Source organism: Bradyrhizobium sp. 21, assembly GCF_023073335.1.
Classification (GTDB): domain Bacteria; phylum Pseudomonadota; class Alphaproteobacteria; order Rhizobiales; family Xanthobacteraceae; genus Bradyrhizobium.
The window spans coordinates 1-57,671 of record NZ_JADPJG010000008.1 but is presented as its reverse complement, the minus strand read 5'-3'; the positions used below and the strand labels follow the sequence as shown (position 1 = coordinate 57,671).

47 protein-coding genes and 1 pseudogene (1 of these 48 running past the window's edge) are annotated in these 57,671 nt (G+C 64.5%); 24 read left to right on the top strand and 24 right to left on the bottom strand.

Features of this window, described 5'->3' with window-relative positions; genetic code table 11:
- A protein-coding gene (locus tag IVB31_RS12125) for a septal ring lytic transglycosylase RlpA family protein (protein WP_247322254.1) crosses the window boundary here: on the top strand, window positions 1-483 show its 3' portion. Its footprint begins 453 nt before the window's first position; only the last 483 of its 936 coding nucleotides appear in the window; its start codon lies off the left edge, out of view; it ends in the stop codon at window positions 481-483.
- A 58-nt stretch (window positions 484-541) separates the two neighbouring features.
- Here the strand turns inward: IVB31_RS12125 and IVB31_RS12120 are convergent, their stop codons facing one another.
- Window positions 542-4,900 carry an IPT/TIG domain-containing protein gene (locus tag IVB31_RS12120; protein WP_247322252.1) on the bottom strand — a complete coding sequence of 1,453 codons (4,359 nt, stop codon included), beginning with the start codon at window positions 4,898-4,900 and terminating at the stop codon, window positions 542-544.
- Between the two features lie 652 nt (window positions 4,901-5,552).
- Here IVB31_RS12120 and IVB31_RS12115 point away from each other — a divergent pair.
- The 4 genes from IVB31_RS12115 to IVB31_RS12100 all read left to right on the top strand — a co-directional run bounded on the left by IVB31_RS12115 (window position 5,553) and on the right by IVB31_RS12100 (window position 7,829).
- On the top strand, window positions 5,553-6,089 hold the full coding sequence (locus IVB31_RS12115; protein WP_247322249.1) for a tail fiber protein: 537 nt from the start codon (window positions 5,553-5,555) through the stop codon (window positions 6,087-6,089).
- A 101-nt stretch (window positions 6,090-6,190) separates the two neighbouring features.
- Window positions 6,191-6,718: a tail fiber protein gene (locus tag IVB31_RS12110; protein WP_247322247.1), complete on the top strand. Its 528-nt coding sequence runs from the start codon at window positions 6,191-6,193 to the stop codon at window positions 6,716-6,718.
- Window positions 6,719-6,757: 39 nt separating this feature from the next.
- Window positions 6,758-7,300, top strand: coding sequence for a tail fiber protein (locus IVB31_RS12105; RefSeq protein ID WP_247322246.1), 543 nt, complete (start codon window positions 6,758-6,760; stop codon window positions 7,298-7,300).
- Window positions 7,301-7,304: 4 nt separating this feature from the next.
- Entirely contained in the window at window positions 7,305-7,829 is a 525-nt protein-coding gene (locus IVB31_RS12100; RefSeq protein ID WP_247322243.1) for a GNAT family N-acetyltransferase, read from the top strand.
- Here the strand turns inward: IVB31_RS12100 and IVB31_RS12095 are convergent.
- Window positions 7,826-8,782 (bottom strand): alpha/beta hydrolase, encoded by a 957-nt coding sequence (locus IVB31_RS12095; RefSeq protein WP_247322241.1) that lies wholly within the window; start codon window positions 8,780-8,782, stop codon window positions 7,826-7,828. The two genes, IVB31_RS12100 and IVB31_RS12095, sit on opposite strands and share 4 nt — an antisense overlap.
- Window positions 8,783-8,934: 152 nt before the next feature.
- Here IVB31_RS12095 and IVB31_RS12090 point away from each other — a divergent pair, with 152 nt between their 5' ends.
- From IVB31_RS12090 to IVB31_RS12050, 9 genes are all read left to right on the top strand, one after another.
- Complete coding sequence (locus IVB31_RS12090; protein WP_247322238.1) at window positions 8,935-10,197, top strand: D-alanyl-D-alanine carboxypeptidase family protein; 1,263 nt, start codon at window positions 8,935-8,937, stop codon at window positions 10,195-10,197.
- A 2-nt stretch (window positions 10,198-10,199) separates the two neighbouring features.
- Window positions 10,200-10,886 (top strand): dTMP kinase, encoded by a 687-nt coding sequence (tmk, locus tag IVB31_RS12085; protein WP_247322236.1) that lies wholly within the window; start codon window positions 10,200-10,202, stop codon window positions 10,884-10,886.
- The gene (locus IVB31_RS12080; RefSeq protein WP_247322234.1) at window positions 10,883-11,929 is read left to right on the top strand and encodes a DNA polymerase III subunit delta'; all 1,047 of its coding nucleotides are present in this window, start codon (window positions 10,883-10,885) and stop codon (window positions 11,927-11,929) included. Before tmk ends, IVB31_RS12080 begins: the two co-directional genes overlap by 4 nt.
- 108 nt (window positions 11,930-12,037) lie before the next feature.
- Window positions 12,038-14,044 carry a methionine--tRNA ligase gene (metG, locus tag IVB31_RS12075; RefSeq protein ID WP_247322232.1) on the top strand — a complete coding sequence of 669 codons (2,007 nt, stop codon included), beginning with the start codon at window positions 12,038-12,040 and terminating at the stop codon, window positions 14,042-14,044.
- A 12-nt stretch (window positions 14,045-14,056) separates the two neighbouring features.
- Window positions 14,057-14,833 (top strand): TatD family hydrolase, encoded by a 777-nt coding sequence (locus IVB31_RS12070; RefSeq protein WP_247322229.1) that lies wholly within the window; start codon window positions 14,057-14,059, stop codon window positions 14,831-14,833.
- A 13-nt stretch (window positions 14,834-14,846) separates the two neighbouring features.
- On the top strand, window positions 14,847-15,644 hold the full coding sequence (locus IVB31_RS12065; RefSeq protein ID WP_247322227.1) for an MBL fold metallo-hydrolase: 798 nt from the start codon (window positions 14,847-14,849) through the stop codon (window positions 15,642-15,644).
- A gap of 168 nt (window positions 15,645-15,812) precedes the next feature.
- Entirely contained in the window at window positions 15,813-16,406 is a 594-nt protein-coding gene (locus IVB31_RS12060) for a TRAP transporter small permease (protein ID WP_247322224.1), read from the top strand.
- A 2-nt stretch (window positions 16,407-16,408) separates the two neighbouring features.
- Window positions 16,409-17,722 carry a TRAP transporter large permease subunit gene (locus IVB31_RS12055; protein WP_247322223.1) on the top strand — a complete coding sequence of 438 codons (1,314 nt, stop codon included), beginning with the start codon at window positions 16,409-16,411 and terminating at the stop codon, window positions 17,720-17,722.
- Between the two features lie 38 nt (window positions 17,723-17,760).
- A complete protein-coding gene (locus tag IVB31_RS12050; RefSeq protein WP_247322220.1) occupies window positions 17,761-18,738 on the top strand; it encodes a TRAP transporter substrate-binding protein in 978 nt (325 codons plus the stop codon).
- A gap of 63 nt (window positions 18,739-18,801) precedes the next feature.
- Here IVB31_RS12050 and IVB31_RS12045 read toward each other — a convergent pair whose 3' ends face one another.
- Genes IVB31_RS12045 through IVB31_RS12035 form a run of 3 tightly spaced genes read right to left on the bottom strand, consistent with a single transcriptional unit; the run spans window position 18,802 to window position 23,409 of the window.
- Complete coding sequence (locus IVB31_RS12045) at window positions 18,802-20,451, bottom strand: acyl-CoA synthetase (RefSeq protein ID WP_247322217.1); 1,650 nt, start codon at window positions 20,449-20,451, stop codon at window positions 18,802-18,804.
- Window positions 20,452-20,472: 21 nt separating this feature from the next.
- A complete protein-coding gene (locus IVB31_RS12040; RefSeq protein WP_247322215.1) occupies window positions 20,473-22,362 on the bottom strand; it encodes a TRAP transporter large permease subunit in 1,890 nt (629 codons plus the stop codon).
- 15 nt (window positions 22,363-22,377) lie between these two features.
- A complete protein-coding gene (locus IVB31_RS12035) occupies window positions 22,378-23,409 on the bottom strand; it encodes a TRAP transporter substrate-binding protein (RefSeq protein ID WP_247322212.1) in 1,032 nt (343 codons plus the stop codon).
- Between the two features lie 459 nt (window positions 23,410-23,868).
- On the opposite strand from IVB31_RS12035, the pseudogene IVB31_RS12030 reads away from it, so the two are divergent.
- Window positions 23,869-25,064: pseudogene (locus tag IVB31_RS12030) on the top strand (Xaa-Pro peptidase family protein).
- Window positions 25,065-25,092: 28 nt separating this feature from the next.
- On the opposite strand, the gene IVB31_RS12025 reads toward IVB31_RS12030, so the two are convergent.
- The 11 genes from IVB31_RS12025 to IVB31_RS11975 form a co-directional block, all read right to left on the bottom strand.
- The gene (locus IVB31_RS12025; protein ID WP_247322210.1) at window positions 25,093-25,476 is read right to left on the bottom strand and encodes a RidA family protein; all 384 of its coding nucleotides are present in this window, start codon (window positions 25,474-25,476) and stop codon (window positions 25,093-25,095) included.
- A gap of 41 nt (window positions 25,477-25,517) precedes the next feature.
- Window positions 25,518-27,179 carry a D-aminoacylase gene (locus IVB31_RS12020; protein ID WP_247322206.1) on the bottom strand — a complete coding sequence of 554 codons (1,662 nt, stop codon included), beginning with the start codon at window positions 27,177-27,179 and terminating at the stop codon, window positions 25,518-25,520.
- A 10-nt stretch (window positions 27,180-27,189) separates the two neighbouring features.
- Window positions 27,190-28,509 carry an MFS transporter gene (locus IVB31_RS12015; RefSeq protein ID WP_247322204.1) on the bottom strand — a complete coding sequence of 440 codons (1,320 nt, stop codon included), beginning with the start codon at window positions 28,507-28,509 and terminating at the stop codon, window positions 27,190-27,192.
- 246 nt (window positions 28,510-28,755) lie between these two features.
- Window positions 28,756-29,526, bottom strand: coding sequence for an IclR family transcriptional regulator (locus tag IVB31_RS12010; RefSeq protein ID WP_247322201.1), 771 nt, complete (start codon window positions 29,524-29,526; stop codon window positions 28,756-28,758).
- 73 nt (window positions 29,527-29,599) lie between these two features.
- Window positions 29,600-30,427: a hypothetical protein gene (locus IVB31_RS12005; RefSeq protein WP_247322199.1), complete on the bottom strand. Its 828-nt coding sequence runs from the start codon at window positions 30,425-30,427 to the stop codon at window positions 29,600-29,602.
- 83 nt (window positions 30,428-30,510) lie between these two features.
- Window positions 30,511-31,800, bottom strand: a complete 1,290-nt coding sequence (gene fsrB / locus IVB31_RS12000; RefSeq protein ID WP_247322196.1) for a siderophore utilization protein FsrB — start codon at window positions 31,798-31,800, stop codon at window positions 30,511-30,513.
- 11 nt (window positions 31,801-31,811) lie between these two features.
- Window positions 31,812-33,800 (bottom strand): TonB-dependent siderophore receptor, encoded by a 1,989-nt coding sequence (locus tag IVB31_RS11995; protein WP_247322193.1) that lies wholly within the window; start codon window positions 33,798-33,800, stop codon window positions 31,812-31,814.
- A gap of 548 nt (window positions 33,801-34,348) precedes the next feature.
- Window positions 34,349-35,014, bottom strand: a complete 666-nt coding sequence (locus tag IVB31_RS11990) for a methionine ABC transporter permease (RefSeq protein WP_247322190.1) — start codon at window positions 35,012-35,014, stop codon at window positions 34,349-34,351.
- Window positions 35,004-36,155 (bottom strand): methionine ABC transporter ATP-binding protein, encoded by a 1,152-nt coding sequence (locus IVB31_RS11985; RefSeq protein WP_247322187.1) that lies wholly within the window; start codon window positions 36,153-36,155, stop codon window positions 35,004-35,006. The genes IVB31_RS11990 and IVB31_RS11985 overlap by 11 nt, the downstream gene beginning before the upstream one ends.
- A gap of 230 nt (window positions 36,156-36,385) precedes the next feature.
- The gene (locus IVB31_RS11980; protein ID WP_247322185.1) at window positions 36,386-37,858 is read right to left on the bottom strand and encodes a DASS family sodium-coupled anion symporter; all 1,473 of its coding nucleotides are present in this window, start codon (window positions 37,856-37,858) and stop codon (window positions 36,386-36,388) included.
- Window positions 37,859-38,019: 161 nt separating this feature from the next.
- Window positions 38,020-38,778: a hypothetical protein gene (locus tag IVB31_RS11975; protein ID WP_247322182.1), complete on the bottom strand. Its 759-nt coding sequence runs from the start codon at window positions 38,776-38,778 to the stop codon at window positions 38,020-38,022.
- Window positions 38,779-38,840: 62 nt separating this feature from the next.
- Between IVB31_RS11975 and nthA the strand changes: the two genes are divergently transcribed.
- From nthA to IVB31_RS11960, 3 genes are read left to right on the top strand one after another with little or no spacing between them, the layout of a single operon-like run.
- Window positions 38,841-39,464: a nitrile hydratase subunit alpha gene (gene nthA, locus IVB31_RS11970; RefSeq protein WP_247322179.1), complete on the top strand. Its 624-nt coding sequence runs from the start codon at window positions 38,841-38,843 to the stop codon at window positions 39,462-39,464.
- Window positions 39,461-40,120, top strand: coding sequence for a nitrile hydratase subunit beta (gene nthB / locus IVB31_RS11965; RefSeq protein ID WP_247322176.1), 660 nt, complete (start codon window positions 39,461-39,463; stop codon window positions 40,118-40,120). Before nthA ends, nthB begins: the two co-directional genes overlap by 4 nt.
- On the top strand, window positions 40,120-40,494 hold the full coding sequence (locus IVB31_RS11960; protein WP_247322173.1) for a nitrile hydratase accessory protein: 375 nt from the start codon (window positions 40,120-40,122) through the stop codon (window positions 40,492-40,494). The genes nthB and IVB31_RS11960 overlap by 1 nt, the downstream gene beginning before the upstream one ends.
- A gap of 149 nt (window positions 40,495-40,643) precedes the next feature.
- Here the strand turns inward: IVB31_RS11960 and queC are convergent, their stop codons facing one another.
- Entirely contained in the window at window positions 40,644-41,357 is a 714-nt protein-coding gene (gene queC, locus IVB31_RS11955; protein ID WP_247322170.1) for a 7-cyano-7-deazaguanine synthase QueC, read from the bottom strand.
- 126 nt (window positions 41,358-41,483) lie between these two features.
- Here queC and mazG point away from each other — a divergent pair, with 126 nt between their 5' ends.
- From mazG to IVB31_RS11940, 3 genes are all read left to right on the top strand, one after another.
- Entirely contained in the window at window positions 41,484-42,299 is an 816-nt protein-coding gene (gene mazG / locus IVB31_RS11950; protein WP_247322169.1) for a nucleoside triphosphate pyrophosphohydrolase, read from the top strand.
- A 13-nt stretch (window positions 42,300-42,312) separates the two neighbouring features.
- A complete protein-coding gene (locus tag IVB31_RS11945) occupies window positions 42,313-42,771 on the top strand; it encodes a GNAT family N-acetyltransferase (RefSeq protein ID WP_247322167.1) in 459 nt (152 codons plus the stop codon).
- A 425-nt stretch (window positions 42,772-43,196) separates the two neighbouring features.
- Window positions 43,197-43,748: a hypothetical protein gene (locus IVB31_RS11940; RefSeq protein ID WP_247322166.1), complete on the top strand. Its 552-nt coding sequence runs from the start codon at window positions 43,197-43,199 to the stop codon at window positions 43,746-43,748.
- A 42-nt stretch (window positions 43,749-43,790) separates the two neighbouring features.
- Here the strand turns inward: IVB31_RS11940 and hflX are convergent, their stop codons facing one another.
- The 4 genes from hflX to IVB31_RS11920 form a co-directional block, all read right to left on the bottom strand.
- A complete protein-coding gene (hflX, locus tag IVB31_RS11935) occupies window positions 43,791-45,170 on the bottom strand; it encodes a GTPase HflX (RefSeq protein WP_247322165.1) in 1,380 nt (459 codons plus the stop codon).
- 11 nt (window positions 45,171-45,181) lie between these two features.
- Window positions 45,182-45,430, bottom strand: a complete 249-nt coding sequence (gene hfq, locus IVB31_RS11930) for an RNA chaperone Hfq (protein WP_007591126.1) — start codon at window positions 45,428-45,430, stop codon at window positions 45,182-45,184.
- 239 nt (window positions 45,431-45,669) lie between these two features.
- On the bottom strand, window positions 45,670-47,040 hold the full coding sequence (locus IVB31_RS11925) for a sigma-54 dependent transcriptional regulator (RefSeq protein ID WP_247322164.1): 1,371 nt from the start codon (window positions 47,038-47,040) through the stop codon (window positions 45,670-45,672).
- Window positions 47,041-47,057: 17 nt separating this feature from the next.
- Window positions 47,058-49,454 (bottom strand): PAS domain-containing sensor histidine kinase, encoded by a 2,397-nt coding sequence (locus IVB31_RS11920; RefSeq protein ID WP_247322163.1) that lies wholly within the window; start codon window positions 49,452-49,454, stop codon window positions 47,058-47,060.
- A 449-nt stretch (window positions 49,455-49,903) separates the two neighbouring features.
- On the opposite strand from IVB31_RS11920, the gene IVB31_RS11915 reads away from it, so the two are divergent.
- Window positions 49,904-50,671 (top strand): outer membrane protein, encoded by a 768-nt coding sequence (locus tag IVB31_RS11915; RefSeq protein ID WP_247322162.1) that lies wholly within the window; start codon window positions 49,904-49,906, stop codon window positions 50,669-50,671.
- Between the two features lie 1,077 nt (window positions 50,672-51,748).
- On the opposite strand, the gene ntrC is transcribed toward IVB31_RS11915, so the two are convergent.
- From ntrC to dusB, 3 genes are read right to left on the bottom strand one after another with little or no spacing between them, the layout of a single operon-like run.
- Complete coding sequence (gene ntrC, locus IVB31_RS11910; RefSeq protein WP_247322161.1) at window positions 51,749-53,191, bottom strand: nitrogen regulation protein NR(I); 1,443 nt, start codon at window positions 53,189-53,191, stop codon at window positions 51,749-51,751.
- 9 nt (window positions 53,192-53,200) lie between these two features.
- The gene (locus tag IVB31_RS11905; RefSeq protein ID WP_247322158.1) at window positions 53,201-54,376 is read right to left on the bottom strand and encodes a nitrogen regulation protein NR(II); all 1,176 of its coding nucleotides are present in this window, start codon (window positions 54,374-54,376) and stop codon (window positions 53,201-53,203) included.
- On the bottom strand, window positions 54,373-55,374 hold the full coding sequence (dusB, locus tag IVB31_RS11900; protein ID WP_247322156.1) for a tRNA dihydrouridine synthase DusB: 1,002 nt from the start codon (window positions 55,372-55,374) through the stop codon (window positions 54,373-54,375). The genes IVB31_RS11905 and dusB overlap by 4 nt, the downstream gene beginning before the upstream one ends.
- Before the next feature lie 282 nt (window positions 55,375-55,656).
- Between dusB and IVB31_RS11895 the strand changes: the two genes are divergently transcribed.
- Window positions 55,657-56,838: a bifunctional 2-C-methyl-D-erythritol 4-phosphate cytidylyltransferase/2-C-methyl-D-erythritol 2,4-cyclodiphosphate synthase gene (locus IVB31_RS11895; RefSeq protein WP_247322153.1), complete on the top strand. Its 1,182-nt coding sequence runs from the start codon at window positions 55,657-55,659 to the stop codon at window positions 56,836-56,838.
- A gap of 4 nt (window positions 56,839-56,842) precedes the next feature.
- Window positions 56,843-57,454 carry a CinA family protein gene (locus IVB31_RS11890; RefSeq protein ID WP_247322150.1) on the top strand — a complete coding sequence of 204 codons (612 nt, stop codon included), beginning with the start codon at window positions 56,843-56,845 and terminating at the stop codon, window positions 57,452-57,454.
- Window positions 57,455-57,671 lie beyond the last annotated feature (217 nt).

Here is a 57,671-nt window from a genome sequence, read left to right as displayed (position 1 = left end):
CGGCTCATTGACGTCTCGAACAAAGCCGCTGAACTCCTTGAATTCAAAGGCAATGGGGTCGCCAAGGTCCGTGTCGAATATGTCGGCCGGGCGCCGCTTGAAGGCTCCGATGACCGCCAGCTGATGGCCACCTTGCGCACCGGGATCCCGGCGCCGTCGCCCTCGATGGTACGGGTCGCCTCGGCAAGGCCGTTCGTGCCGGAGCTGCCCTCGTCGAACCGCGGCGCCATTCGCGGCGAGGTTCCGACGCCGGAGGGACGACCCTACAATCTCGGCAACACCTCCGCCGACATGGCTTCGCTCAACGCAACCTCGGAGATGTCGGCCTCGAGCCGCAGCCGGGGCCGGGCGCTCCAGAACGCGCGCGCCGTGTCCTATGACGACGGCGGCCGCTACGTGCCCGAGAGCGCTCCGTCCGGCGCCTACGCCTCGGACGGCGCTGCCGAGGCCCGCGGCATCCTGAGCGGCCGTGGTCTCTATTAGCCTCTCATCAAGCCTGGAAAATTAGTCGGCGACGAAGCCCGTCGCTGAGATCCGATGATCAGAACGGGATGCGGGCGCGTCCCGTGAACGTCCAGATTTGCGTATTGCCGCCGATGCCGCCGAGCTCGGCGCCGAAGCCGACCGTGGCGCCGCTTGCTAGCCTTGCGCCAATGCCGCCCGTCACACGCGCAGACCAGCCCTGGAGCAGCGGTGTCGAGGCCAACGGGATGCCGCCTGTGGCGACGATCGCGGCCGCGTCGTCCTGGGTGAAGTAGTAATCGGCATAGACACCGGCGTAGGGCAGCAGCAGCACGCTATCGAGCCACGGCACGGGGTAGGAGACCCTGCTGCCGGCCGAGGCGCGGCCGCTGGAGAAGGTGCGGGCAGCTTGCGAGGTGCCGAGCGAGTCGACATAGGCGTTTTCACGCTCCCACAGTGCGTAGACCTTCGCCGACGGCTCGATATTGAAATTTGCCCAATTGTAGCTGCCGGTGAAGCCGGTCGCGAGCATCCAGCGATTGCCGTTGAAATTGCCTTGGGCCGTCCCGGCGGTGCCGTCATAACCGATGCCGGAATAGGTCACCGCCGCGTCGTAGCGCAGCGTCGGGATGATCTTCCAGCCGAGATAGGCGCCGACGGTCCAGCCGTCGCCCTTCAGCTTTCCGTTGAGGTCGGTCTCGGTGTAGCTGAAGGTTTCGTAGCCGCCGACTACGCCGAGCAACAGGTTGGGCCGGGCCCTGTAGGTCAGGCCCGAGAGCAGGTTGAGCTGCTGGCCGTAAAGCGTGGCCTGGGTTGCTCCCTGACCGATGTTGCCGGAGGAGCCCCAGCGGTCGATGCCGGTGCCGCGCATGTCGACCCAGAACATCCAATCCTTCTGGTCCTTGAAGCGTGCCATCGGCGGGGCCTTGGCTGGTGCCGCCCGATCGATCGCGGCGAACGCATCGTCGACCCGCGAGGAGCCGCGCCCGGCACGGCCGCCCCGGCCGGAGCTTCCATCACCGGCATAGGCATTGGGACTTTGCGAAGCCGAGCGGGGCTTGTCGTCCTCGTCACCGTCGGGCGCGGCGGCGAAGTTGACCCGCAGGCCGCCGGCGCCCGGCGTGATGTATTGTCCGCCGTCGCTGAAACCTTCAGAGATTGCGGTATCAATCGCCCCGGAGATCGCCTGACCGGAATTGTTCGCCACGACCTTGGTGACGTTGAGCTGGAGCGCGCGCAGCTTGGCGCTGTCGGCGGGAATGTCGACCGACTGGGTCAAAGCCGGTGAGGTCGAGGTGTTGAAGGCGGGACTGCCGTTATAGGTCGCCGTGATCGTGTGATTGCCGACGGTGAGCGTCGTCGTCGCGAAGGTAGCGACGCCCGCAGAGAGCGCCGTCGTACCGATCGGCGTGCCGCCGTCGTTGAAGGTCACCGTTCCCGTCGGCGTTCCGCCTGTGCTGCCCACGGTCGCCGTGAACGTCACGGACTCGCCGTAGCTGCTCGGATTCTTAGACGAGGTGAGCCCCGTCGCGGTCGTGGCGGACAGATAGTTGAACCGGTCCGCGGCCGAGGTGGGCGAGGTGCCGCCGACCGTCGTCACGGTGACGTCGACCGTGCCGCTGCCGGGTGGCGAGGTCGCCGTGATCGACGTCGGCGAGTTCACTGTGAAGCTGGTCGCGTTGTTGGGGCCGAACTTCACGGCTGTTGCCCCGGTGAAGCCTGCGCCGGTGATCGCCACAGACGTGCCGCCAAGCGCGGGGCCGGTGGTCGGCGAAATCGAGGCGACGGTTGGCGCGGGCGTGTAGGTGAATTGGTCCGACGCCGAGGTGGCAGACGTTCCACCTGGTGTCGTCACGGTCACGTCGATCGTGCCGGCACCGGCTGGCGAGGTCGCGGTGATCGAGGTCGCCGAATTGACGGTGAAGCTGGTGGCATTGGTCACACCGAATTTCACTGCGGTCGCGCCCGACAGCCCTGTGCCGGTGATCGCGACCGATATGCCACCCGTCGCCGGACCCGCATTCGGTGCAACCGATGTCACTGCCGGCGTCGCGGCGTAGCTGAACTGGTCCGCGGCTGAGGTGGCCGTCGTTCCCCCCGGCGTCGTCACCGTGACGTCAACCGTGCCGGTTCCGGCCGGGGAGGTCGCGGTGATCGAGGTCGCCGAATTGACTGTGAATCCCGTTGCGCCGGTCGCACCGAACTTCACGGCCGTCGCGCCGGTGAAATTGGTGCCGGTCACCGTCACCGACGTTCCGCCCGCGAGCGGACCGCCCGTTGGCGAGATCGACGTCACCGTCGGCGTGCCGAAATAGGTGAACTGGTCCGCGCCCGAGGTTGCGGAGGTGCCGCCCGTCGTCGTCACCCTGACGTCCACGACACCGGTCCCGGCTGGCGAGGTTGCGGTGATCGAGGTCGCGGAATTGACGGTGAAGCCGGTCGCTGCAGTCGCACCGAAAGTCACCGCCGTCGCACCCGTCAAGTTAGTGCCCGTGATCGTCACAATCGTGCCGCCGGCGGCCGGCCCAAAGGTCGGCGAGATCGAACTGACGGTTGGCGATGGAACATAGGTGAATTGATCGGCGGCCGATGTCGCCGACGTGCCGCCGGGATTGGTCACACGGACGTCCACGATGCCTGCTCCAACCGGAGAGGTCGCGGTGATCGTGGTCGCGGAGACGACCGTAAAGCCGGTTGCCGCGGTGGCGCCGAAGGTCACCGCTGTCGCACCGACGAATCCGGTGCCCGTGATCGTGACCGTGGTCCCTCCTGCGCCCGGGCCCGTTGTCGGCGTAATCGAGGTGACAGTCGGCGCAGCGATGTAGGTGAATTGATCGGCGGCCGATGTCGCTGACGTGCCTCCCGTGGTCGTCACTCGGACATCGACGGTCCCGGTCCCGGCCGGCGAGGTTGCCGTGATCTGGGTCGCCGAATTGACGGCGAAGCCCGTTGCAGCCGTTGCTCCGAAGACGACCGCGGTCGCCCCGGACAGATTTGTGCCGGTGATGACCACTGTCGTGCCGCCGGCCAGCGGGCCGGATGTCGGCGAGAGTGATGAGACTGTCGGAGGTCCGATATAGGTGAACTGGTCAGCTGCCGAAATTGCCGATGTGCCCCCGGGGGTCGTGACTCTGATGTCGACCGTGCCGGTGCCGGCTGGCGAAGTCGCCGTGATCGTCGTCGTCGAGACGACGGTGAAGCCGGTCGCGGAGGTCGCACCGAACGTGACCGCGGTTGCACCCGTCAAATTGGTGCCGGTGATCGTCACCGTGGTGCCGCCGGCCGTGGGTCCCGCGGTTGGCGAGATCGAGGTGACGGTGGGAACGGGGATGTAGGTGAACTGGTCGGCGGCAGACGTCGCAGACGTGCCGCCCGTTGTCGTTACTCTGATATCGACCGTGCCGGTGCCGGCCGGCGAGGTCGCCGTGATCGTCGTCGCCGAGACGAATGTAAAGCCCGCTGCAGGCGTGGCGCCGAATACGACCGCTGTCGCACCGGTGAAGTTGGTGCCGGTGATAGTCACCGTTGTGCCGCCCCCGCCTGGACCTGTCGTCGGCGAAATGCTTGTGACCGTGGGTGCCGGGACGTAGGTGAATTGATCGGCTGCCGACGTTGCCGACGTACCGCCCGCGGTCGTCACCCGGACATCGACGGTTCCGGTGCCGGCGGGCGAGGTCGCGGTGATCTGGGTGGCCGAATTGACGGTGAACGCCGTCGCTGCCGTCGCGCCGAACGTCACCGCTGTCGCGCCCGATAAATTCGTGCCTGTGATGACCACCGACGTGCCGCCGGCCGTCGGACCGGATGTCGGCGAGATCGAGGTGACGGTCGGCGGGGCTGCATACGTGTATTGATCGGCCGCTGAAGTTGCGGACGTTATGCCGTTGGTGGTGACGGTGACATCGACGGTGCCGGCGGAGCCGGCCGGTGCAGTCGCGGTGATCTGGGTGGCGGAGTTGACCGTGTAGCTCGTCGCATTGGTGGCGCCGAATTTCACGCCGGCGGCGCCGGTCGTTCCGGTGAAATTGGTACCGGTGATGACGACGCTGGTGCCACCGGCCGTCGGCCCAGCCGTAGGGGAAATCGACGTCACCGTAGGCGCGGGCAGGTTGACCGTGATCGTGAACGACGTATCGGTGAACGTAGGCGTGAAATTACAGGTGTTGCCTGGATTGCACCCGCTCGCGTACCAGAGCGTGATCGTGTCGGCGCCGCCTCCCGACAGCGAGTTGATCTGGATGTCGTATTCATCCGTCTGGTTTGCGTTATTTCCGTTATTGACGGGAACCAGCGTGTAGGTGGCCTTGGCTGACGTGTAGCTCAGATTCGTTAGACTCAAACCGCCGGCCGTCATCGGATAGTTGTTGAAGGCGTCGACGTTCGGATTGGAGCCGTTCGAGGAGCCGTAGAGGCCAAACAACACGGTAGAGTTGGTCACGCAGAGCCCAACCGCGTTCCCCGCGCCGGTCCCGGTGAACGTGATCGTTGCACCAGAGGGCGAGCTGCTCGTGAAATTGCAGGCCGCCTGCGCTGCCGTCACCCCGAATACGAGGGCGGCGACCAGGCATATCAGCTGCAAGGCACTACGCGTAACCGCGCGGATACCCTTCGAACGCTCGCCAAGACCCATCGCGGCAAAATACGCCACAAGTCCTCCCTGCAACGGACGCTCTGTGGAGGGCCCTTGTCACCAATCCCCGTCTCAAATGCTGCATAAAGTGTTGTTGCGTAATGGTTGTTATTTTGCAGTGCCACCACTAAGCCACGAGGCTTATCGGGCGGCAAGCGACAAGGCGGATGAAACCTGCCGTTGTGCCACCACCGCGCGTGTTTTCGTCAGACTCGTTGCATACGTGCAACAATCCTGGGTTTGGGCGTAACTCCGAAGCGAGCAAACGGAGAGCCTCGAAAATTCAACCTGATGGCGATCAAAAATGTAACGGCTCGCGTTGCGCTTGACTCGGACCATGTAATGCCTGACAATCTTTGCGCGCGTAAGAAAACGAATTCATCTTATAATTTCATCTCTCGCCGCGGTGGATATTCAACGCATCACCACGCGACGAGCCGCGTGTCCTTGGGGAGGGGCCATGCCGTATCAGCCAATTCTGGGGCAGATCATGCCCTTTGCCGGCGCCAACGTGCCGAGAGGCTGGGCGCTCTGCAATGGCGCGCTGCTCGCGATCCAGAACAATTCGGCGTTGTTCTCCCTACTTGGCACCTACTATGGCGGCGACGGGATGAGGACATTCGCGCTCCCTGATCTTCGCGGGCGCGCCGTTCTCGGCTCGAGCGGCCAGAGCGGGCAATATCCCGTCGGCGTGACCGGCGGATCGGTGTCGGTCAACATGACGGCGCTTCAACTCGCACAGCACAATCACCTCGTTCAGGCGAGCGCCGCGAACGGGCAGGGACGTGGCGCCGCTCCCGCCAACAACATCTTCGCGACGACCACTGCGCCGGCGGACAGATATATCTTCCTGCCAGCCAATATTACCGAGACGCCGTTGGCTGCGGGCACAAATTTGGCGAACGAGGGTAACGGTCAGGCGCACAACAATCTTCAGCCCTACCTGGTCATCAACTATCTGATCGCGATGCAGGGAGTGTATCCATCGCGAAACTAAGCGGTCTCCATTTTTTTCACGAACGAAATACAACGTCTCGAAATTTCAGGCATTGCGCATCCGGCTCGTCCACCGCGTGCGAGACAGAAGGATCCAACGCGATGGCAGATCCGTTTATTGGCGAGATTCGGCTGTTCGGTTTTCCGCGGGTGCCCAACGGCTGGTTGGCCTGCGACGGATCATCGTTGCCGATCTCGTCGTACGACATCCTTTACGCCGTGATTGGCACAACCTATGGCGGAGACGGAGCACAGAGCTTCAATCTACCTGATCTTCGCGGTCGTGTTCCGATTGGGCAAGGCGCCGGCCCCAGTCTTCCGAATTTCGCACTGGGCCAGATCGCGGGCGAAGAAGAGCATACGCTGACCGAGGCTGAAATGCCGACGCATAGTCATGCGCTGCTGTCCTCGACCACGACGGCCACCACGGCAACGCCAGGACCGACCGTGCATCTGGCGACTGCTTCATCCGGCACGCTTTACGCGCCGATCGCGAACGCTGCTCCGTATGAGATCATGGCTGCGTGCGTGACCACGGCAGGCAATAGCCTTGGGCACAACAACATGATGCCGACGGTCGTCGCCAACTACTGCATCTGCTTTTCGGGCATCTTCCCCGCGACAGGCTAGTCGGTCCGGGTCCGCCTCTCAGTCTCAAGGAGAGACATCATGTCAGATCCCTTTATCGGGGAAATCCAGGCCTTTCCATTCCCCTGGGCGACCGGCGGCTTCAATAATTTGTGGTTGCCTTGTCTCGGGCAACTGATCTCCGTTCAGGCTTTCACCCCGTTGTTCGCGCTGATCGGCACATCTTACGGCGGAAACGGCACGACCAATTTCGCGCTGCCGAATTTGAACGGGTCGGTGACGATCAGCCAGGGGCAAGGACCCGGGTTGACACAGCGGGTCGTCGGCGAGACGCTCGGCAGTGCCGCTGTGAGCTTGAGCAGCGATCAGATGGCAAGACATACCCACGCCCTGCAACTGGGCAGCAGAACGGCGCAAAATGCGGTGGCTGGGCCCGGAACGAGTTCGAACATGGTGGCGATCGATCCTGGCTTCAACGGTTTCGTGCCTCCACCGGCCACTCTCAACTTGACGTTCAGCACCGTCACGATGACCGGACAAGGACTTCCGCACGACAACATGCAGCCGACCTTGGCTATCGTGTGGTGCATCGCCTACTCCGGCATCTTTCCGTCTTTCAGTTGAGCAAATGGCGACAGGGCAGGGCTCAGCGCTTCGCATCCTACCCGACGACGCAAGCCTGCAGCTTCGACCGGCGTCGCCCGCCGACCATGATTTCCTCCGCCACCTGTTCGGCCGGATACGCGGGGACACATTCGTCGCCGCGGGGTTGACCAGCCCCATGCTCGATCGCGTGCTCGACCAGCAGTTTCGCACCCAGAGCAGTGGTTATTCCACGCAGTATCCCGACGCCCTTTCACTCATCATTGTCAAGGGGAACCAGGCGATCGGACGGCTACTGCTGCATTGCGCGAGCCAGCGTTGGCATGTGATCGACATCGGCTTGCTGCCGTCCGAATGCGGGCAGGGGGTCGGCACCAAAATTATCAACGCCGTCGAAGCGGCGGCGCGAGAACGGTCCGCAACGTTGCTCACGTTGATAGTCCTCGCAGGCAACATGGCGGCGCGACGTCTCTATGTCCGGCTCGGCTTTATTGAGGACGGCGAAAGCAGCCCTGCGCATATCGAAATGCGGAAGCACATTGCGCGCTAGCCTTGCGCATGCTCGCGCAAGAACCTGACCAGCGCGTCGTTGACCTCGTCGGGCCGCTCCTGCTGCACCCAATGGCCGGCGCCTTCGATGATCAGTTTTCGCGTCAGATTGGGCAGCACACGCTCGAGCTCGTTGACGCGCTTGGCTCCGATCAGTCCAGTGATGACGGCGTCCTTCGAACCGGCAATGAACAGCGAGGGCTGGTGGATTTGCGCATCCTGCCACGGCGCCGTCAGCTCCCAATTGCGGTCGAGATTGCGATACCAGTTCAGCCCGCCGCGAAAGCCGGACGGGCGGAAGGCTTCGGTGAAGTACGCCAGGTCCGCCTCGCTGAGCCAGTCCGGCAGCGGCTCCTCGGCACTCGCGTGGCCGAGAAAGCCCTTGCCCTCCTGCACGAACATGGCCGCGGACGGATCGGCAAGGCCGCGCCCGCCGAGCACGATGCGCATGGTGCGGGCGACGTCATGCTCGAGCTCGGCTTCGGCGACGCCAGGGGTCTGGAAATACTGCCAATAGAAATTGGTGATGCCGCCCTGGCGCAGAAGGTCGAGCGGCTTGCCGCGGCCGCGGAACGGCGGCGGCACGCTCAAGCCGGCGACCGCCGTGAAGATGTCGGGCCGGAACAGCGCCGCATGCCAGGCGACCGGCGCGCCCCAGTCGTGGCCGACCACCATGGCCTTGCTTTCGCCGAGTGCCTGCACGAGGCCGACGACATCGCCGACCGTGTCGAAGATCGAATAGGACGTCACGTCCAGCGGCGCCGAACTTTGGCCATAGCCGCGCATGTCGGGGGCGACGACGCGAAACCCGGCCTCGGCCAGCGCCGGGATCTGGTGGCGCCAAGAGTAGGACAGTTCCGGCCAGCCATGGCACAGCACCACCAGCGGACCCTGACCGGCTTCGCGGATGAACAGGTCGATCCCGTTGGCCTTGATCATGCGGGTGGAGGACATCGCTTTTCCGCCTTGTTTCAGGGGTTTGGTCGGGAAATGTCAGGTGCCACGATAGGGGCGCGAGGAGAATCGTGCAATCTCGGGACAAGCGGCCAGCCCCGTGTTGTTCGCACCGGTTCCAACTGTTAGAACGCCGCTCTCAGGGCTTGGCCATGGCATTTCGTCTTTCTTCGTTTGATCGCACCCGGTTCACCGCCGGAGCGCTGGCGCGCGGGCTGATCGCTGCGGTTCTGATCGCCGGCGTTGGCTGGGGCGGGGCGCTCTACGCCGCCAACCAGAGCGTCCAAGGCGCCAAGAAGGCGGAAGATGCCGGCTTCGACGGCGATGCCCCGACCGCGATCCTGATCGAGGCCTCCAGCGGCAGCGTGCTGTTCGAGAAGAACGCCGACGAGCTGCGCGCGCCCTCCAGCATGATGAAGCTGATGACGGCGGAGGTCGTCTTCAACGCCATCAAGAAGGGCGACGTCAAGCCGTCCGACGAGTACCGGATCAGCGAGAATGCCTGGCGCAAGGGTGGTGCGCCCTCCGGCGGCTCGACGATGTTCGCCGCCATCAACAGCAAGGTCTCGGTCGACGATCTCCTGCACGGCGCGATCATCCAGAGCGGCAACGACGCCTGCATCGCGCTGTCCGAAGGCATCGCCGGCAATGAACGGATCTTTGCCGCCGATTTCATGACCAAGCGCGCCCGCGAGCTCGGCATGACGAAATCGACCTTCGGCAATTCCAACGGCCTGCCCGACCCCGGCAACAAGATGACGGTGCGCGAGCTCGGCATCCTCGCCCGGCACATCATTCTCGACTTTCCCGAATTCTACAAACTGTTCGGCGAGAAGGAGTTCACCTGGAACAAGATCCGCCAGCCCAACCGCAATCCGCTGCTCAATTCGATGGAAGGCGCTGATGGGTTGAAGACCGGCTACACCAAGGAAGGCGGCTACGGCATGGTCGGTTCTGCCGTGCAGAATGGCACGCGGCTGATCGTCGTGGTCAATGGGCTGGAAGACCCGGAGGATCGCGCCACGGAAGCCAAGAAGATGCTGGAATGGGGTTTCCGCAATTTCGAGACCCGCACGCTGATCGCGGCCGACCAGCCGGTTGGCTACGCCAAGGTGTTCGGCGGCGAGAGCCGCTCGTTGAAGCTGGTCGCCAAGACGCCCGTGAAAGTGATGGTGCACAAGAACGGCAGCGACAAGTTGATCGCGCGCGTCGTCTATAACGGTCCGGTGCGCGCGCCGGTCGATGCCGGCCAGAAGGTCGGCGTGATCAGGGTCTGGCGCAGCGGCAACATCGCGGTGGAGACCCCGGTCTATGCCGCCGACGCGATCGGCACCGGCTCGACCATGCGGCGCGCGATCGACGGCGCCAGCGAGCTCGTGATCGGCATGTTCCGCGCGGGCGCCGAGAAGCTCTGATCATGAGTGAAAGCGCGGTAAAGTGGCCGTCCGGACGCGGACGCTTCGTCACCTTTGAAGGCGGCGAGGGGACGGGCAAGTCGACCCAGATCAAGAAGCTCGCCGACCGTCTCAAGGCGGCAAGGATGCGCATCCTCGTCACGCGCGAGCCGGGTGGGTCGCCGGGCGCCGAGATCATGCGCCATCTGGTGCTGTCGGGGATGGGCAAGCTGCTCGGGCCCGAGGCCGAGACGCTGCTGTTTGCGGCCGCCCGCGACGACCATGTCCGCACCGTGATCCAGCCCGCGCTCAACCAGGGCACCTGGGTGTTGTGCGATCGCTTCGCCGACTCGACGCGGGCCTATCAGGGCAGCCTCGGCCGCGTGCCGGCGGCGCTGATCAACGCGATGCAGCGGGTTACGATCGGCGATCTCAAGCCGGACCTCACCATCATCCTCGACCTGCCGGTCGAGATCGGCCTGCAGCGCGCGGCCGCACGCCGCGGCAGCGGCACGCCAGACAGGTTCGAGGCCGAGCAGCTCGGTTTCCACCAGGGCCTGCGCGAGGCCTATCGCAAGATCGCGGCGGACGATCCGGCGCGCTGCGTGCTGATCGACGCCAATTCCGATCCCGATACGGTTGCCGGACGCATCTGGGCCGCGCTGCGCGATCGTCTCCTTCCGACGCCGGCCTCAGTGGTGTCCGTATGAGCCCGCGCCAGACCGAGCGCGAAACCGCCATTCCTCATCCGCGCGAGACGAGCCGTCTGTTCGGCCATCGCGAGGCCGAGACCGCGCTGCTTGCCGCGTATCGCAGCGGGCGCATCCCGCATGCCTGGCTGATCGGCGGGCCGCAAGGCATCGGCAAGGCGACGCTGGCGTATCGGATGGCGCGCTTCGTGCTCGCTCACGGCCAGCCGCGGGCCGCGGCCGTGCAGCGCGCCGAAGATCTGGCCATCGATCCTGATAACGCGGTGGCGCGGCAAGTTGCGGCGAGCTCGCATGGCGGCCTGCTGACGCTGGAGCGCACTGCCAACGACCGCGGCGTGATGCGCACCGTGATCACCGTGGACGAGACGCGCGAGACGATCGGCTTCTTCGGCTCGACCGCAGCGGCCGAAGGTTGGCGAATCTGCATCGTCGATACCGTCGACGAGCTCAATCCGAATGCCGCCAACGCGCTGCTGAAGATTCTCGAGGAACCACCGCAGCAATCGCTGTTCCTGCTGGTGAGCCACGCGCCGGCCCGCGTCCTCGCCACGATCCAGTCGCGCTGCCGCAAGCTGCGTCTGCGTGCGCTCGCAACTGACGATGTGATTGGTGCAGCCGCCGCCACCGCCAATCTCGACCCGAACGATCCGGCGTTGCGCGAGGCGGCGGAGGCCTCCGAGGGCAGCGTCGCGCGGGCGCTGACTCTGCTCGGCGGTGATGCCCTGAAGCTCCAGCAACGCACGGCGGCGCTGCTGGCGCGACTGCCGCAGGTCGATCCGCGCGAATTGCACACGCTCGGCGATTCGCTTCCCATCAGCGACCGCGTCGCGCTTGCCGCCTTCATCGACGGCATCGATCGCTGGATCGCGGAACGCCTGCACGCCGACGAGGCCAATGCCAACCAGAACCTGCCGCGCCTTGCGCGCCTAGCTGAGGTATGGGAAAAGATCGTCCGCGCCGCGCGCGACACCGAAACCTATAATCTGGAGCGAAAGCCCTTGGTTTTCTCGGTGTTCGGCTGGCTGGCGGACGCAACGCGCTAAAGCATGATCCGGAAAAGTGCGCAGCGGTTTCCCCAGAGGATCATGCTCTAAACAATAACCTAACCCAGGTTCGTTTCCAAATTCGAGAAGCCGGTAAAGGAATTCATCGTGGCAACACGAGCTAAGAAAATCGCCAAGGCCAAGAGCAGCAAGAAGAAGGCTGCGAAGAAAGCCGTCAGGAAGGCCGCGAAGAAGGCTCAGAAGGCGAGTGCGCGCAAAGGTGCCAAGAAAGTCAAGAAGACTGCCGCCAAGAAAGGCGTGAAGAAGGGCGTGAAGAAGAGCGCGTCGAAGACATCAAATAAGGCGGGCAAGAAGGCTGCGAATAAGCAAGTCGCCGCCAAGAAGGTAGGGAAGAGCACCGCCAAGAAGCCAGCCAAGGCTCCGGCGAAGAAAACGGCCAAGAAGCCGAGGGTGACCGCACCTGCCGTGATTGCAGCTCCGGCTCCCGTCGCCGCTCCGCCCAAGACCGTGAAGCCCAAGGTGTTGAAGCCAAAGGTGTTGAAGCCGAAGACGCCGCGCGCGCCGAAGCCCGTCGCAGCACCGCAGGCTACCGCGACCGTCGCAGGCCTCGCGCGCGACAACGCCTTCTATATCACGACCGCGATCGCCTATCCCAATGGCAGTCCGCATATCGGCCACGCCTATGAAGCGATTGCGACCGACGTGCTGGCGCGCTTTGCGCGGCTCGACGGCAAGGACGTGTTCTTCCTGACCGGCACCGACGAGCACGGCCAGAAGATGGTCCAGACAGCGGCCAGTGAAAACATGTCCGCCGCGGAACTCGCCACCCGCAATGCCGCTCGTTTCAAGGAGATGGACGAGAGGTTGAACGTGTCGTTTGACCGTTTCATCCGCACCACCGAGGAGCAGCATCATCGCTCCAGCCAGGAGATCTGGCGGCGCATGGAAGCAAACGGCGACATCTACGCGGACATCTATGCCGGTTGGTACTCGGTGCGTGACGAAGCCTATTACGCCGAGGACGAGACGCGCCTGAACGACGACGGCGTGCGGCTCGGGCCGCAGGGCACACCGGTCGAATGGGTCGAGGAGAAGAGCTACTTTTTCCGCCTGTCGGCCTATCAGGACAGGCTGCTCAAGCTGTACGAGACGCAGCCCAATTTCATCGGTCCCGACTCGCGCAAGAACGAGGTCGTGAGCTTTGTACGAGGCGGCCTGCGCGATCTCTCGATCTCGCGCACGACGTTCGATTGGGGTGTCAAGGTCCCCGGTGACGAAGAGCACGTGATGTATGTCTGGGTCGATGCGCTCACCAATTACATCACCGGCGTCGGCTTTCCCGACGAGAGCGACAAGAACTGGGGCTATTGGCCTGCTGATGTTCACGTCATCGGCAAGGACATTATCCGCTTTCATGCAGTGTACTGGCCGGCTTTCCTGCTATCGGCCGGGATTCCGCTGCCGAAGCGGGTCTACGCCCACGGCTTCCTGTTCAGCAGGGGCGAGAAGATGTCGAAGTCGGTCGGCAACGTGGTCGACCCCTTCAACCTCGCCGACCAATACGGCGTCGACCAGATGCGCTATTTCTTCCTGCGCGAGGTGCCGTTCGGACAGGACGGCAACTACAATCACGAGGCCATCGTGGCGCGCATCAATGCCGATCTCGCCAACGACCTCGGCAATCTCGCGCAGCGCTCGCTGTCGATGATTGCCAAGCAGCTCAGTGGCGTGCTGCCGGAGCCCGGCGAATTCAGCGACAACGACAAGGCGATTTTGACGATGTCCGACGGCATGATCGCCGCGTCACGCGACGCCATGGCGGGCCAGCAGATCCATCACTGGCTCAACGCCGTATGGGCGGTGGTCGCGGAGGCCAACCGCTATTTCGCGGGCGAGGCGCCGTGGGCGCTCGCCAAGACCGATCCGGCGCGACAGAAGACGGTGCTCTATGTCACCGCCGAAGTCGTGCGCCAGATCGCGATCCTGGCCCAGCCGGCGATGCCGACCGCCTCGGGCTTGCTGCTCGACAGCCTCGGCATCCCCGAAGGCGAGCGCAATTTTGCGATGCTCGGCGGCGCCAGGCGTATCGCGCCGGGGGCGACCCTGCCAGCACCGACGCCGGCGTTCCCGCGCTACACCGAACCGGCGGCGTGAGGCGCTGGCACGATGCTGGTCGATAGCCACTGCCATCTGGATTTTCCCGACTTTGCGGAAGATCTCGACGGGATCGTGTCGCGGGCGCGGGCGGCCGGCATTGGCCGCATGGTCACGATCTCGACGCGGGTGCGCAAGCTGAATCAGCTTCTCGCCATCGCCGAGCGCTATGACGACGTCTATTGCTCGGTCGGCACTCATCCGCACAACGCGGACGAGGAGGACGGCATTGCGCCGGACGAGCTGATCGCGCTGACGCAGCATCCCAAGGTGGTCGCGCTCGGCGAAGCCGGGCTCGATTATTTCTACGACAATGGCGCACCGGAGGCGCAGGCGAGGGGGTTTCGCGCCCACATCGCTGCCGCGCGCGCCACCGGCTTGCCGCTGGTGATCCACACCCGCGAGGCGGACGAGGATTGCGGCCGTATCCTGGAGGAGGAGGCTGCGAAGGGATCGTTTCGCGCCGTGTTGCATTGTTACACCGGCGGACGCGCGCTGGCGTTGAAGGCCGTGTCGCTCGGGCTCTATATCGGCTTCACGGGCATCCTGACCTTCAAGAAGTCGGACGCCTTGCGCGCGCTTGCGGCCGAACTGCCGTCCGATCGTATTCTGGTGGAAACAGACTCGCCCTACCTTGCGCCGGGGAAGTTCCGAGGCAAGCGCAACGAGCCGGCCTATGTGGTCGAGGTCGCAAAAGTGCTCGCCGAAACCCGCGGTGTGTCGTTTGATGAGATCTCGCGCCAGACAAGCGAAAACTTCTTTCGCCTGTTTTCCAGGGTGAAAGCTTGAGGTTGGGGGCCGCATGACTCTGACGCTGACGATCCTGGGCTGCGGCTCCTCCGCCGGTGTGCCGCGCCCGGCGCTCGGTTGGGGCGCCTGCGATCCCAATAATCCCAAGAACCGCCGCCGCCGCTGCTCTCTGCTGGTCGAGCAGACATCGGGCGAGGGCACCACGCGCATCGTGATCGACACCTCGCCGGACCTGCGCGAGCAATTGCTTTCGACCAATGTCGACCACATCGACGCGGTGTTCCTGACCCACGAGCACGCCGACCAGACTCACGGCATGGACGATCTGCGTTCGGTCGTGATGCATATGCGCCGGCGGATTCCGACCTATCTCAACCAAACGACTGCGAACGACATCATGTCGCGGTTCTCCTATTGCTTCGTCTCGCCGGAGGGCAGCGACTATCCGCCGATCCTGACGCGCCAATCGATCGAGGCCGGCGAAAGCCAGACCATCGAGGGGAAGGGCGGCGCGGTGACGATGACCGCTTTCCTGGTGCAGCACGGCAACATTCCCGCGCTGGGCTATCGCATCGGCGACGCCGCCTACACGCCCGATCTCAACGACATCCCGCGCGAGAGTTTTGGCGCACTGGAAAACCTCGACCTCTGGATCGTCGACGGCCTGCGCTACACCAGCCATGTCAGCCATTTCAGCATCAACGACGCGTTGTCCTGGATCGACCGCTTCAAGCCGAAGCGCGCCGTCATCACCAACATGACCGCCGACGTCGATTACGAGGTCATCCGGCAGTCGCTGCCGGCGGGAGTGGTGCCCGCGTATGACGGGCTGCGGCTGGAAACGCGCTGAACCTGCGGTAGAAATTCCGGCACGGGCCGGCATACTCCTTGCTTGCGCCTGACCCATCATGTTGATCTAACGTCTGAAAGACAGGCGCTGGGGCAGGGGCGATATTCAAGCAGGAACTGGCACGCGGTCTGCAATCGCCAAGGCCGTTTGAATCGCCTCGTGTGAGGATTGGGGATCGCGTTGGCAGGGGACGATGTAACGAACCGAGGACTGGTGCGACGCGCCCTGGATCTCCTTTATCTCGGTGCGGGCTACGCTGCCGGCGTCTTCATGGTTGCGATCTTCGCAATCATGATGGTCATGTCGGTCGGGCGCCAGTTTGCGATCAACATTCCCGCCGGCGATGATTTCGCGTCCTGGTGCATGGCCGCGATGGCTTTTCTCGGACTCGCTCACACCTTCAAGCGCGGGGAGATGATCCGCGTCGGCATGCTGCTGGAGCGTCTGCACGGGCGCACCAAGCAGGTTGCTGAGGTCATGGCGCTCGGTATTGCCACCTCTTTCATCCTCTATTTCACCTGGCATGCCGTGCAGATGACCTATGATTCCTGGCGCTTCAACGACGTGGCGCAGGGCGTCGTCGCCCTTCCGCTCTGGATTCCGCAGCTCGGGTTTGCCGGCGGGCTTGTGATCCTGTCGATCGCGCTCATTGATGAAATGGTCAGTGTCGTCTGCGGCAACCGGCCGAGCTACGAGAAGGGCTCGCCGGACGAGACCCCGGACGAATTCATCGAGCGCATCTCGCAGGGCGGCGGAGGTTGACGATGGCCAATCTCGGCATGATCGAGCTGGCGTTCGTCCTGCTCGGCGTCATGATCCTGCTGCTGGGAAGCGGCGTCTGGATCGCGGTCTCGCTCGGCCTCGTCGGATTCGTGGCGATGGCGCTGACGACGAGCCTGCCGCTCGGCGCGGTGCTCGCTACCACGACATGGAGCGCCAGCTCGTCGTGGACACTGGCGGCACTGCCCCTGTTCATCTGGATGGGCGAGATCCTCTTCCGTACCAAATTGTCGGAAGAAATGTTCCGGGGCCTGTCGCCCTGGGTTCAGTGGCTGCCCGGGCGCCTGACTCATGTCAACGTGATCGGCTGCGGTATCTTCGCGGCGGTGTCGGGCTCGTCGGCGGCGACCTGTGCGACCATCGGCAAGATCGCGCTACCCGAGCTCGACAAGCGTGGCTACGACAAGGGCTTGAGTCTCGGCTCGCTCGCGGGCTCCGGCACGCTCGGACTCCTGATCCCGCCGTCGATCCCGATGGTGGTCTATGCGGTCACGGCGAATGTCTCCGTGCTTCAGGTCTTCCTGGGCGGTTTTCTGCCGGGGGTGCTCGTGATGGTGCTTTATTCCGGCTACATCATCATCTGGTCGCTGCTGAACCCGAAGAAGGTTCCGCCGCGTGATCCCCCGATGTCGTTTCGCCAGAAGCTGCGCGCGTCGGCCAGGCTTGCGCCCTGCCTGTTGCTGATCCTGGCGGTCTTCCTCTCGCTCGTGCTCGGCTTTGCGACGGCGACGGAATGCGCCGCGTGGGGCGTCACGGGTGCGCTGCTGCTGGCGTGGTGGAGCGGCACGCTCTCGCGCACGAACTTCCTCGAAAGCATCATGAGCGCGACGCGCCTGACCTGCATGATCATGCTGATCCTGGCGGGCGCAGCCTACACCACGGCTGCGATGGCCTATACGGGCATTCCGGCGGCACTCGCCACCTGGGTCCAGGGCCAACAGCTCACGCCTGGCATGCTCGCGCTGTATCTGAGCGTCATGTATATCATCCTCGGCTGCCTGATCGACGGCATCTCGATGATCGTTCTGACCGCCGTGATCGTGCTGCCGATGGTCAGGCAGGCCGGTCTCGACCTGGTCTGGTTCGGCGTCTATCTCATCATCCACGTCGAAATGGCTCAGATCACGCCGCCGGTCGGTTTCAATCTGTTCGTGCTCCAGAACATGAGCGGGCGCGACACTTTCACCGTTGCGCGGGCGGCATTCCCGTTCTTTGTGCTGCTGCTGGCCGCGGTGTTCATCATCACGGAGTATCCGCAGATCGTTCTGTTTCTGCCCAAGCTCGCTTTCCCCGACTGATCGCGCCAAGTTTCAAATTGACCGTGAGGAGAAGTCCGATGAAGTCTCGTTTAGCCCGTGCAGGCCTGATAGCCGGCGTCATGCTGGCCGTAACACCCGCTTTGGCTCAGACCAAATGGAATTTGCCGGCAGCATATCCCGCCGACAATCCGCATTCGGAGAATCTGGTCGCGTTCGCCAAGGACGTCGATGCCGCGACGTCCGGCAAGCTCCAGATCACGGTTCATCCCGGCGCCTCGCTGTTCAAGGCACCCGACATCAAGCGCGCGGTGATGACTGGGCAGGCGCAGATGGGCGAAGTATTGCTGTCGATCCACGAGAACGAGGATCCGGTGTTCGGGATCGACGTGGTGCCGTTTCTCGCGACCAGCTTCCCGGCGGCGATGAAACTGTATCAGGCGTCGAAGCCGCTGATTGCCAAGAAGCTCGATGCGCAGGGTCTCAAGCTCCTGTTCGTCGTGCCGTGGGCGCCACAGGGCGTCTATGTCAACAAGCCGCTTGCGACGATCGAAGACATGAAAGGCCTGAAATGGCGGGCCTATAACGTTGGAACCGCGCGCATTGGCGAGCTGGTCGGCGCGCAGTCCGTCACCATCCAGGCCGCCGAGCTGCCGCAGGCACTTGCGACCGGGGTCGTGAATTCCTTCATGTCGTCGGGCGGCACGGGCTACGATGCGAAGGCATGGGAGTCGTTGAAGTACTTCTATGACGTGCAAGCCTGGATCCCGAAGGACTACACCTTCGTCAACAAGGCCGCGTTCGACGCGCTCGACAAGCCGACCCAGGAGGCCATTCTCAAGGCCGCCGCGACCGCGGAAACGCGCGGCTGGAAGGCCTGGGAGGACAAGAGCACCTGGTACATCGATCAGCTCAAGGCGAAGGGCATGACCGTCGAACCGCCGACGCCCGCACTCAAGGCCGGCTTCCAGAAGATCGGCGAACAGCTCACCTCCGACTGGCTCAAGAAAGCAGGGCCCGACGGCCAGGCGCTGATCGAGGCCTACAAGAAGATGTAACGAGGGAGAGGTCTTTCGCCCGCCGCCGTCCGGCGTGCGGGCGGACGGCTCCCCAGGGTTCGCTCAGGTCGAGATCGCCTTCGCCGATCCCATTTCGTTGCGAAGCAGGAATTTCTGGATCTTTCCCGTCGATGTTTTCGGGATCGGCCCGAACAGCACGGCCTTCGGCGTCTTGAAGCCGCTCATATGCGCGCGGCAGAAGGCGATGATGTCGGCTTCGCTCGCGCTGGCGCCGTCCTTCAGCTCGACGAAGGCGCAGGGCACTTCGCCCCATTTCGGATCGGGCTTTGCGACCACGGCGGCGAACAGCACGGCCGGGTGCTTGTAGAGGATGTCCTCGACCTCGACGGAGGAAATGTTCTCGCCGCCGGAGATGATGATGTCCTTGGAGCGATCCTTGATGATGACGTAGCCGTGCGCGTCGAGCACGCCGAGGTCGCCGGTGTGAAACCAGCCGCCTTCGAAGGCGTCCTTCGTCGCCTTGTCGTTCTTGAGGTAGCCCTTCATGACGATATTGCCGCGGAACATAACCTCGCCGATGGTCTCGCCGTCGCGCGGTACTTGCCTCATGGTCTGGGGATCGATGACGGTGACGCCTTCCTCGAGCGGGTAGGGCACGCCCTGCCGCCGCTTCAGGCTGGCGCGCTCGGCTGCGGGCAGGTCATCCCAGCCGGGCTGCTCGGCGCAGACGGAGGCGGGGCCGTAGACTTCGGTCAGGCCGTACACGTGCGTCAGCTTGATGCCGATGCTCTCGGCGCCTTCGAGCACGGCGACGGGCGGCGCCGCGCCGGCGATCAGGCCGACGACCTGGCGCGCGGCGGCGCCCTTCGGCGCATCCGGTGCGTTGATCAGCGTATTGTAGACGATCGGCGCGCCGCACATGTGGGTGACGCCGTGCTGCTTGATCAGCGCGAAGATTTTTGTCGGCTCGACCTTGCGCAGGCAGACATTGATGCCGGCTGCCGCCGCGATGGTCCAGGGGAAGCACCAGCCGTTGCAGTGAAACATCGGCAGCGTCCAGAGATAGACCGGATGCTGGCCGAGATTGCCCGCGAGGATATTGCTGACGGCATTCAGATAGGCGCCGCGATGATGGGTGACGACGCCCTTGGGATTGCCCGTGGTGCCAGATGTGTAGCTCAGCGCGATCGCGTCCCATTCGTCGCTCGGCGGGATCGCCGCGAAATCCGGATCGTCTTGTGCGACGGCGGCCTCGTACTCGATCTCGCCGATACGGCTGCCGCCCTTGAACGCGGAATCGTCGACGTCGACCACGAACGGCTTTGGTCCGCTCATCTGCGCGAGCGCATCGGTGATCACGCTAGAGAATTCCGGATCGACCAGGATGATCCTGGCGCCGCCATGGTCGAGCTGGAACGCGATCGAGGGCGCGTCGAGGCGGATGTTGAGCGCGTTGAGCACGGCACCCGTCATGGGCACCGCGAAATGCGCCTCGTTCATCGCCGGAACGTTCGGCAGCATCGCCGCGACGGTGTCGCCGACGCCGATGCCCTTGCGCGCGAGATAAGACGCAAAACGTCGGCAGCGCGCGTAGGTTTGCGCCCAGGTGAAGCTGCGCCCCTCGTAGACCGTGCTGACATGATCGGGATAGACCGCGGCGCTGCGCGCGAGGAAGCTCAACGGGCTCAGCGGCACGTAGTTGGCGGGCGTCTTGTCGAGGCCGGTATTGTACTGGTTCTGCCGCTCGCTCATCGATACCTCCTCAAAAGCGTCTCAAAGGAATCCGATCGATATCCAGGGGAAGACCGCGACGACGATCAATCCCACCAGCAGCGCCAGCAGATAGCCCCAGATCGGCCTGATGCCTTCGGCCGGATCGACGCGTCCGATGGCGCAGGCGGCATAATAGCCGACCCCGAAGGGCGGGGCGAACAGCCCGATGCCCATCGCAAGGATGATCACCATCGCGTAGTGCACCTCGTGGACGCCGACGGCGCGCGCAATCGGAAACAGCAGCGGCCCGAACAGCACGATCGCCGGGATGCCCTCCAGCACGCTGCCGAGGATGGTGAAGGCCAGGATCGAGACGGCGATGAAGGTCGCCGCTCCCCCGGGCAATCCAGTCATGGCGGAGGCCAGCGAGCGCGAGAAGCCGGATTGCGTCAGCCCCCAGGCCATGCCGGTCGCAGTGCCGATGATCAGGAGGATTGCCCCCGACAAAGCCGCCGTCTCGACCAGCATCGGAAACAGCCGCCGCCAGTCGAAGCGGCGGTAGACGAGGAGGCCGACCAAGGCGCCATAGACGATGCCGATGGTGGAGACTTCGGTGGCGGTGGCGATGCCCTCGACCACGGCGTAGCGGATCACGAAGGGCAGCGCGAGCGCGGGCAGGGCGATGATGAAGGTCTTGCCGATCTCGCAACCCGTGGCGCGGCGGACGTGGCTCATGTCCTCGTGGCGGTAGCGCCACCACACCAGCATGCACAGCGTGATCGCGAGCACCACGCCGGGCAGGAGGCCGCCGGTGAACAGCGCGGCGATCGAGACGCCCGTCACCGATCCGATCGTGATCAGCACCAGGCTCGGCGGAATGGTCTCGGTCTGGGCCCCCGTCGCCGCAAGGAGCGCAACGAGATCGCCCGGCTTGGCGCCGCGCTGCTTCATCTCCGGAAACAGCACGGGTGCGACCGCGGCCATGTCTGCCGCCTTGGCGCCGGAGATGCCGGAGACCAGGTACATGGCGCCGACCAGCACGTAATGCAGGCCGCCGCGGACATGGCCGAGCAGGCTCGCCAGGAACGCCACCATGGCGCGCGCCATGCCGGTCATCTCGATCAGAAGCCCCAAAAACACGAACAGTGGCACCGAGAGCAGGATGAGGTGGCTCATGCCCTCGTCCATCCGCCCGACCAGAACCATGACCGGCGTGCGCGTGGTCAGCGCCAGATAGCCGAAGATGGCAAGGCCGAAGCCGAACGCAATGGGAACGCCGGCGAACACACAGAAGCCGGCCACGCCGACGAAGAAGATGACGAGATTGAGATTGCCGAGCGGCCGCAGATAAGGCTGCGCCAGCCAGAACAAGCCGACGACGAGGGCAACGGACACCACGGCTGTCAGCACCATGCGGTAATCGGCTGCACGCAGCAGCCGCAACAGCGCGAACGCTGCCATCAGGCAGATGCCGACCGGCAGCGCCGCGGCGCGCCACATATTCGAGATCTGCAGCGCCGGCGTGGTGATGAAACTTTCCTCGTAGGCGTAATCCCACGACGGCCAGACGATCAGCGCCAGGAAGGCCAGCGCCGCGCAGGTTGCCACCAGATCGAGCCAGGCGCGTATCGCCGGCTTGGTGCTGGCGACGATCGCGGTCATGCGCATATGCTCGGAGCGGCGGAACGCGACCGCCGCGCCCAGCATCGCGAGCCACAGGAACAGGATCGAGGCGAGCTCGTCGGACCAGATCAGCGGCCGGTGCAGGCCATAGCGCGCGACCACGCCGGCAAACAGGATCGCGATCTCGGCGACCACCAAAATGGCCGCCGGGATTTCGACGAGGCGACCGAGTACGCGCTCCGTTGAGGCGAGCAGCGAAGGTCGGCGAGGGGACCGAACAGTCGTCTCGCCCGCCACTCCACTCACCTCGACATCGATATGAGCCATGACGGCTCCAACGCGTTACGACAGCTTGCCGACGGCCTTTTCCAGCAAATCCCAGGCCTGGTCGCCATATTTGCCCTTCCACTCGGCATAGAAGCCGGCGGACCGCAGCTTGTCGCGGAACGGCGCGACGGTGGGCTGGTTGAAGGTCAGGCCCTTGCCCGCGAGCTCCTGCTGGAGATTGGCATTGAGCTTGGCGGTATCCTCACGTTCCTTGACCGCGGCGGCATTGATGTTCTTGGCGACGATGGTACGCACATCCTCCGGCAGGCTGCTCCAGGCCTTGCGGTTGGCCAGGAACCAGAAGCCGTCCCACATGTGGTTGGTCAGCGAGCAGTATTTCTGCACCTCGTAGAGTTTTGCGGTCGAGATGATCGCCAGCGGGTTCTCCTGGCCTTCGACGATCCTGGTCTGCAGCGCGGAATAGACCTCCGCGAAATTGATCGAGGCGGGCGCCGCATCGAACGCCTTGAACATCGAGGTCCACAGCGGCGACACCGGCACGCGGATCTTGAAGCCCTTGAGGTCGTCAGGACCGGTGATCGGCTTGCTCGACGACGTGGTCTGGCGGAAGCCGTTGTCCCAGATCTTGTCCATGACCTCGAGCCCGGCCTTCTTGATCTCGCCGCGGACGAAGGCACCGAGATCGCCGTCCATGGCCTTCCAGACCGTGTCGTAGTCCGGGAACGCAAAGCCGATGCCGTTGATGGACGCGGCGGGTACCAGCGTCGACAGGATCAGCCCCGACAGCGTGAAGAACTCGACGCCGCCGGAGCGGATCTGGCTCAGCATGTCGGTATCGGACCCGAGCTGGTTGTTCGGGAAGATCTGCAGGTCGAATTTGCCGTTGGTCTCGGCCTTGATCGCCGCGGCCATCTCCTTGGCGCGCAAATTCAGCGGATGGGTGTCCGGCAGGTTGTTGGCGTATTTGTAGGTGAACTCGGCGCTCTGGGCGCGGGCCACATGGGGCGCACTGAGGCCGCCCAGGACCGCGGTCGCGGCGGAGGCCTTGAGAAGCGTGCGTCGGGAAAAGCGCGTCGAAAAGACCATGGGTCTGCTTCCTCGGGAAAGTTTGTTGTTGTTCTGAGACGCAAACCATACGGACGTCGGGTCAGAAGGTCATCTGCGATCTCGCGAAGCCTCGCTTATTGCAGCCGGACATCCTCACGGCAATATCGGCTTTCGGAGGCATGGGCAGGATTCAAAAGCTGAGAAACAAACCCATGCAAAGGTGCCGTCGTTGGCCGACACGACGTGCGACGGTCGGAGCGAAAACGGACAGAGAGCGAAGGTTCGGTGGGAGGAATTCCGGCTAAATAACTGATCTAATTATAGATAAATATATTCCATAATATACCTTATGCGAATCAAGGATATCGGTGTGCGCAGGTCAGCCCGGCCTAATCGACGGCTACCGCGGACCCTGCTCCCGGCTCAGAATTGTCCCTAATACGAGCTCAGACACCGGACGCAGCCAGACAAGTCGCGCCGGCCATTGGGAGGTTCGTCATGCAGGAGAATGTTGCTCGCGCGGCCGGCTCGCGCGCCATTCCATTCGACGCGGCCAAGCTCGATCGTCTGATGGAGGCTGCCGGCCTCGACGTGCTGGTCGCGACCTCCAAGCACAATGTGCAGTACCTGCTGGGGGCTGAGCGCGCGATCTTCTTCGACTACATGGATGCGCTGGGTGTCAGCCGCTATTTGCCGGTCCTGGTCTATCCCAAGGGCGCGCCTGAGCACGCGGTTTATGTCGGCCACCGGCTGGAGACCCACCAACGCAGTGTTGCGCCGCCTTGGGTGGCGCAGGTTCGGACCGAGTCCAACGGTTCGGTCGATGCGGTCACCCGGGCGGTAAGCCTGATCCGCGACGCCGGCGTGCCCTTGAAGCGGGTCGGGGTCGAGATGGCGTTCCTGCCGATGGATGCGGGCCGGGCGCTGGCCGACGCCCTGCCCGGCGCCGAGCTCAAGGACGCGCTGCTGGTGCTGGAGCGGCTGCGCGCGGTGAAGTCGCCAGATGAACTGGCCAAGCTCAAGACCGCATCCGAGCTGGTGATTGCGTCGATGCTGGAGGTGATCGCGGGTCACGGCAGGGCACGACCAAGCAGCAATTGTCGGACGCCTTGCGCATCGCCGAAGCCAAGCGCGGGCTGACGTTTGAGTATTGCTTGCTCGCTTGCGGCAACAGCCACAACCGGGCGCCGTCGGCGCAGCGCTGGGAGCAAGGCGATGTGCTGTCACTGGATTCCGGCGGCAACTACCACGGCTATATCGGCGACCTCGCGCGCATGGCCGTGCTCGGCGAGCCCGATGCCGAGTTGAAGGACTGTCTGGCGGAGATCGAAGCGGTCCAGCGTGCCGCCTTCGCCGCGGTCCGGCCCGGCGCCATGGGCGGCGACATCTACGTCGCGGCCGAGCGGCAGCTCGCGAAGATCAGCCAGCGCGACTGCACGGACTTTTTGGCCCACGGCATGGGCCTCGTCAGCCACGAGGCCCCTCGCCTGACCGCCAAGGGGCCGGTGCCCTACGACGACACGGATGCCCGCCTGCCGCTCGAAGCCGGCATGGTGGTGTCGATCGAGACCACGATGAAGCATCCCAAGCGCGGGTTCATCAAGCTGGAGGACACGGTTGCGGTAACGGCGACGGGGCACGAGATCTTTGGCGAAGGCGGGCGCGGGTGGAATGCCGGCGGCAACGGGCGCTAGTCAGAAGTGAAATCTTGCGCGCCCTCGCTCACTTGCGATAGGCGACGCAGTCGATTTCCACCTTGCAGTCCACCACCATGCTCGACACCACGCACGCGCGTGCAGGCGGATGGGCGCCGAAGTATTCGGCAAAGACCTTGTTGAAGCTTTGAAAGTCTCTGGGATCGTCGAGCCAGACGCCGCAGCGCACGACATCCTTGGGCTCGTAGCCGGCCTCGGCCAGGATGGCGAGCAGATTGCGGATGGCCTTGTGCGATTGCGGGATGATGCCGCCCTCGATCACTTCGCCTTTCTCCATCGGCGTCTGCCCCGACACGTAGAGCCAGCCGTCGGCCTCCACGGCGCGGGCAAACGGAAGATGCTGGCCGCCCGTACCGGTGCCGCCGGCCACGCCGTATCGTTTCAGGGTCATTGCGTATCGTCCTGTGTGTGATGGTTGAAACTGCGGTGCCGTCAGCCGGCGATCAAGGTCCGGCCGGGACGCGCGAAGGTGCTGCGTCCCTCTGTGACGACGGCCTCGCCCGCGACGAACACCGAACGAATGCCCGCGGGAATTTCAGTCGGCGCCTCGAACGTCGCTTTGTCCATGATGGTATCGTCAAACAGAGTGAGGTCCGCGGTCATGCCCGGCCGCAGGATGCCGCGGTCGGAAAGGCCGAAGCGCTGGGCAGGCATCGCGGTCATCCGCCGCACGGCATCTTCCAAAGTCAGCCAGCCGTGCTCACGCGTCAGCCGGCCGGCGACGCGCGGGAAACTGCCATAGGCGCGCGGATGTGGCTTGGTGCCCGGGCGCGGGATGCCGTCGGAGCCGACCATGTGCAACCGATGGGTGAAGGCCGCGCGCAAATCGGCCTCATCGAGCTGGAACATGATGATGCCGGTCTGGCCTTGGTCTTCCTCGATGCACCGAACCATCAGATCGAACGGCGAGATGCTGAGCTCGCGCGCGGCATCGACCATCGACTTGCCCTCGAGCGCCTTCAGCGCGGGATTGCCGGTGCCAGAAATGCGCACATTGTGCCAGCCGATCAGCACGATCTTGGACTGCGCGGCATGGGGATCGGGATCACCCTCCTCCACCAGCACGCGCATCGCCTCGCGCTTCGCAGGATCGCGCAGCCGCGTGCGCAGGGCGTCGATGCCCCCCTCGAGCGCAGCCGGCGGCAGCAATTGCAGCATGTAGGAACTGCCGGCGGGATACGGATACATGTCGAAGGAGATGTCGATCCCCTCCGCGCGCGCAGCCTCGAGCCGTTCGAGGGCTTTGGGAATGGCGCCCCAGTTCGGCTTACCCGCCGATTGCAGATGCGACAACAGCCCCGCCGCGCCGGAGGCGCGCAGGATCGCGATGAACTCGTCGATGGATGTCAGCAAACCCGCTTCGTAGCTGCGGATATGTGCCGTGAGCAGCTTTCCATGCGCGCGCACGGTCGCTGCCAGCGCGCAGAGTTCGTTGCTGTCGGCATAGGCGCTCGGCGGATAGACGAGGCCGAGCGATAGGCCGGCGGCGCCCTGGCTGAGTTGCTGCGCAAGCAGCGCCTGCATCGCGGCGACCTCCTGGTCCGTAGCCGGGCGGCGTTCGTAACCGAGAACGGCGAGCCGGATCGCGGCATGCCCGACCAGGGAGACTAGATTGAGCGCCACACCCGGCCCCTCCAAGGCTCGTCGGTAGCCGTCGAAACTGTCGAAGACTTCGTTCGCCCGGGTTTCACCGGCAAGTCCCGAGAAGTGCTGGCGCAGCATCTCGGCGGAGTCTGCGTTTGCCGGATAGAGCGAGAAGCAGCAATTGCCGACCACAAGCGTGGTCACGCCCTGCAACACTTTCTCGGGCCTGTCGGGCTCGCGCAGGCAGATCAGGTCGTCATGGCAATGAGCGTCGATGAAGCCGGGCGCGAGATAGCACCCGCGCGCGTCGATGATGTCGGCTCCGTCAGCAGGCAAGGAGGCGCCGATTGCCGCGATACGGCTGCCGCTGATGCGCAGGTCGGCCGCGAACCACGGCGCGCCGGTGCCGTCGATCAGCCGCGCATTGCGGATGAGGGTATCCTTGTTCCCGCCTTGGTTCGGACCTTGGCCTGTTCCTCGGCCTGTTCCTTGGCTTGTTCCTTGGGGCATGCTCCCCTCCTCAGTGGACGGCCACGGCGTCTTGCGGCGGTGCCTCGGCGAGATCGGGAATCGACTCGATCCGTCCCAGCACCACGACGTAGAAGAAGATACCGATCAACAGCACGACGCCGGCGATCATGAAAGCGCCGGCAAACGATTGAGTCCAGTCGACCACGATGCCGGTCACGATCGGCGCGAGGACGCCCATCATGTTGTTGGTGAAATTGAGAATGCCGCCAACCGTTCCCGCGCCGCCCTTGGGAGCGATCAGCGACACGATCGAGGATCCGACGGGCGCCGCGGCGGACAGTCCCGAGATCGCGATCGACAGCCAGAGGAGCGCCCAGCCCGGCTTCACGGTGAACGCGGCGCCGATCACAGCAAGCCCCATCAGCATGCCGACGATGATCACCGACTGGCGCACCTTCGTGCTGTCGTAACCACGCGCGATCAAATGATCCACCAGGAAGCCGCCGATCAGGAGGTCCGACAACGTCGCGAAGATCCAGGGAATCGTCGAATAGCCCGCGGCCGACATGAGATTCATGTGCATGGTCTGGGCGAGATAGCCGGGGAGCCAGGTGAGGAAGAGATAGAAGGTGTAGCCGTAGGCCGAGAACCCGATGGTCAGCCCCCAGACCTTGCGGTTGCGCAGGAGGTAGCCAAGCATACGGCTTTGGCCCGCCGTCGCCGGGCCTTCCGGCGTGCCGCCGCCGGCGATGATGTAATCATGCTCGGCCTTCGAGAGCTTGGGATCCTCGCTCGGATTTCGATAGATGATGTAGTAGGCGACGAAATACAAAAGGCTCAGCAGCGCCGTGATGCCAAAACCCCAGCGCCAACCGTAGAGAAAGATGATGTAGGCGACCAGCGGCACGCCGATCACGTTGGAAAATTTTGCGGCGGAATCGAAGATCGCAGTCGAGCGCGCGCGCTCGTCGAGCGGAAACCAGTGGCCGGTCGCCTTCTGGCTTGCCGGAAACGCCGGCGCTTCCGCGACTCCAAGCAACATACGCGCGGCGACGATGCCCCAGAGCCCGCTGGCGAGCGCGGTGATGGTGGCGGCAACCGCCCAGAGGAAGCTAGAGGCGCGGCCGACCGCGGTGACGCCGAAGCGGTCGAGGACCATGCCGCCGGGGATTTGCAGCAGCGAATATGTCCAGAAGAACGCGCTGCCGAGCAGACCGATGTCGGTGGCAGTGAGGCCAAGCTCCCGGGTGAGTTCGGGCGTCGCGGCGGAGAGCCCGACACGATCGATGTAGTTGACGAGGATTCCGACGCCGAGGAGGCAGCCGATCAGCCAGCGTCGCCCGGATACCTGTTGGCTTGCATTCGCCATTTTGAATCCTCTCTGGAACGCGGCATCGCGTCTCTTGTCCCGAAGACGGGACCGGGGAGAGATCGCCACGCCTGTATTCAGGGTGTCCCTTATAACGGACCACATTATCTTATAGCGTCACGTTAGATATTCTAACGGCGTGATGTCAAGCCTGGACATTCAAGAGCGCCTCCCCTGAATGCGCGCGCGACGCCAGCGCACGAAACGATGCGGATGCATCGGCCGTAGCGCTGCCTGCCGTTGGGCTCAGTGGCGATCAGAAAGTTCGGTTGTGGCGGCGACGAGGTCGTCGAGCAGCGCGGTCCTGCGCTCTTTCAGCGAGTCCGCGGGAATGACGAAGCAAAGCGTCGCGACTGCGATGCCCTTCTTGTCGCGGACCGGGGCGGCAAGACACGACGTAAACCGATCCGACAGCGCCGTCGTCACGCATTGGCCGTCACGTCTGGCGCGAGCGACATCCTTGATGAAATCACCGACATCGAGAATGCGGCCGTCCGGAAGGCGAAAATCCTCTTTCGGAACGAACGCGCGAATTTCCGTGGGGCTCATATGGTCCAGCAACAACCTGCCGGATGCAGTCCACGGCAGCGGCACCTCGATGCCGACATCCGTGGTGATCCGGAACAGGCCGGACCCGTCGCGTGTATCGACCACCACGTATTTGCGGCCGCGCAGTGCGCAGAGTTGCGCAGTCGCGCTATGCTGGCTCGCCAGCCGGTCGAGGGCTTCGCGGCATCGGCGATGCAGGGGATTGGCCTCCGCATAGGCCTGGCCGTAGAGATGCACCGCCTTGCCGAAATAGACTTGGCCACCCTCGCCAACGCTCTCCAGCAGGTCAGCCTCGATCAGGCGGTTGGCGATGGCATAGACGGTCGAGCGCGGCGCGCCCATTTGCTTCGCGAGGTCGCTGAGCCTGGAGGGCGCGCGCAAATGCAGCAGCGCTTCCAGGAGATCGATGGTCCGGTCGATCCCGTTCTGGCGTTCCGCAGGCTCAGCCCCCTTTTTCGATGCAGCCAAACTTCACATGCCCTTTCGTCAGCTTTGCGCCCGCGGTTTTTGGCACAAACCGCACCGACAGGCTAGTGCATCCCTAGCGCAGCGGTAGCAGCTCCAGCTGGCTCTGCGCCTTCTTGACCGCCGCCGCGTACCATCCCTGGCTTGGCGCCGCTTTGGCGAAGCACGCCGTGTAGGCCGTCATGGCATTGTCCTCGCGGGTGATGTCGCCGCGCGGGTCCTTCTTGTCGATCGGCTTGGCCATCATCTGCTTCCAGACTTTCTCGCAGGCCGGGATCTCGGCCGTCTTCACGGCGTCGCTTGCGGCGAGGAAGTAGACCTTGTCGCCCTGGATCGCGACGACGTCGATCTCGTGCGGCGGTCCCTTCAGGTCGCCATTACCCCGCACGCCGAGCACCGCGATTGCGGCGTTCGCGCCTGCGGGCTTCGTGATCGGCAGCTCGGCATATTTGGCGAAGGCGGAGTCCTGGATCGCATAATAATAGAAGCGGTCCGACTTGAACGCGGCGTTGATCTCTGGCGGCATGCCGTCCTCGCCGTGCTCGCGCAGCCAGTGCTTGAGCAGCGCAATGGTGGTCACGACGGCTTGCATCTTGTCGCCTTCGGCGGCGAAGCCGAGACCGTCGAGATGGCCGAAGCCGGAGTCGCCCTTGAAGAGCGTGTCCGCGTTCGTCTTGCCGTCGGCCGGCAGTCCCTTGATCGTGACGGGGCCTACCAGGCCGCGCAGCACAGTCGTCAGCTCCTTGAGCGCCGCATCGTGCTGCTTGCTGGTCTCGTCGTTTTCCGGAGCCTTGGAGAATTTTGCGATGTAGCGATCGCGCAGGTCGAGATAGTGCTGCTCGGGCGTGGCCGCATAAGCGGGCACGGCGAAAGCGAGCAGGCAGAGCAAGGCGAGCGATCTCATGCGATTTCCGGCAAGACTGGGAGCGATCTCCAGTCTTTGTGCCGGTGCCGGGCGCGAAGGTTCATCCGCGACGAAAGAGAGCCCTACTCCGCCGGCGTGAGCTGCCGGCCGAGGCGCATTGCGGCGGTCTCGCGCACCCGGACGCGGGCGCGGCGCTTGCGCCACCAGATCACGACACCGGTGACCGAGAGCGCGGCCACCACCAGCCCCATGATCGAGATCAGGATGCGGCCGAACAATCCGACGATGCGGCCGGAATGCAGTGGGAATTGCGCCTGCACGAAGATGTCGGCGGCGGTGCCGACCCAGGGCAGCCGTTCGCCGATCGGACGGCCGTCCTCGCTGTCGTAATAGAGTTGCGCTGGGCCGACCCCGCCGGCGCCGTGGTCGTCGCCGGGATGGAAGAAAGCCGCGGCATAGACGCCATGGGCGGGGCCGTAATTGATCGAGCCGACCGGGACGGTCCACCGTCGCCCCTTGCCGTCGGCGGCCGCGCGCGCGGCGATGTCGGCAAACGTCACCCTGGGCTCGATGGGATCGTCGAGATCGCGATAGGGCCGCTGCTCATAGGGCGTCGGCGTGTAGTTCGACACCATCTTCATCAGCGGCGAGAACACCTCGAAATACAGGTTCAGCGAGAACGCCGTGAAGGCGATGACGAACAGCACGCCCCAGGTCCACAGGCTGAAGGCGCGGTGGATGTCGAAATTGATCCGGTAGGCACTGCCCGAGGTCTTGATGGTCCAGGCCGGCGCCCAGCGCGCCCAGAAGCCGCGTTCGAGCTGGCGCGCGACCTGGGGCGCCCGCGCCGCCTTGGTGCTCCGCCGCGAGGGCAGCGTCAGGTAGAAACCGACGAAGCAATCGATCGTCCAGATGATGGCGATCACGCCGAGCACACGCATGCCCCAGCGATCGCTGCCCCAGAATTCCGGGATGTGCATGGTGTAGTGCAGCTTGTAGAGGAACGAGACGAAGTTCTCCCGCGTCACAGGCCACACCGCGCCCCAGTAGCGCCGGCCGAGCTCCACTCCGGTGTTGGGATCGAGGAAGATCTGATTGTAGTCGAGCGTGTAACGCTTGCCGGTCGCGGGATCGATCCGCGGCATGACGAAGAACCACAGCGAATGGCCCTGCTCCGGAGTCATGAAGAGGTAGACGACCCGCGCACGGGGATCGCGCTGCTCGATCATCTTCGCGAGCTCGATCGAGGGAATCGCCGGGCCTTTGCTGGTGACGTCGAACAATTGGTGGTTCAGGACGTCGTCGATCTCGTGGTCCCAGGAGATGATCGCCCCGGTGATGCCGGAGAAGAACAGGAAGCCGGCCGTGAGCAGGCCGGCCCAGCGATGCAATTTGCCAAATATTGCTCTCATGGTTACCCGGCTCACCATCGATACGTCAGCTTGCCGATGGCCTTGCGTCCCTCCGCGTAGAAGCAGCCCGACAGGCTGTAGCAGGCGGCGACATAGCGTGCGTCGGCGAGGTTGGTGACGTTAAGCGACAGGCGCCAATTGTTTCTGCTGTAGGCAAGCAGCGCATCCAGCACGGTCGAGGATCCCACCTTGAACGTGTTGGCGTCATCGCCCCAGGTCGCGCCGACATAGCGGACGCCGCCGCCGAACTGCAGGCCCGCCAGCGGCCCGGTCTGAAGCGTGTAGTCGTTCCATAGCGAGGCGCGGTTGAGCGGCACGGTGACCGGCGCCTTGCCGACATTCACCGGATCCTGCGTGACCATAGCATCGACATAGGCATAGGCCGCGCGCAGGTTCCAGCCGTCGGCGAGCGACATCGTGCCTTCGAGCTCGATGCCGCGCGATTTCACCTGACCGGTCTGTTCGGCGAGATAGCTCGGCGGTGCGAAGGTGACGACGTTGTCGCGCGTCAGGTCGAAGGCGGCGAAAGTGAACAGCGCGTTCCAGCCGGCCGGCTGGTACTTGACGCCGACCTCGTACTGCACGCCGGTCTCGGGATTGAGCAATTGTCCACTCGGGCCAGTCGCGAGCACCGGCAAGAACGATTCCGAATAGCTGAAATAGGGCGCGATGCCGTTGTCGAAATTGTACATCAATGCGGCGCGGCCGGTGAAGGCCGAAACATCCTTCGAGACTGACGTGTTGAAGATCCCGCCGTCCACCTGCGTCGTCACGAAATCCTGGCGGCCGCCGAGCTGGAACGAGAGCCGGCCGAGCTTGATCTGGTCCTGCGCGTAGAGGCCGACCTGCGACTGCTTCACGCCGGTGTCGTCGCTCATGGCGCCCGTGGTCCAGTCGTAGCTGTAGACCGGGTTGAAGACGTTGATCTCGGGCGCGGACGTGGTGACGCCAAAGGCGGTGTCGCGGAAGCTGGTGTTGCGGTAGTCGATCCCGACCAGCGTGGTGTGGCTGAGGAAGCCGGTGGTGAACTTGCCCTGGAGCTGATTGTCCACGGCGAAGGAGTTGATGTACGAGTTGCTGTAGCTTCCGAAACGCGCAAGCTGCCCCGCGGCCTCGTCGGTATAGCCTCCGCCGAAAAACACCTTCTCTTCGTTGTGCTGATAGGCATAGCGCAAATTCTGACGGAACGTGATGTTGTCGGTGAAATTGTGCGAGAGCTGGTAGCCGGCGGTCGCGATCTCGGTGTTGAACGCATTGAAGCCCGGCACGCCCGCAAAGAACGAGACCGGAATGGTGCGGCCGTTGTTCGGCCACACCGTGCCCGAGGCCGGCAGGAACTGGAGGCCCCACCCTGCCCGGTCCTTCTGGTAGTTGGCCAGGAGCGTGATGGTGGTGTCCTCGTTCGGCTTGAAGGTGACGGCGGGCGCGATGAAGACGCGGTTGTCCTTGGTGAAGTCGACCTGGGTCTCGCCATCGCGGACGACGCCGGTCAGGCGCCACAGCACGGTGCCTTCCTTGTTGGCGGGACCGCCCATGTCGAATTGGCCCTGATAGCGGTTGAAGCTGCCGCCGGAGATCGAGACCTCGCCGAACTGCTGCGCGGTCGGCAGCTTGGTCACGTAGTTGAGGATGCCGCCGGTGCCGCTGCCGCCATACATCGCCGAGGACGGCCCCTTGAGAACCTCGATGCGCTCGGCGCCGTAGGGATCGAGGCCGTTGAAATGCACGTAATTGCTGGAGGGGATCCGCAAGCCGTCGACATAGAGGCCCGACATGGTCGTGTCGAAACCGCGGATCTGCAGCGCGCCGAAGCGGGTGTCCGAACCACCGTTGACGTCGCCGCTGACGCCGGCCGTGTAGCGCAGCGCCTCGCCGATCGAGACCGCGCCCTGGTTTCTCACCTGATCGGTGGTGACGACCGATACCGACTGCGGCGTTTCGATCAGCGGCGTATCCGTCTTGGTCGCGGTGCCGCTTCTTGTGGCGACAAACCCGCGCACCGGACCGTTGGCGCGTTCACCCGTGGCGCCATTGGATGATGCCGACTGGGTTGGCGCGGCCTGCTGCGCCGGAGAGCGACGATTGGCGCGAGCGGTACGTGTCGCCGCTGACCGTCGCGACGAAGCGACCGCCACAGGACGGCCGCGCTGAGCCGGCGCTTCGACGGTGACGGCTGGAATTTGCGTCTGCGCCTCCACGGCACCGAAGGGAACGACGAGAGCAAATGTGCTGGCTGCCCCGAGGAAAAGCACCTGAATCTGTCGGCGACGCGTGTCGGAACGCGAAGAAGGCTGGGAGTCGGTCACGTCTGTCGAGGCCCCACGCACTGCCGGCTTCGCCGGTATCGTTTTTGATGCCTCGCCCTAACTCAGACGATTTGGAAGTGCGATAGGAACGGCGTTAGAATTTCTCCAGACGCGTGCGCAGCGCGTGCGACGAATGCGCTCATCTGCGGCGCGCTGCTTATGCCGCTCTTCCGCGATGTCGCATCTCTAGAATTGGAATATTTCCAGACTGGAAATTTGCCGTCTGAGGCGCGGGTGGCCCGTCAGCGATGCCGCAGCCGGCGGTTGACCCGGCGCGCCAGATAGTCGCCGGCGCTCTGGACCAGCTGCACCAGCGCGATCAGCACCACGACGACGGCCAGCATCATCTCCGGCATGAAGCGCTGATAGCCGTAGCGGATACCGAGATCGCCGAGGCCCCCGCCGCCGACGGCGCCGACCATGGCGGAATAGCCGAGCAGGCTGACGACTGCGAGCGTCAGCGCCAGCAGCAAGCCCGGCAGCGCTTCGGGGATCAGCACCTTGAGCACGATCTGCATCGGCGAGGCCCCGAACGAGGACGCGGTCTCGATGAGGCCGCCATCGACCTCGCGGATCGCGGCCTCGACCAGGCGCGCGATGAACGGTGCCGAGGCGATCGTCAACGGCACGATCGCCGCCGTCGATCCGATCGAGGTGCCGGCAACGAGACGCGTGAACGGGATGATGGCGACGACCAGGATGATGAAAGGCGTGGAGCGCGTCGCGTTGACGACCATGCCAAGCACGCGATTGACGATCGGCGCCGCGAACAGCTCCCCCTTCCGGCTGGTGGCGAGAAAGACGCCAAGCGGCAGGCCGAAGGCGGTGCCGATCAGTGCCGCGAGCCCGACCATGTAGAGGCTCTCGCCGGTGGCCTGGATGATCAAATTAATGAGTTCAGGCGACATAGCCGAGACGCTCCGCGGGGAATTGATATTGTGAGAGCCAGTCCAGCGTCCGCGTCGTCGCGTCCTCGCCGCCCGACATGCCGAGAGGAATCCCAAGCGTCAGCGAGCCAACGTGCTGGCCGCCGATCTCGTCGATGCGGGCCGACAGCAGCGACACGTCGAGGCCGAGCTCGCGCGCCAACCGCGCCACCAGCGTGTCGCCGGCCCCTGCCCCGCGCACCTGGACGCGGATCACCGCCTGTCCGCCCGCAGCCGGCTCCGAAACGATCCGGCTCGCCAGCGACACCGGCAGGCTGTCGCCGATGACTTCGGCCAGGAAGGATTGCGTGATCGGATGTTTGGGATGGGTGAAGATGTCGGCGACGTGGCCGCTCTCGACGACGTGGCCGGCGTCGAGCACCACGACGTCCCTGGCGAGCTGGCGCACCACGGACATCTCGTGGGTGATCAGCACGATGGTCACCCCGAGCTCGCGGTTGATGTTGGCGAGCAGATCGAGAATCGCCCGCGTGGTCTGCGGATCGAGCGCCGAAGTCGCCTCGTCCGACAGCAGCACGCTCGGCCGCGTCGCCAGGGCCCGCGCGATGCCGACGCGCTGCTTCTGGCCGCCGGAGAGTTCCGACGGGTAGCGGTCGTGCTTGTCGGCGATGCCCACCAGCGCCAGCAGCTCGGCCACGCGCGCGCGGATGTCGGCCTTGGCCCAGCCGGCGATCTCCAGCGGCAGCGCGATGTTGGCGGCTGCCGTGCGCGACGACAGCAGGTTGAAATGCTGGAAGATCATGCCGATCGAACGCTGCGCCAGCCGCAGGTCGCGTCCCGCGAGCGCCGAGATGTCGCGGCCGTCGACGACGACGCGGCCCTTGGTCGGCCTCTCCAACCCGTTGATGAGCCGGACCAGGCTCGATTTGCCGGCGCCGGAGCGGCCGATCACGCCGGTGATCGAACCGCGCGGGATCGCGAAGTCGATGTCTTGCAGGGCATTGACGCCGGGCTTGCCGCGATAGGCCGGATAGGTCTTCGAGATGCCTTCGAAACGAACCATCGCGTCAGGCGCAGTCGCGGCGGCTGACATCGCTGCAAGCGTTTCGATCGGCCGTCCGATCGCGAGCGACGGGTGGGCATTCATCGAGGCGGCCTTCATGCACAATAGTTCCGCTTGCCTCTGGGGCATCCGGGAACGGGTCGCATCAAGCGACGGAGACTGAAACCGCGATGAGGGCTCGCGTGGAGCGCGCTGCACCGCAGCACACACCATCGCCCTTTCAGGGCTCCCTTGCAATGTCACATATTTGCGGGGAGTTGGACGAAGTTTTCCAAATCCCGCCCCGGCGAAGAAAATTCATCTGCCGGGGTATCAGCCTCCGCCCTGGCTTAGCGGACCTGCAACCACGGCAGGACGATCAGCAGGAGCCCCGCGAAATAGACCAGCCCGAACAGCAGCCCAAAGCCCCAGAACTGGCCCTTCCCGATATAGCCGCTGCCGAAATACATCGGCGCCGGCCCCGTCGCATAAGGCGAGATCACGCCCATCAGGCCGAGCGAATACATGCAGAGCATGGCGAGCGTCGTGACCGGCAGGTCGGGGATGCCGGATCCGACCGCGAGCACCACCGGCAGTACGGCGGCGGCATGCGAGGTGATGCTCGAGAAGAAATAGTGGATCCAGAAGAACAGCGCGACCAGGAGCAGCATCGCGGTCGACGGCGTGAGCCCCGCGAGCGGTTTGGCGTATTCGGTTGCGAACCATTTGATGAAGCCGATCTCGTTGAGGCCGGAGGCCAGCGTCAACAGCGAGGTGAAATAGAAGAACACCTCCCAGGCGCTCTTCTCGCTGACGATGTCGGCAAACTCGATCACGCCGGTCACCAGCATCAGCGAGATCACGATGAACACGACGGTGGTGGCGTTGACGAAGTTAGAGCCGAGCACGGGCACGCGGATGTCAGGGCTGGAGCCCGCGATCCACAGGAACATCGCAAGCAGGATCAGCGCCAGCATGATCCACTCGTTGCGCGACATCGGGCCCATCTCGCTGAGCTCCCTCCCCGCCCATTCGGAAATTTCCGGGCTGCGCTTCACCTCGGGACGGCAGACCGCGTAGCTGAGCAGTGGGACGAGCACCATCAGGAGGAGGCCGAGCGGCGCAAAGCCCATGAACCACTGCGCCCAGCTGACCTCGACACCGACCGTCTTCTTGGCGATGGCCAGCGCCGCCGCATTGGGCGCGAGCGCGGTGAAGAACAGCGAGCTCGTCACAGCGGTGGACGCGAACGCGGTCCACATCACGTAGGTGCCGATCCTGCCGGCGGTCGGCCCAGGCTCGGAGCCGTAGATGCGCGGGATGTTGCTGATGATGGGATAGACGATGCCGCCGCTGCGCGCGGTGTTGGACGGTGTCGCCGGCGCCAGCAGGAAGTCCGACATCGCCACCGCGTAGCCGAGGCCCAGCGTGTTGCTGCCGAGCTTTTGCACCAGCACGAGCGCAATGCGCCGGCCAAGCTGGCTCTTGCGATAGCCGATCGAGAACACGAAGGCGCCCACGATCAGCCAGACCGTGCTCTCGGCAAAGCCCGCCAGCATCCAGCGCAGCGATTTGCCTGGATCGGGATCGATATAGCCCCCGACGCCGGCGACCGTGAGCCCGATCAGGCCGACGGCGCCGACCGGCATCGATTCCAGGATGAGCCCGGTGATGACGGCCGCGAAGACGGCAAAATAGTGCCACTGATTGACGTTGAGCCCCGCCGGCACCGGCCACAGATAGATCACCAGCCACACCGCGATCGGCGCAACCAGCTTCCAGCGAAACCCTTTCGCCTCAGGTGCCTGCGAGCTAGCTGTCATGGGCCCTCCCCCTTCGATTGTCAGCGCATTCTGCCGGTCCGTTAGCCGGGCGCTTTTGTCCCAGCGCGGCGTATACGGACTGTCCGCGGCGCGATCAATGGCCTGACCTCGGGTTCTGGCTCCCAAGTCTTGATATTGCCGGTTCTTGATATTGCCGGTGCTCACAAATGCCCGGTGCGGCGGTGCTCCGGCTGGGCGCCACCGACCGGAAACCGGATCGTGGTGCCGATGGTGATCCAATTGGCGTTCTCGCCGGTGATGTTGCGGCCGTAGATTACGTCGACGGAAAATATCTCGTTCGGCCGGTAGCGCACACCGGTCTGGAATCGCGGCTGCACGACGCTTGCGATCTCGGACGCGCCGGCCTGCCCGTACGCCTCGATGGTCCATTGCAAGGTATCGGTGAACTTCCAGTCGAAGCCGACGCCATAGGTCAGATAGTGGCGATCCACTGTGCGATCCCAGAGCCAGCCGCCGTTGACGTTGATGCGCATGGTCTCGGACAGGCGGAAAGTCGCGGGGATGACGGCAAAGGCGGTCAGCGCCTCGCCGGTGGCCGCGTCGAATGATCCGCCGCCATAGGCCGACAATCCCCACCGCCCTATTGCGGTCGGGATGAAATTGGACTTGGCCTTCGGAGCGATCGTCGTGCTCCAGTCACCATCGCTGCGGGCGCGGATGGTCTGCAGGCTGAGCTCGACCGGCCTGAAGGGATCGACGACACAGGAGGGATTGGCGACGGCGGAGAAATCCGCGTTGGAAGCGGCCGACATCCAGCTTTCCACCTTGCAGGAGCCGACCTCGGAGATATCGGCGGCGTCGACCGCATAGGCGCCATTCGCGGCGTGCGCATCCTGCGCCGCGAGTACGCCCACAGCCGCGAGTGCGGCGGTTATTCCGGTTCTTGCAGCCCAGCCCATGCTGAGATGTTAGCAGAGTCTTCGCCTCGACAACGCCCGGATTCTGGGACTATCTTCGCCCCATGAGTGAGCATCATCACCACGATCACGACCATTCCGAACTGTCCGAAACCGAGCTGCGCGTGCGCGCGCTCGAAACGATTCTGACCGAAAAAGGCTATGTCGCGCCGGCCGCGCTCGACGCCATCATCCAGGCCTATGAGACCAAAATCGGCCCGCATAACGGCGCGCGCGTCGTCGCCAAGGCCTGGAGCGATCCGGCCTTCAGGACGGCGCTGCTGGAGGACGGCAGCAAGGCCATCAGCACGCTTGGCCAAATCAGCCGCGTCGGCGACCATCTCGTCGTGGTCGAGAACACGCCGCAGCGGCACAACATGATCGTGTGCACGCTGTGCTCCTGCTACCCCTGGGAAATGCTGGGGCTGCCGCCGGTCTGGTACAAGGCTGCGCCCTACCGATCCCGCGCGGTGAAGGACCCGCGCGGTGTGCTCGCCGATTTCGGCGTCACGCTGCCGAAGGACATCGAGATCAGGGTCTGGGATTCCACGGCCGAAACGCGCTTCCTGGTGCTGCCGATGCGCCCCGAGGGCACGGAGGGCTGGAGCGAGGAACAGCTCGCCGCGCTCGTCACCCGCGATTGCATGATCGGCACCGGCTTTCCCAAAGCCCCCGGCGTGCCGTCATGAACGGCGTGCACGACATGGGCGGCATGGACGGGTTCGGCAAGGTCGAACCCGAGCCGAACGAGCCGGTATTCCATGCGGCATGGGAAGCGCGGGTGCTGGCGATGGTGCGTGCGATGGGCGCGGCCGGCGCCTTCAACATCGACACCTCGCGCTTCTATCGCGAGACGATCCCGCCGCACGTCTATCTCTCGAGCTCCTACTACAAGAAATGGTTTCTCGGGCTCGAGGAGATGCTGATCGAGAAGGGCTATCTCACCCGGGAGGACGTTGCCGCCGGGCATGCGGTGCATCCGGCCAAGGCACTCAAGCACGGCAGGCTGGAGCGCGACGGTGTCGAGCGCACCATGGTGCGCGGCAAGTTCGCCCGGCCTGCTCCGGCGCCTGCAAGATTCAACATCGGCGAACGCGTGCGCGCCAAGAACATCCATCCGGTGACGCACACGCGGCTGCCGCGCTACGTGCGCGGCCATGTCGGTGTCGTCGAGCTGAACCACGGCTGCCACGTGTTTCCGGACTCGGCCGCGATGGAGCTCGGCGAAAATCCGCAATGGCTCTACACGGTGGTGTTCGAAGGCCGCGATCTCTGGGGCGCGGACGGTGATCCGACCTTGAAGGTGTCAATCGACGCCTTCGAGCCCTATCTGGACCCGGCGTGATGAGCAGCACGGCTGCTGCCGCGGCTGCGGCGATCCCCAGCATTCCCCGTGATGACGACGGCCCGGTGTTTCGCGCGCCCTGGGAGGCGCACGCTTTCGCGATGGCGCTGACATTGCATGAGCGGGGCGTGTTCACCTGGCCCGAATGGGCCGCCGCCCTGGCCTCCGAGATCAAGCGCGCGCAGGCCGCCGGCGACCCTGACACCGGCGAGACCTATTACCTGCACTGGCTGGCCACGCTGGAAGGCCTGGTCGCCCGCAAGGGCGTCGCCTCGATCGAGACGCTGCATCGCTACCGTGACGCCTGGGATCACGCCGCGGACCGGACGCCGCATGGCAAGCCGATCGAGCTGCGGCCGGAGGATTTTGAGTAGCTGTCGCAAGAGGTACGCTTGCGCCCCACCCTCCGCTGTCATTCCCCGCGAAGGCGGGGAATCCAGTACGCTGCGGCGTCTCGGCTCAAGCACGGTCTCTGGGATACTGGATCACCCGCTTCGCGGGTGATGACACCGAGTGCGTGGCACTACCGCCCCGCCACAAACTCCCGCCACCCCTTCGCCCGCAGGCTGCACGCCGGGCAAGCGCCGCAGCCAAAACCCCACTCATGCTGCGCGCCGCGTTCGCCGAGATAGCAGGTGTGCGACTGCTCGCGGATGAGGTCGACCAGCCCCTCGCCGCCGAGATCATGCGCCAGCCGCCAGGTCGCGGCCTTGTCGATCCACATCAGGGGCGTATGCAGTTCGAACTTGCGGGCCATGCCGAGTGACAGCGCGGCCTGCATGGCGCGGATGGTGTCGTCGCGGCAATCGGGATAGCCGGAATAGTCGGTCTCGCACATGCCGCCGACGATGTGAGTGATGCCGCGCCGATAGGCCAGCGCCGCGGCGAAGGTCAAAAACACCAGATTGCGGCCGGGCACGAACGTATTCGGCAGGCCGTCGGCGCCCATCGCGATCGCGACATCGCGCGTCAGCGCCGTCTCGGACATGGCCGCCAGCGTCGGGATTGACAGCGTGTGGCTCTCGCCGAGCCTTGCGGCCCAGTCGGCGCGCAAGCCCTTGATGCCGTCGACCAGCCGGTCGCGGCAGGCCAGCTCGATGGCGTGGCGCTGGCCGTAGTCAAACCCCAGCGTCTCCACGCGCGCGAAGCGGCTCAAGGCCCAGGCGAGGCAGGTCGTGGAATCCTGACCGCCGGAAAACAGCACCAGCGCGGTTTCGGATGAAAATGCGTCACTCATGGCCCGCGCTTTAGCACTGCGCACCCCGCTCGCCAATCGGTGGAAATCGCCCTGTTCCGCTGCGCCGCGCTGGGAACGGCCGCCCGCTTTTGGCATAAGGTTTTGGAGCCAGGAGACTGCCCCGCAATGACCCCTTCCCGCGACATTTCCCGCCTGATCGAGATCATGGCAGCGCTGCGCACGCCCGTGACCGGCTGCCCCTGGGACCTCGAGCAGAATTTTGCGACCATCGCGCCCTACACGATCGAGGAAGCCCATGAGGTGGTCGACGCGATCGACCGCGGCGATCTCGACGATTTGCGCGAGGAGCTTGGCGATCTGCTCTTGCAGGTCGTGTTCCACGCCCAGATGGCGGAGGAGCAGAACGCATTTGCTTTTGGAGATGTCGTCGAAGCCATCACCCGCAAGATGATCCGCCGCCATCCCCATGTCTTCGCCGACAGGGACGGCAATCTCGCCTCGTCCCACGTCAAGGAAGTTTGGGACCGCATCAAGGCCGAGGAAAAGGCCGAACGCGCCGCGCGCCGGCCGTCGGAAGGGACGTCGCACAAATCGCTGTTGTCAGGCGTGAAGGCCGGCCAGCCGGCGCTGACACGCGCGATGGAACTCCAGCGCAAGGCCTCGACCGTCGGCTTCGACTGGAACGACCCTCGCGCGGTGCTGGCAAAAATCCGCGAAGAAGCCGACGAGATCGAAGCCGCGCTCGACCGCAACGACAAGCAGGAGATGGCCGAGGAGACCGGCGACCTGATGTTCGCATTGGTCAACCTCGCCCGCCACGTCGACGCCGATCCCGAAGCCGCGCTGCGCGCGACCAACGCGAAATTCGAACGGCGGTTTGCCTATATCGAGCGCACGCTGGCGGCGGAGGGACGAACGCTGGAGCAGGCGTCGCTGGCGGAAATGGATGCGCTGTGGAACGCGGCGAAGACGGCTACCTGATCCAGGGCGCGCAATGGAAATCAGGCAGGACGATCCGAAGGCGCCACATGTCGTCGACTTGTTGGCGCATCACTTGCTAGAGCTGCGCAGCGTTATGGGTGAGCACGCGCAGGCACTCGACGCCAGCGGTCTTTCGGCCGGGTCCGTGACGTTCTGGACCGCTTGGCACAATGATTTGCTGGCTGGTTTCGGTGCCCTGAAGCAACTGGACGAGACGCATGGCGAAGTGAAGTCGATGCGCGCTGCGCCCACCGACCGGCGGACAGGGGTCGGGCGGGCCATTTTGCACCACATCATTTCTGAGGGCCGCAAGCGCAAATATGCGCGTCTCAGCCTGGAGACTGGTACTGCGCCGCTGCACGCTCCAGCAATCTCGCTCTACCGCAGCGCCGGCTTCGTGCCTTGCGAGCCGTTTGCCGACTATCAAGCGAGCCCGCATAATCAGTTTATGAGGCTCGACCTTACCAAGTGAACGTAACCCACTTACAGGGAGCTTGAGCCGGGAGGTACGAAAGATAGCCGACGTGGGAAACCACCTTAGAATGCACTGGATTTACAATACAATCTTCTCATATTGTATCGTCGCAACCTCACCCCCTTCAACTCCCACGACCAGGTCAACGCATGAAATTGACTTCAGTGTTGCGGGCGATTGCAGTCGTCGTCGCGCAGAGTCTCGCCTAGGGTATCCTGCTTGCGGGGGCACCGCAAACGGCGTTCGCGCAAGGCGCGGACGAGGAATTGCTCCAATCGTTCTACAGGGATCCACAACCTGAGCGATTAATCGGGTTCTTTGAGAGATATGCCGCGGCGGCCCCGGACTGGACCGCATTTCCGCCTGCGATCGGCTTCTATGCGGTCGTGTTGCGCAAAAATCCGGATTGGATCGAGCAGCTCATGCCTGCGCGCCTCAACGCCAGAAGCGCGGATGCAGTCGATGCCGCACTCAAGCTCGCGGGCAACGAGATCGCTCGGCAGAAATTAAAGCCACGCCTCGATGAAGCGGGCCATGATCCGTCGTTACAGGCTGAGCTCGCCAATCTGCCCTCGCAGCTCAGCGACATCCGCATCGTGCGGCCAACTCACCTCGACATCCTCTGGGGTGCATTCTTCGCCAGCGGTGACGAGCGATATGTCCGCATGATCATCGACTTTCTCGCACAAACGGCCAATCGCTCCGAGCTCATCGCGATCGATGTTGCGAAGGTCACGGTTGCGATATCGGGCGGTCCAAAGGAGATTTATGGACAGATAAAATCGAAATACGGCGACGCGCTCGGCTACGAGATCATCGTGGCTTCGACCGCCGGATGGGCGCTCGGCACCAATGCCCGGCGCCATGAGAAAGTGGCCGCTGTCATGGATGCCTACATATCGGGCCATGGCGGCACACCCGCCTCGAAGCTGCTGTCCGTGCTTCGGCCGAAGGCTACCGCGCCGGGTCGGTAACCGACTGAGATCGTCGGAGATAGACGCAACGCCGCCGTGGGATCACGCCACGCGCGGCACGGCGTCGAACCTGCTCACCACGATGTCGCGCTTGGTCTCGTCCACCCGCACGGTCATGTCGAAGCGGCCATCGTGAAGTTCCTTGACCAGCACTTCGGCATTGCGGTGCAGCCAGGAGATGCCGGCGCCGTCGGCCGCATCGATCGAAAGATCGAGCGTTGTGCGTTTTGCCGCGAGCCGTTCCTCGATCACGGCGAGCAGCGCGTCGATTCCTTCGCCTGACACGGCCGAGACCAGCATGGCCGGATGATCTTCCGGCCTGCGCGCGGCGATGTTCAGGAGATTTTCGCGTTGCTCCGGATCGTAGCGATCAATCTTGTTCCAGACTTCGATGATGCGGCCTGAGTCGTCGGGATTGATGCCGAGCTGGCGCAGTACGGCATCGACGTCGCCCTGCTGCGCTTCGGCGTCGTCGTGCGAGATGTCGCGCACATGCAGGATGACGTCGGCCTCCAGCACCTCTTCCAGCGTGGCGCGGAAGGCGGCCACGAGCTGCGTCGGCAGATTAGAGATGAAGCCGACGGTATCGGACAGCATCGCCTTGCCGCCATGCGGCAAAGTGAGCGCGCGCAGGGTCGGGTCGAGCGTGGCGAACAGCATATCGGCCGCCTGCACGTCGGCGCGTGTCAGGCGGTTGAACAGCGTCGACTTGCCGGCATTGGTGTAGCCGACCAGCGCGACCACGCGATACGGCACGCGCTGGCGTCCTGCACGATGCAGACGCCGCGTCGCCTGCACCTTCTTCAGGTCACCCTCCAGCTTGGAGATGCGTTCCTGGATCAGGCGGCGGTCGGCTTCGATCTGCGTCTCGCCGGGACCGCCCATGAATCCAAAGCCGCCGCGCTGGCGTTCGAGATGGGTCCATGAGCGCACCAGGCGCGAACGTTGGTAGTTGAGGTGCGCGAGCTCGACCTGCAGCGAGCCTTCCCTGGTCTTGGCGCGGCGGCCGAAGATTTCCAGGATGAGGCCGGTGCGGTCGAGCACCTTTGCCTGCAACTCCTTCTCGAGATTGCGCTGTTGGATCGGCGCAAGCGCACAATCCATCACCACGAGCTCGACCTCGAGGCTCTTGGCGAGCGCGGCGATCTCCTCGACCTTGCCCTTGCCGATGTAGGTCGCGGGCCTGATCTGGCTGATCGGCGTGATGATGGCGTCGGCAATGACGAGATCAATCGCGCGCGCGAGGCCGGCGGCTTCATCGAGCCGGGCCTCGGCGTCACGCAAGATATGGCTCTCCGATTGCGCGTCGGCATTGCCCGCGCGCACGCGCAAATAGGGGCCGATGACAAGCACCCGCCCCGTTTGCTTTGCCCCTGCCGACCGCGGACGGTCGGCCTCCCCGCCGAAATTCCGGGGTTCCAATCAGATCACTCTCAAGCCGGCTGATCCTCGCCGCCTTCGAACAACTGGATCGGAGCGCCCGGCATGATGGTCGAGATCGCATGTTTGTAGACGAGTTGCGAGTGACCGTCGCGCCGAAGCAGCAAACAGAAATTGTCGAACCAGGTCACGATGCCCTGGAGCTTCACTCCGTTGACCAGAAAGATCGTCAGTGGCGTCTTGGTTTTGCGAACGTGATTAAGGAAGGTGTCCTGAAGGTTTTGTGCGCGGTCTGCCGCCATTGTTTTTTTCTCGCTTTGAGTTTCTTTTTATTGCGCCGGTTGCGGCTCTCTTTGTGAAATTCGGAGCCTCTCCCGGTTGCCGTTCCTCATGAGATCCCCCTCGGAAGGAATAGCTGTGCGATTAGAGGACAGGTGGGCATATTAGGCAAGCCGCTTCACGCGGCAGCCCACGCCGTATTGCCCCGAAAAACTACGGAAATCGATGATTTTCCTCGCCAAATGCGAACGTGCGCGCGGTGCTAGCCAACGCCGAGGGCCTTCAACTTGCGGTGCAACGCCGAACGTTCCATGCCAACGAACTCAGCCGTACGAGAAATATTTCCTGAAAAACGGCTGATTTGTGCAATCAAATAGTCGCGCTCGAACACTTCGCGGGCCTCGCGTAGCGGCAATCCCATGATGTGCTCGCCATTGTTGCTGGTCGGCATCGCCGGCACCATCGAGCCGACGTCCTGAGGCAGCATGTCGGCCGTGATGATGACCTCCGGCCCGCCTGCGGCCAGAATCATGACTCTCTCAACATTGTTGCGGAGCTGGCGCACATTGCCCGGCCAGACATGCGATTGCAGGACCGCCATCGCGTCCTGCCCGATCTGCCGCTTGGGCAGGCCGCTGCCGGCCGAGATCTGCTCCATGAAGTAGTCGATCAATTCCGGAATGTCCTCGCGGCGCTCCGACAGCGCGGGCACGCGGATCGGCACCACCGAGAGCCGATGATAAAGGTCCTCGCGGAAATGGCCGGCCGCGATCTCCTCTTCGAGATTGCGCGCGGTCGACGAGATGATGCGCACGTCGACCTGCACCTTGGCGGTGCCGCCGACGCGTTGGAACGACTGCTCGACCAGCACGCGCAGGATCTTGTTCTGGGTCTCGCGCGGCATGTCCGCGATCTCGTCGATGAACAGCGTGCCGCCATGGGCCTCTTCGAGCGCGCCGGGCTTGCGCGCGTGCTCGCCGTTGGACTGCTCGATCCCGAACAGCTCATGCTCCATGCGGTCGGGCGTGATCGCGGCTGCGTTGATCACGACGAAGGGACCGTCAGCACGGCCCGAGGCCGTATGCAGCGTCCGCGCGGCCAATTCCTTGCCGGCGCCGGCGGGGCCGACGATCAGGATGCGGCTGTTGGCCTTCGCCGCGCGCTCGATGGTCTGGCGCAGCTGGTTCATGCTGGGCGACCGGCCGACGAGCGAGCTTGCGCTCGGCGCGAGCTGCTTCAATTCCTTGACCTCGCGCTTGAGCCGCGAGTTCTCCAGTGCGCGGTTCGCGACCAGGATCAGCCGGTCCGCCTTGAACGGCTTTTCGATGAAGTCGTAGGCGCCGCGCTTGATCGCGGCGACCGCGGTCTCGATGTTGCCGTGACCGGAGATCATCACGACCGGCAAATCGGGGTTGTCCTTCTTGACCTGCTCCAGCAGCTGCAGGCCGTCGAGCTTGGAGCCTTGCAGCCAGATGTCGAGGAACACCAGATGCGGCCTGCGGTTGGCGATTTCGGCGAGCGCTGTATCGCTGTCGCGCGCGGTCCGGGTCACGAAACCCTCGTCTTCGAGGATGCCCGCAACGAGATCCCGAATATCGGCCTCATCATCGACAATCAGAATTTCACTTGCCATGGGTCGCGCCTGTCTTGTCAGATGCCTGTTGAGGCTTCGATCTTCGTTGAATCATTGGTCTTTTCAGCCGGCTCTTTGGTTTCGGCGGCCGGCGCTTTTGTTTCCTGCGGAGCCGTTTCCGTTGCCGCGTCCTTGCTGGTTTCCTTGGCGGCCGGCGCCTGCTCGGTCCCTTCGCTCTTCGCGGGAGCGCCGGAGATCGCAAAACGCATCCGCATCCAGGCGCCGCGCTGGCCCTCGCGGAAATCGGAGGCGTCCTTCAGCTCGATGCGCCCGCCATGGTCTTCAAGCACGCGGCCGACGATCGCGAGCCCAAGGCCGGTGCCCTTGGCGCGCGTCGTCACATAGGGCTCAAGGAGGCGCGATCGCGCCACCTTGGGCAGGCCGATGCCGTTGTCGATGACGTCGATCAGCACGTCCTCGCCCTCGCGCGAGACCACGACGTCGATGCGGCCCTTTCCGTCGTTCCGGCCGAGCTCCTCCGGCGGGACCTGCTCGATCGCCTCGGTGGCGTTCTTGACGATGTTGGTGACCGCCTGCGAGATCAGTCGCCGGTCGAACTGGGCGCGCAGCGGATCTTCCTTGAAGTCGGCCTCGATATCGATCTCGGGATGGGCGACCTTCATCAGAAAAACCGCCTGCCGCACGGTATCGGCGACGTCCTCGCCTTCCATCACCGGCTTCGGCATCCGCGCGAAGCGCGAGAATTCGTCGACCATGCGGCGGATATCGTCGACCTGGCGCACGATGGTGTCGGTGCACTGCTCGAAGATCTGCTTGTCCTTGCCCTCGGTAATGTCCTTGCCGAATTTGCGGCGGATGCGCTCGGCCGAGAGCTGAATCGGTGTCAGCGGGTTCTTGATCTCGTGGGCGATGCGGCGGGCGACGTCACCCCAGGCCGAGGTGCGCTGCGCCGAGACCAGATCGGTGATGTCGTCGAGCGTGATGATGTAGCTGTCGTGCGGCTGGCTGGTCTTCTCTGCGCTGACGCGGACCGACAGATTGCGTTCCTGCCCGTCGCGCGTGATCGTGATCTGGCCCTGCACCAGGCGCTGGGTCCCTTCCCGCGCCGTCTTCATCATCTCTTCGAGTTCGGGCAGCACGTCGGAGAGCGGATGGCCGAGCGTCTCGGCTTCGGAGTGCCCGATCAGCTTTTCGGCGGATCGGTTGAGGATGCCGACGCTGCCCGAGGTATCGACGCCGATGATGCCTGCGCTTGCGGAGGACAGCACCGCCTCGATGAAGCGGCGGCGGCTGTCGATGAGGTCGCTGGCGTTGACGAGTTCGTCGCGCTGGCTGCGCAATTCCTGCGTCATCTTGTTGAAGGTCTCGCCGAGCTGGGCGAGGTCGCCTTCCGACTGGTGCACGGGCACTTTGACATTGAGATCGCCGGTCGAGACCGTGTGGGCCGCGTTCATCAGCCGCCGGATCGGCGAGACCAGCGAGTTGGCGAAGTTGAGGCCGATCAGCACCGAGGCCATCAGGATGGTCAGCGCGATCACGGCGAACATCAGCGCGAAGGCGACCTGGATGCCGAGCCGGCGCGACTCGATCTGGGCGTATTCGGCGACGCTGACCTCGGTCTGCTTGAGCTGGTTGACGACGTTCGGGTCGAGCGGCCGTGCGACGTAGAGGAAGGTGTCGCTGAAGGCGCGCAAGCGGACCACGGCGGCGACGAAGCTCGCATCGGGCAGCACCGCGATCTCGGGCTCGGATTCGTTGACGTTGCCGAGGAAGTCCGGCGCCGGCGGCGAATAGGCCAGCCGCATGCCCGTGTCGGCGGATTCGAGAATGTTGGTGTTCTTGTCGATGATCATCGCCCCCGGCAGATTGCGGGAGCCGGCGCTGGCGGTCAGCAGCTCGCGGAACGAGCGGCGGTCCTGGTCGTAGAGCGGCCGCGCATGCGCGATGTCGTTGGCCATGCCGAGAATGTCGCCGCGGATCAGCTGCGCATGGTCCTGCATGTAGGCCCGCGCGATCGTCAGCGAGTTCTGGATCACCTCCTTGGTCGGGCCGGAGAACAGGCGGTCGAGGCCGCGCTCGATGGTGACGTTGGCGACGACGGCGACCAGCACCGCCGGGAGCACCGCCACGATCGAGAACAGGCTGACGATCTGGACATGGAGGCGCGCCGCTGCCCTGCCCCGCCGTCGTGCCAGGATCAGTTGCCAGAGCTCGCGAATGATGATGCCGACCAGCAGCAGGATCGTGCCCGCATTGATCAGATAGAACGAGCGGACAATCGCCGGCGTCGGCTCGATGTTCGAGAGGCCGGTCAGGACCACGAAGGTCAGGAGGGCCGACAGCAGCGCCAGCGCCACGGCGAACGGCACCAGCCAGCGTCGCGCCGACCAACGCCGGGGCTCTTCCGCTGGGGCCGTGTCAAAGGATGCGGCCGTGGTGTCTGCGCTGGTCATTCCGGCAATGGTGCTGAAAAAGGAGGCCGCGGCGGGCGGATACTGATGTATTCGTACCACATTGTTGCCGAAATACAGCAACATCATGGCGTCAAGGGCTTAAGGCTGTTCGATGTCGCCGTGCTTCATCGGGTCGGCCGGTCACCGCCGTCGAAGTCTCCGAAGCCGCGCGCGAACGTCCACAGGTTGGGGTGCCGCTGTTGGCGATCCCCTTCGAGAAGGGCTGCGTCCTGCGGACCAACGGCTTCAGCGAGCCGAGCGTGGCAGTGTACAGCCCTTGGTCCAGGGTGCCGAGATAGCTGCCGCTGGCGCTGAAGTCCAAGGAACGGCGTTCTAGCCCTGGCTGCGTGGGCGAGGTGTTGCGCCTATGCACTAGGCCCCTCTGCCAGTGGTCCGTAAAACCACTGAGTATTGAAAACACCCGTTCATCAAGTTGTTGAGGCCATACAATGAAAACAAAGATCGCTGCCGCCGCTATTCTCCTTGCTTCAACAAGCCTGAGCTTCGCCGCAGACATGGCTACCAAGGCGCCTCTGATGGCTCCCGCCGCCGTCTGGAACTGGACCGGCTTCTACATCGGCGGCCACGTCGGCGCTGGTTGGGGTACGACTGAGTCGACTTTGACCGCCATTAACCCCGGTGGCGCTATTCCCGGCGGGTTTCCCATCGCTCAGAATAGCCGAAGCGGTTTCCTTGGTGGCGGCCAGCTCGGCTATAACTACCAGTCCGGCTGGGTTGTTTTCGGCGTGCAGGGCGACATCGCCGGCATGGACGTGAAAGGCACCACCCCCTGCCTCGGCGGCATCGCCTCGTGCACGGCGAAGAGCGATTGGTTGGGCACCGTCACGGGTCGGCTGGGTGGCGTCGTGGGCGACCGCACCCTCGTTTACGTGAAGGGCGGCGCGGCCTGGCTGCACACCGACCATACCTTGGGTATTACGGCCGGCTTCGGCGGACCTGGCGTGGCGTCCATCAGCTCAAGCAGCACCGCATTCGGCTGGTTGCTTGGACTCGGTGCCGAATACGCTTTTGACCACAACTGGAGCGCGTTCATCGAGTACGACTATATGGATTTCGACAAGAAGAACATCGCGCTCGACTTCTCCCCGTTCGCAGGCGTGCCTGCCACGGCTAACGTCGACATCAAGCACAAGCTCTCGGTCGCGAAGATCGGCTTGAACTACAAATTCGGTGGCCCGGTCGTCGCCAAGTACTGATCTGATCTCGCCGATCAAACGTCAAAGCCCCGGCATCGTCCGGGGCTTTTTCTTTTGTGCCGTCGTCTGTGCTGCTACAGCCGGTCGAGTCGCCTTGGCATGTTCTCAAGCGCTCCTCATCAGGCCCCGTACGGCGTTTCATCGCGCCGCCCCATCCGCGCAGCGCCGAACAGGGGGCGCACCTGAGCCCCGCGACGGCCGCAAGCTCGGCAGACCAGGCGACGTTCGATGTCGGACAGGCGCACGTCATCGCGCCACTGATCCGCCGACATAGTGCCGGAGTGGCCGCAGTTGTTGCAGTAGATCAGGATGTGGCGGGTGCCGCCGCGACCCTGGCGCATCTCGCCGAAGGTGATCTTGACCGGGCGCCATCAGCGTGGGTGGGCGTGTGGCGACGGGCGGGCTGGGCATGCAGCCCATGAGAGCAACCGCCAGACCAGAGTCAAAAAGTCGATGGGTAGCGGCTTGAGAAGGCGCAGAGCTACTGCGGTCGTGGCTGTGGATAAGCGACTGTGATGCGGTCGCTGGGCGAAACCCTCCGGGTCTCAGGCCGTATCTGTGACGTCGGCTGTAGCTCCTGTGTGGCAGGGCAATTGGAAGTGGTCGTCAGGGACCGCCCTTATTTCAATCTGCGGGCGGTCCCACCACGTGGCTTCAACACGGCACCTCACGTCAGCCGGATGGTGTCCACACGCCGCGACCGACCAACGCATCCACAACGACATGCCGGATGGCGGGAACGGTTTCTGGCCATTCCGGCTTGACCCGGCATGGACAAGTTTTTTCTCGCAATGATGGTCTCGGCTGCGCTGCTGCTGATCGTGGCCGCCGACCTCCTGGTCAACGGTCCCGGCATGGAGCCTCGCCCGGGGGATATGGCCGCCCTGCCAATTTCAGGCCGATTGGTCCAATGAGTGCGACGCCGCGTCCCGGGGCCAAATGATCGAATGTTCCAGCGGAACATTTGTGTCGATCCGGACTTCTTTTTACCGCGTCAGCCACAAAGGCCAGCGCGATCCGGACAGGCTCAGCTCCACTTTGGTAGGGGAGCTGAGCCACCGTCGGTTCCGTGAAGGCTTAGCCGCCGCTCCTGTAGACCTGGATATCGAGATCCCGGATCTTCTTCCGCAGCGTATTGCGGTTGAGGCCGAGCAGATCGGCGGCGCGGATCTGGTTGCCGCGGGTGGCGGCGAGTGCGGCCGTGAGCAGCGGCACCTCGATCTCCTTGAGGATGCGGTGATAGAGACCCGGCGGCGGCACGCCGTTCGGAAAGCCCTGGAAGTGCGAGGAGAGATACGCCTCCACCGCGCCGCCGAGATTGTCGACGCCCTGCTGGACCGCGGCACCGGGGCTGACCGTGGGTGGCGCCAGCTCGCCGTCGATGACGGAGCCTGTGATCACGTCCTGCGGATAGAGCGCGGCGAGGCGACGGGCGAGGTTCTCGAGCTCGCGCACGTTGCCCGGCCAGCGGTGCTGCTTCATCCGCTCCAGCGCCAGCGTGTCGAGCTTTTTCGGCGGCAGGCCGTCCTTCTCGGCCAGCGTGAAGAAGTGCCGCACGAGATCCGGCAGATCCTCGATGCGCTCGCGCAAGGGGGGCAGCCGCAGCGGCACGACGTTGAGACGGAAGAACAGATCTTCGCGGAACAGGCCCTGCTGGATCAGAACGCGCAGATCCTTGTTGGAAGCCGCGACGATGCGCACGTCGGTCTTGATCGGGGTGCGGCCGCCGACCGTGGTGTATTCGCCCTGCTGCAGCACGCGCAGCAGGCGGGTCTGCGCCTCCATCGGCATGTCGCCGATCTCGTCGAGGAACAGCGTGCCGCCCTCGGCCTGCTCGAACCGGCCGGAGGCGCGGGTGTTGGCCCCGGTGAAGGCACCGCGCTCGTGGCCGAACAGTTCGGACTCGATGAGGTCACGCGGGATCGCCGCCATGTTGACCGCGACGAACGGGCCGTTGCGGCGCTTGCCGTAATCGTGCAGCGCGCGCGCCACCAGCTCCTTGCCGGTCCCGGACTCGCCCGTGATCATCACGGTGAGATCGGTCTGCATCAGGCGCGCCAGCACGCGATAGATTTCCTGCATCGCCGGCGAGCGGCCGACGAGCGGGATAGCCTCCATCTCGGCGTCGTCGTCCGGCGTCGAGACCCGCTCCTTCGGCTCGGCCAGCGCGCGGCCGACGATGGCGATCAGCTCCTTCAGGTCGAAGGGCTTTGGCAGATATTCATAGGCGCCGCGCTCGGAGGCGCGGATCGCCGTCATGAAGGTGTTTTGCGCGCTCATGACGATGACCGGCAAATTCGGCCGCATCTTCTTGATCCGCGGCAGCAGGTCGAAGGCGTTTTCATCCGGCATCACGACGTCGGTGATGACGAGATCGCCCTCCCCCTGGCTGACCCAGCGCCACAGCGTCGCGGCATTGCCGGTGAGCCTGACTTCGTATCCGGCCCGGGACAGGGCCTGATTGAGAACCGTGCGGATGGCGGTGTCGTCATCAGCTACGAGAATGCTACCTGCGGGCATTGTTAATCCTCATTTTGCCCCCTGAGATGCAGACGACGACTTCCCGGCAGAGCCGTCGCGACTGCTGTGATCGGCATGTTTCACCGATGTGGAATACATCGGCATCAGCACGCGAAAGGTGGTCTTGCGCGGCTGAGATTCGCATTCGATGATGCCCCCGTGATCCCCGATGATCTTTGCGACCAGGGCCAGGCCCAGACCCGAGCCGGTCTGCTTGGTGGTCACGAAGGGATCGAACAGATTGGGCAGAAGATCGTCCGGCACGCCTGGTCCGTTGTCCTTCACGCAGAATTCGAGCGGCAGGGATACACGGGATTTTTGACCGGGGACTGACAGACGCACACCGGGGCGGAACGCGGTGGTGAGCTGGATCTCGCCGTCGGAAACGTCGATCAGTGCTTCTGCCGCGTTCTTGACCAGATTGAGAAACACCTGAATGAGCTGGTCCTGGTTCGCCAGCACCGGCGGCAGCGAGGGATCGTAGTCCTCGACGAAGCGGATGTTGCGGGCAAAGCCGGACTGCGCCAGCCGTTTGACGTGATCGAGCACCGAGTGGATGTTGACGGGGCCACGCACCACGGGGCGTTCGTCGCCGAACACTTCCATGCGGTCGACCAGCGTCACGATGCGGTCGGCCTCGTCGCAGATCAGCCGCGTCAGCATGCGGTCTTCCGAGGAGGCCTGCTGCTCCAGAAGCTGGGCCGCGCCGCGGATACCCGAGAGCGGGTTCTTGATCTCGTGCGCCAGCATCGCGGCGAGCGCGATCACCGAGCGCGCGGCGCTGCGATGGGTGAGCTGGCGGTCCATCTTGTCGGCGATGGAGCGCTCCTGCAGCATCACCACGATATGGCCGGGCCGCTCCGTCAGCGGGGCGACATGCAGATCGACCTGGCGGTCGCCGCCCATGCGCGGCGTGCCGAGATCGACCTTGTATTCGTTGACCGGCGCGTTCGACGAGCGCACCTGGTCGATCAGCGCCAGCAAGGGGCTGCCGAACGGCACCAGCTCTTTCAGCGATTGCCGTTTCAAAAACTGCGTCGAGATATCGAAGAAGGCCTCGGTCGCTATGTTGGCGGCGACGATCTTGCCGTCCGGCCCGATCATGAGAACGGGGTTGGGCAAGGCATCCAGGATCGCATCGCTGTCGGACGGAACCGGCCGACGATGTTCAGCAGCTGAGCTCATGCAGCGGCGCTCCATGCGAAGTCGTCGAAGGCATCTTGCAGTGACCGGTGGACCAGGCGCGGATCTTCCGAGGTGAGGATCTTCTGGCGCCAGGATTTCAGCTTCTCGGCCGGAGCACGGCTCGCATCGGCCGCGACGTCGAGCGCCCAGCCGAGATGCTTGCGTGCGTGCCGCAGACCGATGCGCAGGCCATAGAGCGCGCAGACGCCCTCATAGAGCGTGCGGACGTAATGCAGCTGCGTCTCGAGCGACGGCGTGGCTTCCGCGGCGCCGCCCTTGAGGCGGCGGCCGATCTCGCCGGGCAGCCAGGGCTGGCCCTGCGCGCCGCGGCCGATCATCACGGCGTCGGCGCCGGAGGCCTCCAACGCCGCGAGCGCTTTCTCATAAGATGTGATGTCGCCATTGACGACGAGCGGAATGGAGATGGCGTCGCGCACCGCGCGGATCGCGTCCCAATCGGCCTCGCCCTTGTAGAACTGGCAACGGGTGCGGCCATGCACGGCGACCAGCTTGATGCCTGAAGCCTCCGCGCGCCGCGCCAGCTCCGGCGCGTTGCGGGTGCGGTCGTCCCAGCCGAGGCGCATCTTCAGCGTCACCGGCACCTTCACCGCGGCGATCGTCGCGTCGATCAGACCGACGGCATGGTCGAGATCGCGCATCAGGGCGGAGCCGGACTGGCCCCCGGTGACGTGACGGGCCGGGCAACCCATGTTGATATCGATGATGTCGGCGCCTTCGGCTTCGGCGATCCGGGCGCCCTCCGCCATCCAATGCGTCTCACAACCGGCGAGCTGGACCACGTGCGGACCGATCCCGGTGGCTTCGCAACGCAACCGCGACATCCGATGGCCATTGGCGAGCTCGTCACTGGCGGTCATTTCGGACACGACCAGACCGGCCCCCAGCTCGGCGGCCAGCCGGCGGACAGGCGAGTCCGTCACCCCCGACATCGGCGCCAGGAAGACCGGGGTGGCGACATCAATGTCGCCTATCTTCAATGGCTTAGTGCCTGATATTGCCGAGCCGGTCACAGGGGTCTCGTTGCGTAGGCAGGGCCTCATCGCGCCTGCCATGACCTATCTTGCGCACAATTCTTGTGCAGTCAAGCGTCATGCCTACAGTTTAGACAGTTCTGCCAATCTTTCAAGTGCAGTGCAACAAAATGCTGAATCCTACAATCCGGGGAAACCCCCTTTTTTTGCGGGCCTGCCGTGCTAGAGGCATGCGGCAATCCCCCGCTCCCCCGACTCTCTTCATCACCAACTGAGTATTTGAGTCCTATGGCGAAATCACAGCGCACCGCAGTCGTTCTCGTCGCGGCCGGACGCGGCCTGCGCGCAGGCGCCGGTGGTCCCAAGCAATATCGCGAGATCGGCGGTGTGCCCGTGATCTATCGTGCCATGGAGGCCTTCAGCCGCCACGCAGACGTGTTTGCCGTGCAGCCGGTGGTGAACCCCGACGACAGCGCCATATTCACGGCAGCGGTCGCAGGCCTCAAGCACGAGCCTCCGACCAATGGCGGCGCCACCCGGCAGGCCTCGGTGCTCGCCGGTCTCGAAGCCCTTGCCAGGCACGAGCCCGACATCGTCCTGATCCACGACGCGGCGCGACCCTTCGTCTCGGACGGCGTGATCTCGCGTGCAATCGAGGCGGCCGGCCGCACCGGCGCCGCGATCCCCGTCGTTGCCGTCACCGACACCATCAAGGTCACCGGCGAGAACGGCAATGTCGAGGACACGCCGGACCGCGCCCGCCTGCGAATCGCGCAGACGCCGCAATCCTTTCGTTTCGACGTCATCCTCGAGGCGCATCGTCGCGCGGCCAAGGACGGACGCAGCGATTTCACCGACGATGCCGCGATTGCCGAATGGGCGGGATTGACGGTTGCAACCTTTGAAGGCGATGTTGCCAATATGAAGCTCACCACGCCTGAGGATTTCGTGCGCGAGGAAGCGCGCCTGGCCAGCCTGCTCGGCGACATCAGGACCGGCACGGGCTACGACGTGCATGCCTTCGGCGACGGCGACCATCTCATGGTCTGCGGCGTGCGCGTGCCGCACACCAGGGGTTTTCTGGCCCATTCCGACGGCGATGTCGGTCTGCATGCGCTGGTCGACGCCATCCTCGGCGCGCTCGCCGATGGCGACATCGGTTCGCACTTTCCGCCCAGCGATGCCAAGTGGAAGGGCGCCTCCTCCGACCAGTTCTTGAAATACGCCATCGAGCGCGTCACCGAGCGCGGCGGCCGCGTCGCCAATCTCGAGGTCACCATGATCTGCGAGCGGCCAAAGATCGGCCCGTTGCGCGACACCATGCGCGCGCGCATCGCCGAGATCTCCGGCGTCGACATCTCCCGCGTCGCGGTGAAGGCGACGACAAGCGAGCGACTCGGCTTCACCGGCCGCGAGGAAGGCATCGCGGCCACCGCGAGCGCCACCATACGCCTCCCCTGGAGCGTGTAAGATCATGGGCGGCAGCGACGCACGCGCCCTCTCCCGCTCGCTGCTCGATCTGTGCCGGATGCGCAAGCTGACGATCGCGACCGCCGAGTCTTGCACCGGCGGCCTCGTCGCCGGCGCGCTGACCGACATTCCCGGCTCCTCCGACGTCATCGATCGCGGCTTCGTCACCTATTCCAACGACGCCAAGCGCGCGATGTTGGGGGTCGAGGCTGGCACGCTGACGAATTTCGGCGCCGTCAGCAAGGAAACCGCAATCGCGATGGCGGTCGGTGCCCTCGAGCGTGCCGACGTCGATCTTGCTGTCGCCATCACCGGCATAGCCGGCCCCGGCGGCGCCACGCCCGGCAAACCGGTCGGCCTCGTCCATTTCGCTGTTGCCGCGCGCGACGGCCGCATCGTCCACCGCGAGCATCGCTTTGGTGCTATCGGCCGCACCGCCGTGCGCCAGCGCTCCGTGCTCGAGGCGCTACGCATGCTGATGGACCTCGCCCGCGGCCCGCAAGTGACGGCCAAGCCGAAACGCGCCGCCGCAGCAACCCGCCTGCGCCCGCGCGTGACCCGCTCGCCGCGCCGGCACGCCGTGAAGCGCAGGACGCCGCGGTCGCCGCGGGGCTAAAGTCCGGACAACCGCGGGACGTCCGTAGGGTGGATTAGCGTCTGCCAAAGCTGGAAGAGCGAAGGCGGAGGCGTAATCCACCACTTCTGTCTGCTCGGAAAGAAAACAGGTGGGTTACGCTGACGCTAACCCACCCTACGCATCTACAAGACCTTGTGTTGCCCGACGGGCAAAACACCCAACCAGCGGGTCAACCCGCGCATGCGAAAATATTCTA

Coding starts and splice junctions, on each gene's coding strand:
- IVB31_RS12115 (WP_247322249.1), top strand. CDS start 5,553: ATGCCGTATCAGCCAATTCTGGGGCAGATCATGCCCTTTGCCGGCGCC.
- IVB31_RS12110 (WP_247322247.1), top strand. CDS start 6,191: ATGGCAGATCCGTTTATTGGCGAGATTCGGCTGTTCGGTTTTCCGCGG.
- IVB31_RS12105 (WP_247322246.1), top strand. CDS start 6,758: ATGTCAGATCCCTTTATCGGGGAAATCCAGGCCTTTCCATTCCCCTGG.
- IVB31_RS12100 (WP_247322243.1), top strand. CDS start 7,305: ATGGCGACAGGGCAGGGCTCAGCGCTTCGCATCCTACCCGACGACGCA.
- IVB31_RS12095 (WP_247322241.1), bottom strand. CDS start 8,782: ATGTCCTCCACCCGCATGATCAAGGCCAACGGGATCGACCTGTTCATC.
- IVB31_RS12090 (WP_247322238.1), top strand. CDS start 8,935: ATGGCATTTCGTCTTTCTTCGTTTGATCGCACCCGGTTCACCGCCGGA.
- tmk (WP_247322236.1), top strand. CDS start 10,200: ATGAGTGAAAGCGCGGTAAAGTGGCCGTCCGGACGCGGACGCTTCGTC.
- IVB31_RS12080 (WP_247322234.1), top strand. CDS start 10,883: ATGAGCCCGCGCCAGACCGAGCGCGAAACCGCCATTCCTCATCCGCGC.
- IVB31_RS12070 (WP_247322229.1), top strand. CDS start 14,057: ATGCTGGTCGATAGCCACTGCCATCTGGATTTTCCCGACTTTGCGGAA.
- IVB31_RS12065 (WP_247322227.1), top strand. CDS start 14,847: ATGACTCTGACGCTGACGATCCTGGGCTGCGGCTCCTCCGCCGGTGTG.
- IVB31_RS12055 (WP_247322223.1), top strand. CDS start 16,409: ATGGCCAATCTCGGCATGATCGAGCTGGCGTTCGTCCTGCTCGGCGTC.
- IVB31_RS12050 (WP_247322220.1), top strand. CDS start 17,761: ATGAAGTCTCGTTTAGCCCGTGCAGGCCTGATAGCCGGCGTCATGCTG.
- IVB31_RS12045 (WP_247322217.1), bottom strand. CDS start 20,451: ATGAGCGAGCGGCAGAACCAGTACAATACCGGCCTCGACAAGACGCCC.
- IVB31_RS12040 (WP_247322215.1), bottom strand. CDS start 22,362: ATGGCTCATATCGATGTCGAGGTGAGTGGAGTGGCGGGCGAGACGACT.
- IVB31_RS12035 (WP_247322212.1), bottom strand. CDS start 23,409: ATGGTCTTTTCGACGCGCTTTTCCCGACGCACGCTTCTCAAGGCCTCC.
- IVB31_RS12025 (WP_247322210.1), bottom strand. CDS start 25,476: ATGACCCTGAAACGATACGGCGTGGCCGGCGGCACCGGTACGGGCGGC.
- IVB31_RS12020 (WP_247322206.1), bottom strand. CDS start 27,179: ATGCCCCAAGGAACAAGCCAAGGAACAGGCCGAGGAACAGGCCAAGGT.
- IVB31_RS12015 (WP_247322204.1), bottom strand. CDS start 28,509: ATGGCGAATGCAAGCCAACAGGTATCCGGGCGACGCTGGCTGATCGGC.
- IVB31_RS12005 (WP_247322199.1), bottom strand. CDS start 30,427: ATGAGATCGCTCGCCTTGCTCTGCCTGCTCGCTTTCGCCGTGCCCGCT.
- fsrB (WP_247322196.1), bottom strand. CDS start 31,800: ATGAGAGCAATATTTGGCAAATTGCATCGCTGGGCCGGCCTGCTCACG.
- IVB31_RS11990 (WP_247322190.1), bottom strand. CDS start 35,014: ATGTCGCCTGAACTCATTAATTTGATCATCCAGGCCACCGGCGAGAGC.
- IVB31_RS11985 (WP_247322187.1), bottom strand. CDS start 36,155: ATGAAGGCCGCCTCGATGAATGCCCACCCGTCGCTCGCGATCGGACGG.
- IVB31_RS11980 (WP_247322185.1), bottom strand. CDS start 37,858: ATGACAGCTAGCTCGCAGGCACCTGAGGCGAAAGGGTTTCGCTGGAAG.
- IVB31_RS11975 (WP_247322182.1), bottom strand. CDS start 38,778: ATGGGCTGGGCTGCAAGAACCGGAATAACCGCCGCACTCGCGGCTGTG.
- nthA (WP_247322179.1), top strand. CDS start 38,841: ATGAGTGAGCATCATCACCACGATCACGACCATTCCGAACTGTCCGAA.
- nthB (WP_247322176.1), top strand. CDS start 39,461: ATGAACGGCGTGCACGACATGGGCGGCATGGACGGGTTCGGCAAGGTC.
- IVB31_RS11960 (WP_247322173.1), top strand. CDS start 40,120: ATGAGCAGCACGGCTGCTGCCGCGGCTGCGGCGATCCCCAGCATTCCC.
- queC (WP_247322170.1), bottom strand. CDS start 41,357: ATGAGTGACGCATTTTCATCCGAAACCGCGCTGGTGCTGTTTTCCGGC.
- mazG (WP_247322169.1), top strand. CDS start 41,484: ATGACCCCTTCCCGCGACATTTCCCGCCTGATCGAGATCATGGCAGCG.
- IVB31_RS11945 (WP_247322167.1), top strand. CDS start 42,313: ATGGAAATCAGGCAGGACGATCCGAAGGCGCCACATGTCGTCGACTTG.
- IVB31_RS11940 (WP_247322166.1), top strand. CDS start 43,197: ATGCCTGCGCGCCTCAACGCCAGAAGCGCGGATGCAGTCGATGCCGCA.
- hfq (WP_007591126.1), bottom strand. CDS start 45,430: ATGGCGGCAGACCGCGCACAAAACCTTCAGGACACCTTCCTTAATCAC.
- IVB31_RS11925 (WP_247322164.1), bottom strand. CDS start 47,040: ATGGCAAGTGAAATTCTGATTGTCGATGATGAGGCCGATATTCGGGAT.
- IVB31_RS11920 (WP_247322163.1), bottom strand. CDS start 49,454: ATGACCAGCGCAGACACCACGGCCGCATCCTTTGACACGGCCCCAGCG.
- IVB31_RS11915 (WP_247322162.1), top strand. CDS start 49,904: ATGAAAACAAAGATCGCTGCCGCCGCTATTCTCCTTGCTTCAACAAGC.
- ntrC (WP_247322161.1), bottom strand. CDS start 53,191: ATGCCCGCAGGTAGCATTCTCGTAGCTGATGACGACACCGCCATCCGC.
- IVB31_RS11905 (WP_247322158.1), bottom strand. CDS start 54,376: ATGAGCTCAGCTGCTGAACATCGTCGGCCGGTTCCGTCCGACAGCGAT.
- IVB31_RS11895 (WP_247322153.1), top strand. CDS start 55,657: ATGGCGAAATCACAGCGCACCGCAGTCGTTCTCGTCGCGGCCGGACGC.
- IVB31_RS11890 (WP_247322150.1), top strand. CDS start 56,843: ATGGGCGGCAGCGACGCACGCGCCCTCTCCCGCTCGCTGCTCGATCTG.